The organism is Apibacter adventoris (assembly GCF_002964975.1).
Lineage (GTDB): Bacteria > Bacteroidota > Bacteroidia > Flavobacteriales > Weeksellaceae > Apibacter > Apibacter adventoris.
Genome location: NZ_PSZM01000045.1, coordinates 115,343 through 173,013, shown reverse-complemented (window position 1 = coordinate 173,013; position 57,671 = coordinate 115,343). Strand labels below are relative to the sequence as shown.

At 29.1% G+C, this 57,671-nt stretch carries 44 protein-coding genes and 1 pseudogene (2 of these 45 running past the window's edge); 21 read left to right on the top strand and 24 right to left on the bottom strand.

Annotated features, from left to right (window positions below):
- Window positions 1–236 carry the 3' end of an outer membrane beta-barrel family protein gene (locus tag C4S77_RS10365; RefSeq protein WP_181042872.1) on the top strand. It extends 2,005 nt beyond the left edge of the window, so the window shows 236 of its 2,241 coding nt (coding positions 2,006–2,241); the start codon falls outside the window, past its left edge; it ends in the stop codon at window positions 234–236.
- Between the two features lie 56 nt (window positions 237–292).
- Here C4S77_RS10365 and C4S77_RS10360 read toward each other — a convergent pair whose 3' ends face one another.
- The 3 genes from C4S77_RS10360 to C4S77_RS10350 all read right to left on the bottom strand — a co-directional run bounded on the left by C4S77_RS10360 (window position 293) and on the right by C4S77_RS10350 (window position 4,036).
- Window positions 293–2,161, bottom strand: a complete 1,869-nt coding sequence (locus tag C4S77_RS10360) for a glycosyltransferase (protein WP_105247479.1) — start codon at window positions 2,159–2,161, stop codon at window positions 293–295.
- Window positions 2,162–2,248: 87 nt separating this feature from the next.
- Entirely contained in the window at window positions 2,249–2,878 is a 630-nt protein-coding gene (locus tag C4S77_RS10355) for a 4'-phosphopantetheinyl transferase family protein (RefSeq protein WP_105247478.1), read from the bottom strand.
- Between the two features lie 99 nt (window positions 2,879–2,977).
- Window positions 2,978–4,036 carry a nucleoid-associated protein gene (locus tag C4S77_RS10350; RefSeq protein WP_105247477.1) on the bottom strand — a complete coding sequence of 353 codons (1,059 nt, stop codon included), beginning with the start codon at window positions 4,034–4,036 and terminating at the stop codon, window positions 2,978–2,980.
- A gap of 299 nt (window positions 4,037–4,335) precedes the next feature.
- Between C4S77_RS10350 and C4S77_RS10345 the strand changes: the two genes are divergently transcribed.
- Window positions 4,336–5,928, top strand: coding sequence for a peptide chain release factor 3 (locus C4S77_RS10345; protein ID WP_105247476.1), 1,593 nt, complete (start codon window positions 4,336–4,338; stop codon window positions 5,926–5,928).
- A gap of 70 nt (window positions 5,929–5,998) precedes the next feature.
- Here the strand turns inward: C4S77_RS10345 and C4S77_RS10340 are convergent, their stop codons facing one another.
- Entirely contained in the window at window positions 5,999–7,210 is a 1,212-nt protein-coding gene (locus C4S77_RS10340; protein WP_105247475.1) for a matrixin family metalloprotease, read from the bottom strand.
- Window positions 7,211–7,687: 477 nt separating this feature from the next.
- Here C4S77_RS10340 and dnaK point away from each other — a divergent pair, with 477 nt between their 5' ends.
- The 6 genes from dnaK (at window position 7,688) to C4S77_RS10310 (ending at window position 14,375) form a co-directional block, all read left to right on the top strand.
- On the top strand, window positions 7,688–9,601 hold the full coding sequence (dnaK, locus tag C4S77_RS10335) for a molecular chaperone DnaK (protein WP_105247474.1): 1,914 nt from the start codon (window positions 7,688–7,690) through the stop codon (window positions 9,599–9,601).
- A 525-nt stretch (window positions 9,602–10,126) separates the two neighbouring features.
- Window positions 10,127–10,738: an outer membrane beta-barrel protein gene (locus tag C4S77_RS10330; protein ID WP_105247473.1), complete on the top strand. Its 612-nt coding sequence runs from the start codon at window positions 10,127–10,129 to the stop codon at window positions 10,736–10,738.
- Window positions 10,739–10,795: 57 nt separating this feature from the next.
- On the top strand, window positions 10,796–11,443 hold the full coding sequence (locus C4S77_RS10325; protein WP_105247472.1) for an outer membrane beta-barrel protein: 648 nt from the start codon (window positions 10,796–10,798) through the stop codon (window positions 11,441–11,443).
- Window positions 11,444–11,551: 108 nt separating this feature from the next.
- On the top strand, window positions 11,552–13,204 hold the full coding sequence (gene pgi, locus C4S77_RS10320; RefSeq protein WP_105247471.1) for a glucose-6-phosphate isomerase: 1,653 nt from the start codon (window positions 11,552–11,554) through the stop codon (window positions 13,202–13,204).
- A 168-nt stretch (window positions 13,205–13,372) separates the two neighbouring features.
- Entirely contained in the window at window positions 13,373–13,786 is a 414-nt protein-coding gene (locus C4S77_RS10315; protein ID WP_105192729.1) for a DUF5856 family protein, read from the top strand.
- 91 nt (window positions 13,787–13,877) lie between these two features.
- Window positions 13,878–14,375 carry a Dps family protein gene (locus tag C4S77_RS10310; RefSeq protein WP_105247470.1) on the top strand — a complete coding sequence of 166 codons (498 nt, stop codon included), beginning with the start codon at window positions 13,878–13,880 and terminating at the stop codon, window positions 14,373–14,375.
- A gap of 234 nt (window positions 14,376–14,609) precedes the next feature.
- Here C4S77_RS10310 and C4S77_RS10305 read toward each other — a convergent pair whose 3' ends face one another.
- The 3 genes from C4S77_RS10305 to C4S77_RS10295 form a co-directional block, all read right to left on the bottom strand.
- Window positions 14,610–15,404 (bottom strand): SDR family NAD(P)-dependent oxidoreductase, encoded by a 795-nt coding sequence (locus C4S77_RS10305; RefSeq protein WP_105247469.1) that lies wholly within the window; start codon window positions 15,402–15,404, stop codon window positions 14,610–14,612.
- 122 nt (window positions 15,405–15,526) lie between these two features.
- On the bottom strand, window positions 15,527–16,384 hold the full coding sequence (locus tag C4S77_RS10300) for an N-acetylglucosamine kinase (protein ID WP_105192735.1): 858 nt from the start codon (window positions 16,382–16,384) through the stop codon (window positions 15,527–15,529).
- 140 nt (window positions 16,385–16,524) lie between these two features.
- Complete coding sequence (locus C4S77_RS10295) at window positions 16,525–17,250, bottom strand: NUDIX hydrolase (protein WP_105247468.1); 726 nt, start codon at window positions 17,248–17,250, stop codon at window positions 16,525–16,527.
- A gap of 493 nt (window positions 17,251–17,743) precedes the next feature.
- Between C4S77_RS10295 and C4S77_RS10290 the strand changes: the two genes are divergently transcribed.
- The 5 genes from C4S77_RS10290 (at window position 17,744) to C4S77_RS10270 (ending at window position 27,433) form a co-directional block, all read left to right on the top strand.
- Window positions 17,744–20,068: a glycoside hydrolase family 3 protein gene (locus tag C4S77_RS10290; protein WP_105247467.1), complete on the top strand. Its 2,325-nt coding sequence runs from the start codon at window positions 17,744–17,746 to the stop codon at window positions 20,066–20,068.
- A gap of 97 nt (window positions 20,069–20,165) precedes the next feature.
- Complete coding sequence (locus C4S77_RS10285) at window positions 20,166–22,430, top strand: TonB-dependent receptor (RefSeq protein WP_146106100.1); 2,265 nt, start codon at window positions 20,166–20,168, stop codon at window positions 22,428–22,430.
- 349 nt (window positions 22,431–22,779) lie between these two features.
- On the top strand, window positions 22,780–23,601 hold the full coding sequence (locus C4S77_RS10280; RefSeq protein WP_221405120.1) for a histidine phosphatase family protein: 822 nt from the start codon (window positions 22,780–22,782) through the stop codon (window positions 23,599–23,601).
- 265 nt (window positions 23,602–23,866) lie between these two features.
- Window positions 23,867–26,125: a TonB-dependent receptor gene (locus C4S77_RS10275; protein ID WP_221405119.1), complete on the top strand. Its 2,259-nt coding sequence runs from the start codon at window positions 23,867–23,869 to the stop codon at window positions 26,123–26,125.
- Between the two features lie 21 nt (window positions 26,126–26,146).
- Window positions 26,147–27,433: an MFS transporter gene (locus C4S77_RS10270; protein WP_221405121.1), complete on the top strand. Its 1,287-nt coding sequence runs from the start codon at window positions 26,147–26,149 to the stop codon at window positions 27,431–27,433.
- Window positions 27,434–27,518: 85 nt separating this feature from the next.
- On the opposite strand, the gene C4S77_RS10265 is transcribed toward C4S77_RS10270, so the two are convergent.
- Window positions 27,519–28,229, bottom strand: coding sequence for a ZIP family metal transporter (locus C4S77_RS10265; protein ID WP_105247463.1), 711 nt, complete (start codon window positions 28,227–28,229; stop codon window positions 27,519–27,521).
- A gap of 4 nt (window positions 28,230–28,233) precedes the next feature.
- Window positions 28,234–28,956 (bottom strand): class I SAM-dependent DNA methyltransferase, encoded by a 723-nt coding sequence (locus tag C4S77_RS10260; RefSeq protein ID WP_105247462.1) that lies wholly within the window; start codon window positions 28,954–28,956, stop codon window positions 28,234–28,236.
- 604 nt (window positions 28,957–29,560) lie between these two features.
- Here C4S77_RS10260 and rpsA point away from each other — a divergent pair.
- On the top strand, window positions 29,561–31,354 hold the full coding sequence (gene rpsA, locus C4S77_RS10255; RefSeq protein ID WP_105192751.1) for a 30S ribosomal protein S1: 1,794 nt from the start codon (window positions 29,561–29,563) through the stop codon (window positions 31,352–31,354).
- A gap of 411 nt (window positions 31,355–31,765) precedes the next feature.
- Here rpsA and purH read toward each other — a convergent pair whose 3' ends face one another.
- The 5 genes from purH to C4S77_RS10230 form a co-directional block, all read right to left on the bottom strand.
- A complete protein-coding gene (gene purH, locus C4S77_RS10250; protein WP_105247461.1) occupies window positions 31,766–33,274 on the bottom strand; it encodes a bifunctional phosphoribosylaminoimidazolecarboxamide formyltransferase/IMP cyclohydrolase in 1,509 nt (502 codons plus the stop codon).
- 19 nt (window positions 33,275–33,293) lie between these two features.
- Complete coding sequence (locus C4S77_RS10245; RefSeq protein WP_105247460.1) at window positions 33,294–34,334, bottom strand: SRPBCC family protein; 1,041 nt, start codon at window positions 34,332–34,334, stop codon at window positions 33,294–33,296.
- 164 nt (window positions 34,335–34,498) lie between these two features.
- Window positions 34,499–34,879 (bottom strand): DUF1573 domain-containing protein, encoded by a 381-nt coding sequence (locus C4S77_RS10240; RefSeq protein WP_105247459.1) that lies wholly within the window; start codon window positions 34,877–34,879, stop codon window positions 34,499–34,501.
- Between the two features lie 12 nt (window positions 34,880–34,891).
- On the bottom strand, window positions 34,892–35,254 hold the full coding sequence (locus C4S77_RS10235; RefSeq protein WP_105247458.1) for a DUF1573 domain-containing protein: 363 nt from the start codon (window positions 35,252–35,254) through the stop codon (window positions 34,892–34,894).
- A gap of 139 nt (window positions 35,255–35,393) precedes the next feature.
- A complete protein-coding gene (locus C4S77_RS10230) occupies window positions 35,394–36,452 on the bottom strand; it encodes an NADH:flavin oxidoreductase/NADH oxidase (RefSeq protein ID WP_105247457.1) in 1,059 nt (352 codons plus the stop codon).
- A gap of 85 nt (window positions 36,453–36,537) precedes the next feature.
- Here C4S77_RS10230 and C4S77_RS10225 point away from each other — a divergent pair, with 85 nt between their 5' ends.
- The 7 genes from C4S77_RS10225 (at window position 36,538) to C4S77_RS10195 (ending at window position 45,223) form a co-directional block, all read left to right on the top strand.
- Window positions 36,538–37,980 carry a TolC family protein gene (locus C4S77_RS10225; RefSeq protein WP_260209820.1) on the top strand — a complete coding sequence of 481 codons (1,443 nt, stop codon included), beginning with the start codon at window positions 36,538–36,540 and terminating at the stop codon, window positions 37,978–37,980.
- An 8-nt stretch (window positions 37,981–37,988) separates the two neighbouring features.
- Entirely contained in the window at window positions 37,989–38,984 is a 996-nt protein-coding gene (locus C4S77_RS10220) for an HlyD family secretion protein (protein ID WP_105247456.1), read from the top strand.
- Between the two features lie 11 nt (window positions 38,985–38,995).
- A complete protein-coding gene (locus C4S77_RS10215) occupies window positions 38,996–40,171 on the top strand; it encodes an ABC transporter permease (RefSeq protein WP_105247455.1) in 1,176 nt (391 codons plus the stop codon).
- Between the two features lie 12 nt (window positions 40,172–40,183).
- Entirely contained in the window at window positions 40,184–41,338 is a 1,155-nt protein-coding gene (locus C4S77_RS10210) for an ABC transporter permease (RefSeq protein ID WP_105247454.1), read from the top strand.
- 188 nt (window positions 41,339–41,526) lie between these two features.
- On the top strand, window positions 41,527–43,110 hold the full coding sequence (gene pckA / locus C4S77_RS10205) for a phosphoenolpyruvate carboxykinase (ATP) (protein WP_105247453.1): 1,584 nt from the start codon (window positions 41,527–41,529) through the stop codon (window positions 43,108–43,110).
- A gap of 70 nt (window positions 43,111–43,180) precedes the next feature.
- A complete protein-coding gene (locus C4S77_RS10200; protein ID WP_105192771.1) occupies window positions 43,181–43,696 on the top strand; it encodes a DNA-3-methyladenine glycosylase in 516 nt (171 codons plus the stop codon).
- Between the two features lie 27 nt (window positions 43,697–43,723).
- Window positions 43,724–45,223, top strand: a complete 1,500-nt coding sequence (locus C4S77_RS10195) for an NAD(P)H-hydrate dehydratase (protein ID WP_105247452.1) — start codon at window positions 43,724–43,726, stop codon at window positions 45,221–45,223.
- Between the two features lie 122 nt (window positions 45,224–45,345).
- Here C4S77_RS10195 and C4S77_RS10190 read toward each other — a convergent pair whose 3' ends face one another.
- From C4S77_RS10190 to C4S77_RS10150, 10 genes and pseudogenes are all read right to left on the bottom strand, one after another.
- The gene (locus tag C4S77_RS10190) at window positions 45,346–46,005 is read right to left on the bottom strand and encodes a class I SAM-dependent methyltransferase (protein ID WP_181042871.1); all 660 of its coding nucleotides are present in this window, start codon (window positions 46,003–46,005) and stop codon (window positions 45,346–45,348) included.
- Window positions 46,006–46,219: 214 nt separating this feature from the next.
- Window positions 46,220–46,309: pseudogene (locus C4S77_RS12830) on the bottom strand (hypothetical protein); the annotation flags it as partial.
- A 253-nt stretch (window positions 46,310–46,562) separates the two neighbouring features.
- A complete protein-coding gene (locus C4S77_RS10185) occupies window positions 46,563–47,057 on the bottom strand; it encodes a hypothetical protein (RefSeq protein ID WP_105247450.1) in 495 nt (164 codons plus the stop codon).
- 20 nt (window positions 47,058–47,077) lie between these two features.
- On the bottom strand, window positions 47,078–47,947 hold the full coding sequence (locus C4S77_RS10180; RefSeq protein WP_146106099.1) for a hypothetical protein: 870 nt from the start codon (window positions 47,945–47,947) through the stop codon (window positions 47,078–47,080).
- Between the two features lie 111 nt (window positions 47,948–48,058).
- The gene (locus C4S77_RS10175) at window positions 48,059–52,921 is read right to left on the bottom strand and encodes a DNA repair ATPase (protein WP_105247448.1); all 4,863 of its coding nucleotides are present in this window, start codon (window positions 52,919–52,921) and stop codon (window positions 48,059–48,061) included.
- Window positions 52,922–53,097: 176 nt separating this feature from the next.
- A complete protein-coding gene (locus C4S77_RS10170) occupies window positions 53,098–53,805 on the bottom strand; it encodes an alpha/beta hydrolase (RefSeq protein ID WP_146106098.1) in 708 nt (235 codons plus the stop codon).
- 4 nt (window positions 53,806–53,809) lie between these two features.
- Window positions 53,810–55,999 (bottom strand): flotillin, encoded by a 2,190-nt coding sequence (locus C4S77_RS10165; RefSeq protein ID WP_105247446.1) that lies wholly within the window; start codon window positions 55,997–55,999, stop codon window positions 53,810–53,812.
- Window positions 56,000–56,035: 36 nt separating this feature from the next.
- On the bottom strand, window positions 56,036–56,782 hold the full coding sequence (locus C4S77_RS10160) for an OB-fold-containig protein (RefSeq protein ID WP_105247445.1): 747 nt from the start codon (window positions 56,780–56,782) through the stop codon (window positions 56,036–56,038).
- Window positions 56,783–56,826: 44 nt separating this feature from the next.
- The gene (locus C4S77_RS10155; protein ID WP_105192789.1) at window positions 56,827–57,528 is read right to left on the bottom strand and encodes a PspA/IM30 family protein; all 702 of its coding nucleotides are present in this window, start codon (window positions 57,526–57,528) and stop codon (window positions 56,827–56,829) included.
- 11 nt (window positions 57,529–57,539) lie between these two features.
- On the bottom strand, window positions 57,540–57,671 hold the 3' end of the coding sequence (locus tag C4S77_RS10150) for a type III secretion system chaperone family protein (RefSeq protein ID WP_105247444.1). It continues 258 nt past the right edge of the window; 132 of the gene's 390 nt are visible here — the last part of the coding sequence; its start codon lies beyond the right edge, outside the window; its stop codon occupies window positions 57,540–57,542.

Genomic DNA, 57,671 nt, shown 5'->3' with positions numbered 1-57,671 from the left:
TAAAAAAAGCATTTATGGATGATAAATTAAGTTTTACTGTGCGGATTTCAGATTTGTTTAATGCTCAGCATTCTCAATTTAATAAAATTATTCCTAGTTATATAGATGGAAGATTTGATTGGGAGAGTAGAAGAATAAGTTTAGCAGTTAAATATACCTTTGCTAATGGTAAAATTAAAAAGACAGAAAGAAAAGAAATAAAAGATAATACTAAAAAAGAAGGAGGAAATAGATAATAAGTGTTCTTTCCAAATATAAATTTTATACTTTTTGAAAACTGTAAATATTATATTTACAGTTTTCTATTTTCATTCCATAATTGATCCAAGTATTTATAACGATCCAATACATATTGAGCATACATTTTAGCAATTATGTATCCGGATTTTCCATCTAAAAAACCTAATTGTAAAAAATAGTGGCTAAAAAATCGAAAAGCTGGTTTTATATAATAATGAAAAAAGTTTGGTTTTTTCCTTTTTTTAAATAATTCTTCAGCTTTTAAACTTGCATATTGATTTAATTTTTTGTGATAAGAATCTATAGAATTAAAAGAAAAATGGTCAATCTTGTGTTTTAAAAATCCGGCTTTAGTATCACAAATAATTTCTTCATGTACAAATTTATTTTCTCTGTAATGAACCTTATTTTTTTTGAAAAGTCTTATAACCTTATCATTTTTCCAACCACTATATTTTATATGCTTACCTGAAAAAAAGAAATTTCGATATACCCAATACGCATCTTTAGTGTTTTCAGAATTAACAGTCGTAAGAATTTCAATTTTTAAACCTTCAGGAATGTGCTCATCTAAATCAAAAAAAATAATCCAATCATTAGAAGCCTGTGAAATTGCAAAATTCTTTTGATTGGTAAAATTATCAAATTTGCGTTCTATAAATTTTACATTTGGATATTTTAAAAATTTGTTTTTAGTATTATCAGTACTGTAAGAATCTACAATAATAATTTCATCTGCAAATGATATATCATTCAAATATCTGTCAATGTTTGCTTCTTCATTATAAGTAATAGCTAAAGCAGTAATTTTAGGATGTAAAGAGGGTATTTTAGAAAAAGTTTTTCCTTTAGGACTTATTTTTAGCACTTCTTGTAAATATTTATCAATATTTGGTAATACCTTATCAGGAGACATTAGTTTGTAAAAAGGAGTTGGGTTTTTTAGAATTTCCTTTATGGAAAATTCCTGGTATACTTCAGGAAAAATATCCATGAGATGAAAACTCTTATGTATAAAAAGATTCTCATAACACCCCCAATCTTTTCTGAATTTGTGAGGCGAGAAAATTGAAAAAGTTGGTATATCTATTGCCTTTGCTGTATTAACAGCTCCTCCTTCATTAGCTATCAAGGCAGTACAATTTTTTAAAATAGCAGAAAATTCTCTTATATTCTTTCCTAAAATATTTGAATATATTGGTTTTTTGTTTGTGACGTTTTTTAAAATATTTTCAACTTCTTTTTTTTGATTAGGAATATAATTTAATAATATATCTACATTAAAATTTTGAGTTAATAAATTAATCAATTCAGACATATATTCTAGAGGCCAAGATTTATCTAGAACACTACCTAATACCCCTATCATTAAAATGGGCTTAGAAAAGGTAATTCCTGCTTGAGACATAAGCTTGCGGGCATCAGCAATTTCAGAATCCTTCAGAAATATTTCTGTTTGAAAATTTATAGTTGAAAAGTCTTGAAAGAAAGGAGTGAGAAGTAAACACCTATTTTCTATAGAAGTACAGCAGACAATTTTTGGATATTTTTCTTCCAAAAATACATCCGTATATAGATTTTTAAAAAAAGGTTTATTGAAACTTATTCTTCGTTTAGCATTTGAAAATAAAATAATAAAACGGCTTTGCAACTTTGCATAAGGGTCAAAAATAATATCATATTTTTCTTTTCTAATACATTGGGCATATTTCCATAATACAGGTATTTTTTTTAGCTCAGTATCATCAAAATCTATAATTTTATTTATATAAGGATTATTATCCAATATGCTGATGGCTTTATTGTAACAAAAGAAATGTACCTCAATATCGGGAAAAACGGATTTGATATTTTTTGCAATAATACTTGCGACTAAAACATCTCCTATGTATTTATTTTGTATAATTAAGGCTTTTTTCAAAAGACTTTTTAATATATATTAATTATTTCGCGTTGCAAAAATATAGATATTGTTTTAAAATAGAATTGCAAATATTCAAAAATTTATTTATTCATAATTTAATACATAAGCCATGTAATAATTATTAATCTTTTTATAATGGGCGTAGTATTTAACACTGGAATGGTCATCCGTAATCCAGCAAATAATGGGTTTATCACTTTTAAGTTCAAACGGTTCAATTCTGTAATGATTTAAAAAAGACCAAAGGTTTCCCTGATGTATTTTATATAAAGCTTCCTTTATCCCCCATATAATATGATAATAGTCTTTTTGAGATTCATCAGGAATGTATGTAAATTCATCACTTCTAATAAATTTATATTTTATATTATTTATTTTTTCATCCCTCTCCAGTTCAATATCTACCCCTATATTAAAAGAAGAAGCACCTACACAGACTACACCGTGTGAATGAGATACAGATATATTATATGTTCCTTCAATAAAAGGTTTTCCTTCAGTTGTATATTGTACATTGTTATCTAATCCTAAAGCCATTAAACAGGCTCTTAATCCTAAATACTCACGTTTTCTTTTAGGAGTTAAGGATTCATAGGTAGCTAGTCTTTTTTTATTCAGATTTAGTATTCTCAATAGTTCTTCAGTTGTTTCACTAACTTTCCATGAAACAATTCTTGTAAAATAATCAGGAATTATAAAATCAACAATTGGCATCTAATATTTTTTAAGTAAGAAATGGAGTAAATATATGAATAAAATAATTTTAGTTATAAAAAAAAGAATAAATTGAAAATATTATAACTAATAAAGATTTTAAAGTTCATTATTATAATAAATTTTATAATAAAACATTTTTCTTTCTTCATCATATCCCTGTTCCAAAAAATCTTCAGAACTTTCTGGTTTATTAATATCTAGTTTAATTTGTATATGTGTATCTAGCTTTATTTCTGCTTTTATTTTTTTCTTTTCCCTATTTAAAGCTAAGGTAGAAACATCGAAAATTTCTGAAAATTGAATATTAGAATTTTCTGCATAATCTTTTTTATAGGATTTAAATTCATCTACCATATCATAATTTTCCAATAATTCTTTTTCTAATAAATCTTCAGATATAGTTTCATTAGAATTGAAAATTTGTAAACAATTGCCAATAAATTCTGTTTGAATTTTTTTACCCTTTTCTTCAAAAATTATTTCTTGAGAAAAATTGGAAAGTAAATTAATGTAATTTTTTGTCTGGTAAGCATTATCTTTAATATACTCTACATCCAGAAATGATTTTTTCCAGTATTCAGATTCAATCAGAGTGTCATCATGAACTAAAACACAATATCCGTCTTCCTTTAAAGTATTGAGTATTAAACAACCTTTATCTATAGTAGATTCCAGTCTATATCCTTTTTGTATAGCACATTCAACAATATCTGTATGTTTAAATCGAAGAAATTTATTTTTATTTTCTAGTTTAAAAATACCAATTCCCTTAATTTTAGATTCCAGCCCTATATCAATCTCCTCTAACAAAGCAATGAAAATTTCTCCGGCTTTTATTTGAGGATGGTTTGATCGTTCAAATAAATGATCTAAAACCCTATCTGAAAATGAGACGAAATCAGACTTTTCTTCAAATATATCTTTACATAATGAATATAAAACATTAAAATTTACATCTTGTGTATAATGAGTAAATTTATAATATTCTGAACTTTTTTTAAATGCAGACATAAAAAAAGGTTGAAGGTCTTCTTCTTCTCTTTCCGTTAAATGAAACAGATCCCCCGCATATATATTTTTTTCTTCCCTTAACTTATTTCCTACAGACTGTAATGTAAGTTGAGTTATGATAGCATTTTTTAGATTAATATTCATGATTCAGAATAAGAATTGAAAAAGCAAAAGTATAATTTTTCAATAAAAATAAATATCATTCATAAAAAAAGATTCATTATTTTGATAAAATAAATTTACTTTTTTTATAATTGATACAACAATAAATTAATCATATAAATAAAAAATGTTTTTCATTTTATACTTGTAAAAATAATTATAGATAAATTAAAATTATTTTATTAACTATATATAAATGAAACAAATACATAAGCAAAAATAAGTATGCATTAAAATATCCTATATTTGTAATCATTTTTCGATATTAAGTTAGATACAATATGAGTACTCATTTAGAAAAAGAAATAGGAAGACGAAAAACCTTTGGTATTATTTCCCATCCTGATGCGGGAAAGACTACACTTACAGAAAAACTTTTGCTTTTTGGGGGAGCAATTCAAGAAGCAGGAGCAGTAAAAAGCAATAAAATTAAAAAAGGAGCAACTTCAGATTTTATGGAAATTGAAAGACAAAGAGGGATATCTGTTGCTACTTCAGTATTAGCTTTTGAATATAAAGGCAAAAAAATAAATATTTTGGATACACCTGGGCACAAAGACTTTGCTGAGGATACTTATAGAACTTTAACTGCTGTAGATTCAGTTATTGTAGTAATAGATGTAGCAAAAGGAGTAGAAGAACAGACCGAGAAATTAGTTGAAGTTTGTAGAATGAGGAATATTCCTATGTTAGTTTTTATAAATAAATTAGACAGAGAGGGAAAAGATGCTTTTGATTTACTAGATGAAGTAGAACAGAAACTAAAATTAAGAGTAACACCTCTTTCTTGGCCTATAGGAATGGGACTGGATTTTCAGGGTATTTATAACATGTGGGAAAATAAACTTAAATTTTTTACAGAAGAAAAAAAACAAAAAGTAGGAGATAGCATAAATATTGATGATATATATAACACTGAATTAGAAACTCTAATAGGTGGTCAAGCCTCAGAAGCATTAAGAGCAGAGCAAGAGTTGATAGCCTCAGTATATCCTGAATTTTCTAAGGAAGAATATTTAGAAGGAACTTTACAACCTGTATTTTTTGGTTCAGCATTAAATAATTTTGGTGTACAGGAATTATTAGATGCCTTTGTAGAAATAGCACCTAATCCTTTACCAAAGATGAGTGATATAAGATTAGTAAAGCCCGAGGAAAAATCGTTTACCGGATTTGTATTTAAAATACATGCCAATATGGATCCTAAACATAGAGATAGATTAGCTTTTGTAAAAGTGGTTTCAGGCACTTTCAAAAGAAATACAAATTATTTACATGTTAGACAAAATAAAATATTAAAGTTTAGTAGCCCAGCAGCTTTTTTTGCTGATAAAAAAGAAGTAGTAGAAGAAAGTTTTCCTGGAGATATTGTTGGATTACATGATACTGGAAATTTTAGAATTGGAGACACGTTAACGGAAGGTGAAAAATTAAACTTTAAAGGAATACCTTCTTTTTCACCCGAGCATTTCAGATATATAAATAATGAAGATCCTATGAAAGCTAAACAGTTGGCAAAAGGAATAGATCAATTAATGGATGAAGGCGTAGCTCAACTATTTACTTTGGAAATAAATAATCGTAAAATTATAGGAACAGTAGGTGCTCTGCAATTTGAAGTAATTCAATATCGTTTAGAACATGAATATTCTGCCAAATGTAGTTATGAAACAAGCAATGTTCACAAGGCTTGTTGGGTAGAAGCTGAAGATGAAAAATCTCCCGAATTTTTAGAATTCAAAAGAGTAAAACAAAAATTTTTAGCAAAAGATAAATTTGGACAATTAGTGTTTTTAGCAGATTCTGCTTTTAGTATTACTATGACTCAGGAAAAATATCCATCAGTAAAGCTACATTTTACCAATGAGTTTTAATTATATTAGAATAATATAAAAAAGAGAGCTATTAATTAATAGCTCTCTTTTTTATAATAAATACATACTTTTATCTTAAAACATAAAAAGCTATACCTTCATATTTATATCCAAATTTTCCACCAGAAACTTCAATGTTACTAGTAGTGAAAAAATGATCAGGTTTATTTGTACTTTTAAAATAGCGATAAATGGGAATAGTATTAGGTTGTTGTATATTATAAGCATAACCACTTATTCCTTCATATTTCCAGCCATCTTGTCCACCATTTCTTAATTCATTCCAATTTAAGGTAGACAAACGGTCACCATTGATAGTATTAAAGTACCTATAAATAGGATAAGTATTAGAAATTTGAGAACTATAAATTTTACCTAAGATACTTTCATAGTAATTATTACCTAATTCAGCATAATTGGAAGTATAAAAATGTTGACCATTAATATTATATCTATAAAGATTATTTGTTTTTATTATTGTTTTACCAGGATATTCTTTAGCTATAAAATTTTTATCAGTTTGAGATAAAACCGTATTCCATCCACTTGACCAACCATTTAAAGTAAAAGATGATGGAAAAGAGTAAAGCATAATTGATTTACTGTCAAAAGCAGAATAATTAGTGACTGTAGAACTATATTTATAAAAAATATTGTTATCTACTTCATCATGATTCCAGTAATTAGGAGCTCCACCATAATATTCATATACTTTAGACTTGTTCCATTGTATATTTGAAGCAGGACTTTGATGTTCATGAATAAGACCTAAAGCATGTCCAAATTCATGAATAATTACTCTTGAAAATTCTGTATCCGAAGTAAAATTTGTAAACCAGCCAAAATTCATGGATGGTTGATTGTGACTAATTCGATTACAATCTGTACCTAAGTAGGACCAGGAACCTCCACTATTATCAAAATTTATTCTTATATCTGCATTTTGATTAGAATCTACATATTGGAATTTCAAATTAGCATATTTTAGCCATTCTTCAGCAAATTGTTTTACTTTACTTTGTAAAAAAGGAGTTCCATTTAAAAATTTAATTTTAATTATCTGGCCATTATTCCATTTTTTAGATTTAAGTAAAGCTGCATTTGTAGTGATTCCCGTATAAATGGAGTCAACCTCTTCAGGTAAATAAGCATCAAGACAAAAATTTTCTTTCGTATTCAATCCTTTACTAGGTGTAATATCAGGGCTTAATGAATCTTCATTGTTACATGATAATAAAAGAAATGAAGAAAAGATAAATAGTAAGTAAATGTAATTTTTCATATATAAATTTTATTTGGTTATTTTACAAATGTAATTAATTAAATTGGTATAATTATATTTAATAGTTATTTTATTGTTAAATTTTATATCTTTTACATATATTTATGGCTGTGTTTTTATTATTGTATGATTTATACATTGTAAAATAGATTTATATTTTTAAAATGATAAATAAATAAAGATTACTCATATTTAGTATATTAAAATTATATACATGTTAGAAGGTAAATAAATAGCATAGTGAGCTTAAGTGAACTGTTGTTGTTTCTATATTTAAAATAAACAGGTATAATTTTTTTTTCTATTGACTAGAGTTAGATTAATATCACTTTGAATAATTGGATTTGACAATATGTCACTTTATTTTAAAATAAATATGACAAAATCTAATAAAATATTTCGTGGCATAATCATTGAAAATAATATAAACAAAATTTTTAAACATTTAAAATTAGTATTAAGAAAAAAAATATAAATATGAGCAAAATTATAGGTATTGATTTAGGAACAACAAACTCTTGTGTGGCAGTGATGGAAGGTAGTGACCCTACAGTTGTAACCAACGCTGAAGGAAAAAGAACCACCCCTTCAGTAGTGGCTTTTATGGAAGATGGAGAAATTAAAGTAGGAGATCCGGCTAAAAGGCAAGCAGTAACTAATCCTCATAATACAGTTTATTCCATAAAAAGATTTATGGGTACTAAATTTTCTTCAGATGCAAATGAAGTTTCAAGAGTCCCTTATAAAGTAGTAAAAGGAGATTCAGACACTCCAAGAGTAGATATTAATGGAAGATTATATACTCCTCAGGAAATTTCCGCTATGATTCTTCAAAAAATGAAAAAAACAGCTGAAGATTTCCTTGGAGAAACAGTTAGTAGAGCTGTAATAACTGTTCCTGCTTATTTCAATGATGCTCAAAGGCAAGCTACTAAAGAAGCAGGAGAAATAGCTGGTTTAAAGGTAGAAAGAATTATTAATGAACCTACAGCAGCTGCTTTAGCTTATGGTTTAGATAAAGCACATAAAGATCAAAAAGTTGCTGTATATGATTTAGGAGGAGGTACTTTTGATATTTCAATTCTGGATTTAGGAGATGGTGTATTTGAAGTATTATCTACTAATGGAGATACACATTTAGGAGGGGATGATTTTGATGATGTTATTATTAATTGGTTAGCAGATGAATTTAAATCAGCTGAAGGAGTAGATTTAAAAGCAGATCCTATAGCATTACAAAGATTAAAAGAAGCTGCAGAAAAAGCAAAAGTAGAACTTTCTTCTTCTACACAAACAGAAATTAATTTACCATACATTACAGCAACCGCTTCAGGACCAAAACATTTAGTACAAACCTTAACAAGAGCTAAATTTGAACAATTGGCAGCAGATTTAGTTAAAAGATCTATGGAGCCTTGTAAAAAAGCACTTGAAGATGCAGGATTAAAAACTTCAGATATAGATGAAGTTTTATTAGTAGGAGGTTCAACACGTATTCCTATTATTCAAGAAGAAGTTGAAAAATTCTTCGGAAAAAAACCTTCTAAAGGAGTAAATCCAGATGAAGTTGTGGCCATAGGAGCTGCAATTCAAGGAGGAGTTTTAACAGGAGATGTAAAAGATGTATTATTATTAGATGTTACTCCACTTTCTTTAGGAATAGAAACTTATGGAGGAGTATTTACAAAATTAATAGAAGCCAATACTACTATTCCTACAAAAAAATCTGAAACTTTTTCTACTGCAGCAGATAATCAACCGGCTGTTACTATTAGGGTAGGACAAGGAGAAAGACCTATGTTTAACGACAATAAAGAAATTGGTAAATTCGATTTAGTTGATATACCACCTGCACCAAGAGGTGTTCCTCAAATTGAAGTAACGTTTGACATAGATGCTAACGGAATTTTAAGCGTATCAGCTAAAGATAAAGGAACAGGTAAAGAACAATCCATTAAAATACAAGCTTCTTCAGGATTAAGTGAAGCAGAGATTGAAAAAATGAAGAAAGAAGCAGAAGCAAATGCTGAAGCAGATAAAAAAAGAAAAGAAGAAGTAGAAAAATTAAATGCAGCAGATGGAATGATTTTCCAAACAGAAAAACAATTAAAAGAATTTGGAGATAAATTACCTGCAGATAAAAAACAACCGATAGAAGATGCTTTAGGAGAATTGAAAAAAGCTCATGAAAGTAAAGATATACCAGCTATTGAAGCCGCAATGGAAAAAATCAATACTGTTTGGGCTTCCGCTTCAGAAGATTTATATAAAACAGGTCAAGCCGGAGGTACAGCAGATGCAGGAGCTCAGGCAGGAGGAGAACAAGGAGCTGCTGGTGCTAATCCGGGAGGTGATAATGTAGAGGATGTTGACTTTGAAGAAGTAAAATAAATGTAAATTTATTATAATAAAAAAGCAGTTTGGATAATCATAATATTCAAATTGCTTTTTATTTTTTATATATAGTATATTATATTGATTTTTTTTATTACTTTTGCAAAGCTTAAAAATATTTGATTAGATTTTAATATTATAAATTATTAAAATTTATATTTTATAAGTAAACAAAATTTAAATTTAATTTTTTATATCAAGTTTTATTATAAACAAGGTTTACATTTTTATTAAGAAATAAGTAAAAATGTAATAAGTTTATAAAAATAATTTTTAAATTGAAATAGAAGAAACAAAAGTATTATTAGTTTTTTTAATTAGTATTTTAATAAATTATAAATAAAAATACTAAATATAAACTTATTAACCTGTAAAAAAGTGTTAATTTTTGGCACGATATTTATGATAGTATTAACAAAACTAATAGTAAATTAAATTTGTACCCTTTTTTAATTAAATAAAACAAAAGGGATTAGTTATTTAAATTTTTAGAATTAAATTATTTTATAAAAAGAGAAAATTATGAAAAAGTTAGTATTGTTAGCAGCAGTAGTTTTTGGATTAACAACTATGAATGCTCAAAAAAACAGTATTCTATTAGGAGGTAATGTAGGTTACAGCCATACTGAAAACAAGACTGGAGGATCAAAAGATAAAGTAGATTCTTATGATTGGTCTCCATACTTAGGTTATCAGTTTTCAGATCATTTTACGATCGCAGCCCAAGTTTCCTTTCAAAAATCAGACTTAGACAAAAATCAACTTGATAAGTTATTCTTAACTAGTGGTGACTTAAAAACTACAAAAATTGGTGGTTTTATACGTTACACACAGCCTTTAAGTGAAACTTTTGCTATTTATGGCGATTTAGGAGCTGGATGGCAAGAAACTAAAACTAAAGGTAAATATGAGAATGCGTCTGTGAATTATGAACAAAAAGCAGATGGTTTTTATATAGGTTTTAAACCCGCATTATTTATCAACTTTAAAAACAATTTTGGATTAAATTTCAGCATTGGAGGAATAGAATATAATCATTTAAAAGAAAAGAAATCAGACAGTAAATCAAATGGTGTGGATGTAACTTTTGGTAATGCATTTAATATTGGTATTTCTAAAAACTTTGCGTTATAATATCAAAATTTATTAACAAAAGAATCTAAACGAAATTTTTAATTAAAAAGATTTACAATGAAAAAAATAATACTAGCAACCTTTGCTCTTTTAGGGGTGATGTCTGTTAATGCTCAGAAGAATTCTATTCTTTTGGGAACAGATTTCAGTTATAAAAGAGTTAATGGTTTTGATAATGATAAAGCCAATAAATATACTTTTTCTCCTATTATAGCCTATGAAGTAGCTGATAATTGGTTTGTAGGAGCAAAAACAAGCTTGAGCTATAGTGAATCTTCAGAAAAAACAACAGATGCTTCATTAGTTACAGTTAAAAATAAAACTAAAGATTACACTACAAAAGTGGGAGGGTTTGTACGTTATTATCATCCCTTTAGTGAAACATTTGGAATTTACGGAGATTTAGGTGCAGGTTATCAACAAACTAGATCGGATGTTACAGAAAGAGATTATTCTACTGGGTTAACTTCTGATACTCCATCTGAAAGAAAAAGAGTATATGGATATTATATAGATTTTGTTCCTGCTTTGTTTATAAATTTTAAAAACAATTTTGGATTAAATGTTTCATTTGGAGGAGTTGAATGGAATGATACAAAAACCAATATAGCAAGTGATTATAAAAACTACTCTAAATCCAAAGATTTTGATTTTAATTTTGGTAAATCCATCAAAGTTGGAGTTACCAAAAAATTTAGTTTTTAAAAAACAAATATTTAAAATATTGAAAAAAACCTTTGATAATTCAAAGGTTTTTTTTATTTGATAAAACAAGATAAATAAGTAACTTTGTTTAGCTAAAAAAAAATAAAAATGTCATTACCAAAAATTAATCCTACTGAAACTCAAGCATGGAAGTTATTAGAAGAACATTATAAACAAATACAAAACAAACATTTACGACAATGGTTTAAAGAAGACCCACAAAGATTCAAAAAGTATTCTATACACTTTAATGATATTGTATTTGATTATTCCAAAAACAGAATAGAAGATAAAACTTTGGATTTATTATTAAAACTAGCAGAAGAAACCAAAGTAAAAGATGCTATAGAAAAATTATTTACGGGAGATAAAATCAATGAAACAGAAAACAGAGCAGTTCTGCATACAGCATTAAGAAATCGTAAAAATACACCAGTATATGTAGATGGGGAAGATGTAATGCCAAAAATCAATAAAGTTTTAGCTCAAATGGAAAAATTTTCCGAATCTGTAATTTCAGGACAATGGAAAGGATATTCTGGCAAAAAGATTACAGATGTAGTTAACATAGGAATTGGTGGATCGGATTTAGGACCTTTAATGGTAGTAGAGGGCTTAAAATATTATAAGACCAGATTAAATCTTCATTTTGTATCTAATATTGATGGAACTCATATTGTAGAAACATTGAAGCAGCTTAATCCTGAAACCACACTGTTTATTGTAGCCTCTAAAACCTTTACCACTCAGGAAACCATGACTAATGCACATACAGCAAAAGATTGGTTTTTAAAATCAGCTAAGTCCGAATTAGAAGTTGCTAAACATTTTGTTGCATTATCTACAAATCAGGAAGCAGTTAAAAATTTTGGAATAGATGAAAGAAATATGTTCGTGTTTTGGGATTGGGTAGGAGGCAGGTATTCTCTTTGGTCAGCAGTTGGGTTAAGTATTTGTTTAGGAATAGGCTACGATAATTTTACTCAATTATTAGAAGGAGGATTTGAAGCAGATTTACATTTTAGACATTCAGATTTTAAGGAAAATATTCCGGTAATTTTAGCATTATTAGGAATTTGGTACAATAATTTTTTTAGAGCAGAAAGTGTATCATTACTTCCTTATGAGCAATATTTACACCGTTTTGCTGCCTATTTCCAACAAGGAGATATGGAATCTAATGGGAAATATATTGATAGAAATAGACAAAAAGTAAATTATCAAACAGGTCCCATAATATGGGGAGAACCCGGCACTAACGGTCAACATGCATTTTATCAATTAATACATCAAGGAAAAAAATTGATTCCTTGCGATTTTTTTGCTGGGGCTAATACATTAAATAAAGTTTCAGATCATCATGTTAAATTAATATCAAATTTTTTCGCACAAACTGAAGCTCTAGCTTTTGGAAAAAATGAAGAACAGGTAATAGCTGAATTAAAAGAACAAGGAAAGACTGAAGAAGAAATCCAAAAATTAAAAAACTATAAAATATTTGAAGGAAATCGCCCGACTAATTCTTTTTTATATAAAATATTGACCCCTAAATTATTGGGTGAATTAATTGCCCTTTATGAACATAAAATATTTGTACAAGGTGTTATTTGGAATATTTTTAGTTTTGATCAATGGGGTGTTGAATTAGGAAAACAATTGGCTAATAAAGTATTACCTGAATTAATGGATGAAAAATATATATCATCACATGATTCTTCTACCAACGGATTAATCAACGCATATAAAGATATGAAAGATTAATAAATAGATTTTAGTTTAGCTTTATACATATAATAATTTTAATATCAAATGAATTTAGGTTATAGTTAAAAATTATAAGTCTATATTTAAATATAATTTTTTTATTTTATTTTAGGTATGAAATTTGTTCATTTATAAGTATATTATAAACAATTTAAAAAAAAAGTCATGATTAAAGAACAAAACGAAGTAAAGAGTACCTATAATGATTTAGAAAAAAATAAAAAATTAGGTAAGTTTTTTGGAGAATTATTTTCTTATAATAGTTCATTAAAACTATATCACTGGCATGTAACAGGAAAAGGTAGTTATGCAGCACATATTGCATTAGATGAAGCAATAGATTCTGTACTTGGAATTATTGATCGTATAGTAGAAACATCTTACGCTCAGTTTGGCACTATAGATATAACTATTAAACAAACTTCAACTCCTAAAGATATTGTAAAACACTGTGAAAATTTTTATTTGTTATTGCAAGATGGAAGAGAACTTTTTTCAGATGATTATTCCTTATCAATTTTTGATGATTATCAAGAAGCCATACAACAATTATTATATCGTCTAAAAAGATTACAATAATTTTTATTTCAATTTAAAATACTTCATAATTTAATATTAAAGAGTTTTATGAGAGTATAAATCGAATACTGTTAAAAATAAATATAATAATATGGCAACCAAAATAAAACATAGTGAAGTAAATATAGGAATAAGTAAAGAAAACAGGCAATTCGTTTCCGATAATTTAAATAGGTTATTAGCTAATGAATACTTTTTATATACTAAAACCAGAAAATTTCATTGGAATGTTGAAGGAGTACATTTCAGATCATTGCATACCTTATTTGAAGATCAATATAAAGAATTAGCTGAGGTCATTGATGATATAGCTGAAAGAATAAGAAAATTAGGACATTATGCATTAGGTTCTTTTAAACAATTTAGTGCTGTTGCTGATCTATTAGAACATGACGGAGAAGAAGTAGGAGATGCTAAAACTATGCTTTTAGAATTATGTGATGATCACGAAACCATTATTCGTATTATACGTTCTGAGTTAATTCCTATCGCAGACAAATATAAAGATGAAGGAACTAGTGATTTTCTTACAGGAGTAATGGAGCAACATGAAACTATGGCATGGATGCTTCGCGCGACAGCTAAATAATAATAAGTAAAATAATTTCATATTAAAAAAACCTCTAATATTGTGAGGTTTTTTTATTTTATAACCAGATAAAATAGTATTTGACTTTTTATAGATATCTTGCCAAAAACTAGTAATATTGAGTTCTTATAAGTTTTAAAGAATATTTATTTTCATAAATTAATTGTAATAATTTTATTTTGTTTAAAATTTAAATGAAATAACTTTTTTATATAAAAAGTTATAATTACAGAATTACATGCCGGAATATTTAGTAATTATTTTTTCAAACCATTTTTGAGGAAGTACTTTTTGTATAAATAAAGAAAGTTTTTGAATATTTGAACCAAAATAATAATGAGGTTTTAATTTAGATTTTTGAATTAATAATTTTTCTAAAAAAGGAGCTAAAATTTTAGGATCAAAGCCATTATTTACATCTTGATTTATACCTTCATAAACTTTTTTAAATATAATTTCATAAGGTGTGGAGACATTGCTTTTAATTCTACTATCAGCAATATTTGTTTTAACATCACCTAAATTTACGGTACATGCTTGAATATTCGTATTATTTAGTTCATATCTCAAAGCTTCTGTAACAATATCTAAAGAAGATTTAGAAGCAGAATATATTCCTCTGAAAGGCAATCCGATTTTGCTTCCAATTGAAGATATATTTATAATTTTCCCAGTATTATTCTTTCTCATTATCGGTAATACTTCGGAAATCATATTTATAACAGATATTAAATTTAGATTAAATAAATCTGTTATTTCTTCTTCTCTAGCATCTTCAATAGCCCCAACCATTCCCCTTGCTGCATTATTAATTAATAAATCAATAGAATCAGTTTCTTTTTCAATTTGACAAATTGCTTTTTTAACTTCGGATTTTATAGTAATGTCAGTAACTATAGTTTTAAAATTGGTATTACTAGGTAGAGAACGGCTTAGACCGTAAACTAAATATCCCTTTGCTTGAAAAAAATTACCTAAAGCTAATCCTACGCCAGAAGATGAGCCTGTTATAATTATACTTTTAGACATCCACAAAAATTAATATTAACAAAATTAAAATATTAATTTGATAATTGAAGTATAAAAAATAAAATGACCTTAAGCTATATGTTTAATATAACTTAAGATCATAAAATTAATAAAAAATAAATTTATATCTTATATTTAATTATATAGTCAATGAGTCCATCTATAGGTCGTCTAAGTGCAATACCTATTTTTAAATCATTTTCAGAAAGTTTTTGTTCTAATTCGTCTTTAAGATAAAAACCAATCGAGCCATTGAAATTGATAGGAACTTCTTTACAATTATCATATTGTTTAATATAATAATCAATAAAAGTTTGTATTTGTTTATTGACTATTTTTTGGATAAATTCATGATCTTTGTTTTCTATGATAAATTTTGCAAATGTAGCTAAATAGGCATTTGGATTTGGTTTTTTATATAAATTAACTTTAATGTAGTCAGCATCCATATTATATTCTTGCTCTAATTTTTTAGATAATTCTTCAGGAAGTATTTTAAAATTATATGCACGTATTAAATCAGCCCCTAATTTATTTCCACTACAGTCATCCATTAAAAGGTAGCCCAAAGATAAAACTTTTTGATTGAGCTTTTCGCCGTCATAATAGCTACAATTAGAACCGGTACCTAATATACAAACGATAGCCTTACTATTAGGAGGAGTTGTTGCATATACAGCGCCATAAGTATCTTCCTCCACAATGATTTCTTCAGCTTTTGAAAAGAATTTTTTTAATGTACTGCGTACAATATTTTTCATATTTTCCGTACCACAACCAGCTCCATAAAAAAATACTTTGGAAACTTTTGTTTTATTTTGAACTATATCAAAACGTTCATTTAGCCGTTTTAACATTTCTTCTTTATCTATAGCCTCAGGACTTAAACCATTTGTTTGTGAAGAAAATAAACGGTTTCCCTGACTATCAATTGCAACCCAATCAGCTTTAGTAGCTCCAGAATCTGCTAATAGAATCATATTTTTATTTTTTGTATTTAGTTATGAGTTCAAAAATACAAAATAATAACTGGGAATAAAATAAAAAAATGTGATTTATATTTTAAAATTTTATTTTATATATAATATTAAAAGTTATTTTTTATAATAAAGTTTAAATATTATAATTTTAAAAATTGCATTAAACATTTCATGTATTTATCTTTCTTGAATGAGTACAAAATTGTAGGTTTTATTCCTCTTTTTTCACTTTTTTCATTCAATTTATTAATAAATCCCATAGATAACATTTTTCTTTGAAAATTTCTTCGGTCTAAATTTTCTCCTAAAAATGCCTCATAAATAAGTCTTAATTCACTCATCGTAAATTTTTCAGGAAGTAATTCATAACCAATAGGAATATGATTTATATATTTACATATTTCAAAAATTGCAGTATTAATTATTTTGTTATGATCTCCATATAATTTTGGTAGTTTATTTATATCAAACCACCGTATTTCTTCCTTTTCATTACAAAACATTTTAACTTTTGAATAATTTACAAAAGCATAATAGCCAATACTTACATACCGTTGATTTAATATATTTTTATCTACTTTAGAATAAAGTCTATTGATTTCTCCAAAAACATGGAACTGAGTTAATAAAATATTGTCTATTCCAATATTTTCTTTTAAAGCGCGGTAAGCTGCTTCTTCAACTGATTCAGTTTTATAAATAAAACCTTCTGGAAGCATCCACTTATCATAAATCATTAATTTTTTAAGCAAGATTTTGATTTTTCCTTCATAATAACCGAATATTACATTGTTTAGTAAGATATTCGGTAAAAATTTATCTTTAGAGTTTAAAAGTAAATGTTTACTTTCAAAAAAATGATTCATGACTTTTTCTAAAAAAAAATATAAATTTAATATTGAATATTATCAACAAAAATACTTATTTTTTTTATTTATATTTATTAATATAATGTAATTGTAATAATTCCATAATATTATTTTATTAAATATAATTATTATATAAAATTAAAATAATATATACTGTTTAGTTATAAAAAAATATGCAATAGCACGTAAAATGACGTTTATGTGTTTTTTTGTTACAAGTTTAAAGAGTAGATTTTGTTAAATTTTGTGATTTCTTATTAAATAATAGCTATTTTTTTATATGATATTAGTCAGAACCTATTAATATAAATTATTTAATTTCAATGCATTAATTATTGTTTTTTTTACTTGTTTGTAATTGAATTAGGATAAATATAGCCAAACAAAAAAATTTAAATTATCTTTAGAGTCAATATGACGCATATATGTGTCTATATGGGCTTATGTGTGTATAATAAATAAAAAAACTTCTAATTAAGTATATTGATCTATGAAAAAAATTTTAATCTCAATTGCAATTTTAATTATTTTCGAAGCTAATGCACAACAAACTGATTTTGTTACAATTCAAAATGATAATGGTGTAACTTTAGGATATTCTCCTACTTCTGGAGTAAAAATTTTGACCATTGAAGGCAAGAAGTTTAAAGACCTTAATAAAAATGGAAAACTAGATAAATATGAAGATTGGAGACTATCAGTAGATGAAAGAGCAAATGATTTAGCACAAAAAATGTCTCTTGAACAAATTGCAGGATTAATGCTTTATAGTAAACATCAGGCGATTCCCTTAAATGATAAAGGATTCGGATCTGGTAAATATAATGGAAAACCTTTTACAGAAAGTGGAGTAAAACCATGGATACTATCAGATGAACAAAAAATTTTTTTAAAGAAAGATAATTTAAGACATATTTTAATAACCTCAGTACAAAGTCCGGAAATTGCTGCACGCTGGAATAATCAAATGCAGGCTTTTGTTGAAGGAATAGGTTTAGGTATTCCTGGAAATACAAGTTCAGATCCCAGAAATTCCGGACAAGCTACAGGTAATACAAAAACAGAATTTAATGCAGGTTCAGGAGGCGAAATTTCCATTTGGCCCGATGGTTTAGGACTTGCTGCTACGTTTGATCCATCTCTTATACGTAAGTTTGGTAATATAGCATCACAAGAATATCGAGCTTTAGGAATAACGACTGCATTGTCCCCCCAAATAGATTTAGGTACAGAACCACGATGGTATAGGATTTATATGACGTTCGGCGAAAGTCCCGAATTATCAGCCGATATGGCAAGAGCTTATATTGATGGATTTCAAACATCTACAGGCAAAGATGAAATTTCTGACGGATGGGGATATAAAAGTGTAAATGCTATGGTTAAACATTGGCCTAGTGGAGGTCCAGAAGAAGGGGGGAGAGATGCACATTGGGCTTTTGGAAAATTTGCTGTTTATCCGGGAAATAATTTTGATATGCACTTAAGACCTTTTACTGAAGGAGCATTTAAACTAGATGGTAAAACTTCTAAAGCGTCAGCCGTTATGCCATATTATACAATTTCCTATAATCAATCTAAAGATAAGAGCAACTATGCGAATGGATTTAATAAATATATTATTAATGATTTATTAAGAGAAAAATTTGGTTATGATGGAGTTTTATGTACAGATTGGATGATTACTACAAATGAAGGTAAAACTCCTGATGAATTTCAGGGAAAACCCTGGGGAGTTGAGAATAAAACCATAGCTGAAAGACATTATATTGCTTTAATGGCAGGTATGGATCAATTTGGAGGAAATAATGTTATAGAACCTGTACTCAAAGCTTATAAAATGGGTGTTAAAGAACATGGAAAATCTTATATGAGGAAAAGATTTGAACAATCAGCAGTTAGACTTTTAAAAAATATTTTTCGGTTAGGATTATTTGAAAACCCATATTTAGATCCGCAAGAAAGTGCTAAAATAGTTGGAAATCCAGAATTTATGCAAGCGGGATATGAGGCACAGATAAAATCTATAGTACTATTAAAAAATAAAGGAAAAGTATTACCTATAAAAAAAAGAAAAACTGTATTTATTCCAAAAAATTACTATCCTTCAACTAAAGATTGGTGGGGAAATTGGTCGAGACCAAGCTTAGACTATCCAATAGACTTGGAATTGGTTAAAAAATATTATAATGTAACTGATTTTCCTGAAAAAGCGGATTTTTCAATAGTCTTCGTATCGAGCCCTTACAGTAATAATGATGGAGGAGGATATGATATTAATGACCGCAAAAGAGGTGGTAACGGTTATGTGCCCATTTCTTTACAGTATAATAGCTATACAGCCATAGATGCTCGCAGTCATAGTATAGCTGCAGGAGATCCCGTTATAGATCCTTCCATTAAAGATCGATCATATAAAGGAAAAACCGTTAATGTTTCCAATGCTTCAGATTTGTCAACAATTTTAAGTACTAAAAATCAAATGGGAGATAAACCCGTAATAGTCGTGGTAAATATTAATCGCCCCATGGTATTTAATGAATTTGAAAATCAAGTAGAAGGTATTATAGGTCGATTTGGTATAGGCGAACAAGCAATATTAGATATTATTTCAGGAAAATTTGAGCCATCAGGGCTTTTACCTTTACAAATGCCAGCAAATATGTCTACTGTGGAAGAACAGAAAGAAGATGTTCCTTTCGATATGGAATGCCATCAAGATAGTGAAGGAAATGTCTATAATTTTGGTTACGGATTGAATTGGAAAGGAGTTATAAGAGATGAAAGAACCGTTAAATATGGAATAAAAAAATAAATATAGTCTAATATTTAGTTGTAGTATTTACACAATTTAGATATATGATAAAAAATTAATAAAAAATCAAACTAAAACCATAAAAATAAAATAAATTATGAATAATACTGTGAAAACTATAAGTGTCTTTGCTGTTACGTTTTCTATAATAAATATTGCTTATGCCCAGAACAATAAGACAGATAGTATTAAAGTAAAGGTAGATTCGAAGAAAGAACAGAATTCATCAGTAATGTTAAATGCCTCAGCAGATAATGGACCAAGAAATGTTAATATAGGACTTCCCGCAAGTGTAGGAGGAACGACGATTTTAGAAAATGGGCTTCCGGTAGTTTTTGATTTTATGGGGCAAATGCCTGTAAATGCTTGGAGATCAGACTCTAGTTTTGATCGTATGGAGGTGCAAGATGTAGCAAAGACAGCAATTACTATCGGAGATATTGGAGTATCAGTAAGTACTTATACTAATAAAGGAACAGAAAAATTACAAGGTTCAGGAGCCTTTACTACTAATTCTTATGGATTATTAAGAGGGAGTTTTAATGTCAGTGGACCAATGAAAAATGGGTTCTACTATTCAATAAGTGCCTTTGCCAATATGGATCCGGGAACATTTAATGCAGCATTTTCCCAATTTCTTGATAAAACTCAGATTTACAAAGCAATAATCAATAAAAAATATAATGAAGGAAAAGGAGAAATCGGGATACAATACAAATTTGCAAGTTCTGAATCCGTTTCTACTAAACAAAATCCATACTATTATCGATCTAATGGAAAAGTAGATGCTGTAGAAGGATTCAAATTAGGAAGAGATTCATATCTGGAAAAATCAGGAGTAGTTCATTATGTGAATCCGCTTACAGGAGAATATGTAACTAAAGATGCAATGAAAGGTTCAGGAGCAGAAAATCATATTATAGATATTTTTGGAAAAAATAGTCTAGATAATGGAATGAAGTTAGATTATATTTTGAGATATCAACATGCAGAATCAGGAAATTATAATCCATATTATTCATCAATAAGTAATCCCATAGATGGGAAAACACGTTATCGCTATGTAGGAACAGATAATATATATAATGGAAAAGTACAATCTGTATTAATGCTTTATACCCCTAGAATACCTACTAATACCTATATGACTCGTGTGGAACTAAGTAAAAAAACGGACAAACATCATTGGAATATTGGTTTTGACGAATGGTATTATCATGTTCACAATTCTAATACTGCAACCTATTCTTTTTATCATGAAGTTGCTCCCAATCCGACTCGATTAATTCAGGAAACTTATGATCCTGTAACGGGAATTTGGTCTCCAAGAAAGGGGTCAGATATATACGGAGGATATAACCATAACGGGGCTATGCAATATTATACAGGCAGTGAAAATAAAATGGCTTTATATGTAACAGAGAAATGGAATCCTTCTGAAAAAGTAGAAGTAGAAGGAGGAGCTAGATTAGAATGGCAAAATGTAAATGGAAAATGGTATACAGATGAAGATAGAAAGGAAGCAGGAATCAATTGGGTATCTGGAAATAAAACAAATGTAAAAAAAGATTGGATAAACAAAACATTTATAGCGAAAGGTTTATGGAAAATAATTCCATCATTTGGAATACAAGGAGATATAACCTATACCGAATTAGGGGGGAAACTTAGTAGTTATGCAGGAGCAGATGATCCTGGTATTAAAAAATCTAAAATACCCGGTGCATCTATGGGAGTATATTTTAACCATTCTTTAGTGAGAGTAGTTTCAAAAGTAACTTATATACAACGTAGTAATTTTACAAATAACTCAACATTTACTAATCCTAAGGACCCTTCGGATTATATGAAAAAAACAATAAGTTACGATGTAAAAACAATTGGATGGACAACAGATGCATTATTTACTCCCTTAAAAAATTTTCAATTTCATATGTTGTTAACACTTCAAAACCCGGAGTATAAAAACTATAAATTTGAAGTTTACGGGATAAATTATGATTATGATGGCAACATTGCAAGAAGTGTTTCTAAAACAATTATAGAACTGGATCCAAGCTATGAATGGAAAAAATTTAAGTTTTGGGCTAGTGCTCGTTATTTTAGTAAAGAATATGCTAATTATACCAATTCATTATATTTTGCAGGACGTTGGGAAACCTTTGCTGGAATAGATTATAAATACAGCAAAAATGTAAGTTTTGGAATTAGTGCAGTTAATTTATTAAACCAAAGTGGTGCTCAGGGATCAATTTCAGGAACCAATACGGCAATAGATCCTACACCGTACTATAACAAACCGGTTGCAGGTACCTACATTCGTCCGTTTACGCTGGAATTTAAAACTAAATTTAAGTTTTAACATTAATAATATTTAAAATGATATTACATCAACTTATTTGTATGTTTTATTAAACTTGAAGTTTATTATTTTTTTATAAACAAATACGAAATAAAAAAAGAAAATAAAATTAACTAGATTGAATATTAAAAATAAAACGAAAGGAGAAATCTACTAAAAAACAAATTAAAAAATTAATAATGTTTTTTCACCTTCAGAATAAGAAAATTTTGAATTACAAGATAAAATTACTCTACAGTTTAATATATAAATGTTTATGAAAATTATAAAACATAAAAATATAAGAAAAGTATTTGGTAATTATTGTTATCTGAATTTTAATGTAAAAAAAAATAAAAAATTGAAATAAATGATGAAATCTATGTTATTAAAATGTAAGTGTATAGCTTTTATCCTGTTAATGGGGTTGATTAGTCAGCAGATTCTGGGACAGAATAAACTGACATCTAAAAAGGACAATACAGTAATTTTATACATTACCAGACATGGGAAAACCATTCTTAACACTATGGATAGAGTACAGGGATGGGCAGACACTCCTTTGACTCCTGAAGGAGTACAAGTTGCAGAATTTTTAGGAATGGGAATAAAAGAAGTAAATTTTAAATCTGCTTATTCTAGTGATTTAGGACGTGCACGTCAAACTGCCAGAATTGTTTTAGATACAAAAGGACAATCTGACTTGAAAATAGTAGAAGTGCCTCAAATTAGAGAAACTAATTTTGGAAGTTATGAAGGAGACCTTAATTCAAAAATGTGGGGAGATGCAGCATTATACTTACATTATAAATCTTCAAAAGAGCTTTTTACCGATATGAATAAAAATCCAGATGTTTTAAAAAATGCAATGGCAACTTTTAAAACATTGGAAACACTTGGAATTGGAGAAAATTACGACGATGTTAAAGCTAGAGGACAGAAAGCGATTCGTCAAATAGCTGAAAATGAAGCCGCTTCAGGAGGAGGAAATGTATTGATAGTAGGACACGGAATGTCTATAAGTGTTTTCCTCTCAGATCTAGACAGTAATGGGAAAAATATATCAGGTACACATATGGGAAATGCAGCAGTATGTAAAGTAATTTATAAAAACGGAAAATTTACTATAGAATCTTTTGGAGATATGAGTTATGTAGAAAAGGGAAAACAAATATCAGAAAAAAAGAAATGAACTAATCTAATGCATGAAATTTATTTTTATATAAGAAATAATAGAGTGAAAAATAATAAAAAATTAAGTTATTTCAGCTTTTATAACGGTCCACTGTTATATTAAATATTTAAAAAATAGACTTTTTCCAAGTTTTCTTTTATAAAGAATATACTGTAATATAATATATAATAAGAGGTAGGATTTTAATTCATTAAAAAAATACATTTATTTAAAAGAAGCCAATTGTAATATTAGAAATAATAGTTAATAAATATAGATAAAAATGAAAAATAAAAATTTTAAAATTCTAATTCCATTTTCAATCGTATTTTTAATAAGTACTAGTGAAATATATAGTCAAAATAAAAAAATAAAAGATTCAATTAAAGTCGATATAGATCAGAAAAATGATAGAAACGTAATGTTAAATGCAGCTAATAGTACAGGACCAAGAGATGTTAATATAGGCTTGCCTGCTTCTGTGGGAGGAACAACCATTCTTGAAAATGGCTTGCCTGTAGTGTATCATTTTTGGCCGGAGCTGCCTACAAAAGCATGGAGATCCGACGTTACCATAAATCGTTCAGGACTTTATGATTTAGGTCAGACATCTATAAATATAGGGGATGTTGGATTTTCGTTAAATTCTTATGATAATTTAGGAACTGAAAAACTTCAGGGAAAAATTAATTTGGAATCAAATCATTTTGGATTAATGAGAGAAGGGGGAAACATAAGTGGTCCCATTAATAAAAAAGGACTTAAATATTCAGCAGGTGTTTATTTAAGCTTTGATCCCGGTACTTTTAAGCCTTCAGAAATAGACAGATATTATTCCGATAAAGCTCAATTATATAAAGCAGCATTAACACAAGATTATAAATATACTGGTGGAATAGGTTCTGTATCAGTATTATACAAATATGTTAATGTGGAAAATTTAGCTTATACATATAGTCCTTTTATCTATGGAAAAGACGGAGATGTAAGTGAAATCCCCGGATTTAAAATAGGAAGAAAATCATATTATGAAAAATCTGGAAAAATAACTTTAATGGATGCTTTTACGGGGAATATGGTAGAAAGAGATGTATTAAAAGATTACGGAACAGAATCTCATACAATTGATGTAATAGGAAATAATAAATTTGATAGTGGGTTACATCTCAATTACATAGTTCGTTATCATTCTGCAAAAGCCGGAGTCTATATTCCTATTATGGCGGGAGTTTCTTCTGTAAAACCAGGAGAATATGTTTATGCAGATACAGGAGAAGCCTATACGGGAAATAATGTTCAAGGGGTGTTAATATTAGCAACTAGAAGAACACCAATAAAATCCTTAATGGGGACTGTAGAATTAGGCAAAAAAACAGGAAAACATGATTGGAAAGTAGGTTTAAACGAATGGCATTATGATATTGATAAGTATGCTACAGAATCTGCAATGTATTTTCAGGAAGTAGCACCCAATCCAAGAAAATTAAGACAAGTTGCAGGAAATGCAAATGCCAATGGAGATTTTAATTTAAATCAAGGATTAGAATATCATAACGGAAATGAAAACAAATTCGCTTTATATATTTTGGATAAATGGTCATTAATAGAAAAACTAGAAATAAATTTGGGTGGAAGAATAGAATATCAGACCCTAAGAGGAGACTACCAAGACAGAAATTTAGGATATCTGACATTAACAGGACCTAAAACCAAAATAAATAAAGATTGGGTTAACCAATCCTACATGTTAAATGCGATTTATAAAATAACAGATAATTTTGGATTATTAGGTGATTTAAATTATAATGAACAGGCAGGTCATTTGGAAAACTATAATATAGGTGTAGATCCTAACATAAAAAAATCCAAAATACCAAGTGCCGGGTTAGGAATATATTTCAATCATCCTATTGCAAGTATAGTATCTAAAGCAACTTATATTACCCGTAATGAATATCGTTCTACTGTTAATTTTTCCAATCCTAATAATCCTGGTGAAGTTAAAAGAGAAACGACTAATTATGATATTCGAACAATAGGTTGGACTACTGATATAATATCAAAACCTATAAAAAATTTCGAGTTACATTTTTTACTAACTTTACAAAGTCCTAAGTATAAAAATTTTGTTGGACAAGTTAATTTTACTGATGGTTCCATCGCAAAATATGATTTCACAGATAAATATGTGACTGGAATATCAAAAGTTTTATTAGAAATTGATCCTAGTTATGTATGGAAAGATCTTAAAGTATGGGCCAGCGCAAGATATTTTAGTAAACAATATGCCAATAGACCTAATACAATATATTTTGCAAGTCGTTGGGAAACCTTTGCAGGACTAGAATATATGATAAATAAAAATTTAAGTTTTTCATCTACCGTTATAAATTTACTAAATCAAAGAGGAGCAAAAGGTGATATGGGAGATGCAGATTTAATATTAACTTCTGAACAGGCAAAAAAGAAAGAAGGAACAATACTTTCCGGAACTTATATACGTCCATTTACTGTTGAGTTTAGTCTCAAATATACTTTTTAATAAAAAAAAATAATTTAAAAAATACAAAATATGACTAGTAAAGAAAAAAATTATACGTTGCCTATAATAATGATGTTTGCCCTATTTTTTATGATTTCTTTTGTAACTGGTTTACAAAATCCAATGGGTATAATTGTAAAAAATCAATTTGGGGCTTCAAATTTTATGTCTCAGTTAGGAAATGCAGCTAACTTTATAGCATATGCATTTATGGGGATTCCTGCAGGAATTCTCTTACAAAAAATTGGATATAAGAAAACAGCTTTACTTGCTATTATTATAGGATTTTTAGGAGTAGGAATTCAATATTTGTCTGGTGGAATGGAAAGTTTTGCTACCTATTTAACCGGTGCCTTTGTTTCCGGTTTTTCTATGTGTATGCTCAATACTGTGGTAAATCCTATGTTAAATACTTTAGGTGGAGGAGGTAAAAAAGGAAATATATTGCTGCAACTTGGAGGATCTATAAATTCTATAGGAGCTACAATTGTACCTGTATTGGTAGGCTATTTAATTGGTAATGCTTCGAGAGCAACAATAAAAGAAGCAAACCCTGCACTATTCTTAGCTATGGGAATTTTTATTTTGGCATTTTTAGTATTATTATTTGTAAAAATACCAGAACCATATTTAGATAAAAAAGAAAAAGTTAAAAGTAAATACAGTGCATTCTCTTTTAGACATTTTTGTTTAGGAGTAATAGCTATATTTATTTATGTTGGAATAGAAGTAGGAATTCCCAATACAGCAAATTTGTATATGACCTCAGATACAGATAAAGGAGGTTTAGGTATTGATACAACAATAGCAGGCACAGTAGTTGGAACCTATTGGTTTTTAATGTTAATAGGGCGTTTAATTGGAGCTTCTTTAGGAGCCCGCGTATCTAGTAAAGCAATGTTAACGTTTACCTCTTCATTAGGGTTAATATTTATACTATTAGCTATTATTAGCCCTATTTCTACTACAGTGAGTATGCCTGTGTTTAAATCAGATATATCGTTAGGATTTGCAAAATTACCTATTACTATAGTATTTTTTATATTGTGTGGTTTGTGTACCTCTGTTATGTGGGGCGGAATTTTTAATTTAGCCGTAGAAGGCTTGGGAAAATTTACTTCAGCAGCCTCTGGTATATTTATGATGATGGTTTGCGGTGGTGGAATATTGCCTCTAATTCAAAATTATTTTGCAGATTTAACCGGATTTTTATCCAGTTTTTGGCTAGTTATAATAGAGTTTGCTTTTATTCTTTACTATGCATTAATTGGAAGTAAAAATGTAAACAAAAACATACCTGTAGATTAATTTATTTTTTATTATATATTTTTAAAGTTTTCCTAATTTAATTAGGGAAACTTTTTTATATAAAATAGGTATGGGGTAGAATATGCTAAATAGTTGAAATTATAAAACCAAGCAACATTCCACTAAATACGAAAAGGAGTTTTTGCCAGTTTAAATTATGTTTCTCATTATTTTCAAATATTATAACAGAAGAAATATGTAAAAAAATACCGGCAACAATTCCCATAGCAATAAAATATAAATCTGAGTTCAAAAAAGAACCAAGATAGGCACCTAAAGGGGCTGATATTGCAAATAATAGTAAAATAAGTACAGTATAAGTGTTTTTTAACTTTAGAGATAATAAAAAAGTAGTTAGAACAATGGTTTCAGAAATTTTATGAATACTTAGTGCCCATAAAATATTTGAGTTGGCATGATGTTCATGGTTATGATTTAGATGATGAGCAGCTTCTATAGGCATCCCTTCTAAAAAAGAATGAATAAAAAGCCCCAACATAACACTTAATGGGATAGCCGCATTTTCATGATGTTTATGATAATGTACATGCCCATGTTCAATGCCTTTAGAGATTCCTTCCAAAAAAAGTTGCAAACCTACTCCCATTATCACCCAAATACCTGCGTTTCCTCCACCATTTGCATATAAAGAGGGAAACATGTCTAATATAGTTATAGCTAAAAGTAATCCTGCACTAAACATTAATAACTTTTTACTAAACCTTGAATTATCCTGAAAAAAATAAGCAATACCCGAGCCTATAACTACTGCCATAAAAAGGATAAAATAATCCATCAACTTATTTCTTGAAAATTAAAATCAAACGAGGAGATTGTTTTTCTTCAAAAGTATTTAATTGATAATCTCCAAAAACATTTTTAAGAATAAATCCGGCCTTTTCAGCCAGTTTTTTAAAGTAATCTAATTTACATATTTCTACTCTTTCCTGAAAATGGTAATCTTTGCCTTTGTCAAAAAAATTAATATCTTTAATAATGAAACCGCTTTCAATTTTCCTGCGCAAATGAAATAAAATTCCATCAACCATTTTATCTTCTTTTTCTACTAAATTATGTTCTACTAAGGAAACATTCATAAAATCCATAACAAATATACCTTCATATTTCAGCTGATCAAAAACAGATTTAAACACCTTGAAATTATCTTCTTCATTATTAAAATATCCAAAACTTGTAAATAAACTAAAAACAGCATTAAATTTATTAGGGAAATAAACTTTTCTCATATCCCCTACAAAAAACTTTAAGTATTCATTTTCATACTGTTTAGCACTTTCAATACTTTTAGAAGCCAAATCAACTCCCGTAACATTATATCCTAATTTATTTAAAAAAATACTGTGTCTTCCTTTTCCACAAGCTAAATCTAAAATTTTACTTTCTACTGGTAAGCAAAGATATTTTAGTAAATTAGTAATAAATTCTTGTGCCTCTTTGTAATCCCTATTTTTATATAAAATATGGTAATAGGGAGTGTTAAACCAATCTGCAAACCAATCCATATTTCAAAAATAAAACAAATTTTTCACCTGATTTATATATTCATGATAATATTTTTAGGTTCTGGTATTTTAAGGATATAACTAATTTTTTTTAATAACTTTCTATTATTTTTATAAATTCAGTATTTATATTTTATGTAATAGTTTTTATTTTAATTTATTTGTATCATATGAAATAATGTAAATAGAAAAATAATAAAAAAATTATTTCATGTATATATTGTATACATATACCAAACTAAAAGACAGCCTTACTTATAGTCTGCATAAATTTTTATTTATAATTTTTTAATACTCTTGTATTATTTCCACACAATGATTATCATACATCATTTTTTTGATTTATATTTTTAATAATTATATATATTGAAATGTAAAAAAATTATTTATATTCTTAATAGGTAAAATTTGATTAACTTTTAGTATATCAATAAAAAAGACATAGAATACGCTTAATAAATAAAAACTAATTTGTATATTTGCGCTTCGATTTTAGCGGTTTAAGAGACAAAATCGAAATAACAATATGTAAAACCTCTTTCTGTATAAAATTATTCCGCTTGTAATCTCAATTATTTTATCAGAAATACAATATATTAAATTTATGTCTGAAGAGACTAAAAATCAAGTAGAAGAACAAGAAGTTCTTAAAAATGCAAACATAGCTCCTGAGCAGTTTGACTGGGATTCTTTTGAATCTGGGCTAGATGCTGAAGATAGAAAAGAAAAATCTGAATTAGAGAAGATGTATGACACTTCTTTACAAGAACTTGATGAAAATCAGGTTTTTAAAGGAAAAGTCGTTCGTTTAACAGATAAAGAAGCTATCGTAGATATTAATTTTAAATCAGAAGGAGTTATTTCTTTAAATGAGTTTCGTTATAACCCTAATTTAAAAGTAGGGGATGAAGTAGAAGTAATGGTTGCTCAAAGAGAAGATAAAACCGGGCAACTTCAGCTTTCTCATAGAAAAGCAAGAATGCTGAAAGCATGGGATAGAGTAAATGAACTTCATGAAACAGGAGAAATAGTAGAAGGATACGTTAAATCTAGAACTAAAGGAGGAATGATTGTAGATGTGTTTGGAATAGAAGCATTCTTACCAGGTTCACAAATAGATGTTAAACCTATACGTGATTACGATCAATATGTAGGTAAAACTATGGAATTCAAAATTGTAAAAATCAATCATGAATTCAAAAATGTAGTGGTATCTCATAAAGCATTGATTGAAGCTGATATTGAAGACCAGAAAAAAGAAATTATTGGACAACTTGAAAAAGGTCAAGTATTAGAAGGAGTTGTCAAAAATATTACTTCTTACGGAGTATTTATAGATCTTGGAGGAGTTGATGGTTTAATTCACATTACTGATTTATCATGGAGTAGAATTAATCATCCGTCTGAAGTAGTTCAGTTAGATCAGAAAGTAAATGTAGTAATACTAGACTTTGATGATCAAAAATCCAGAATCCAGTTGGGTATGAAACAATTAGAACCGCATCCATGGGATGCTTTGGATCCTAATTTACAGGTCGGAGATAAGATAAAAGGAAAAGTAGTTGTTCTTGCAGATTACGGAGCTTTTGTTGAAGTAGCCCCAGGTGTAGAAGGATTAATTCATGTATCTGAAATGTCTTGGTCTACCCATTTAAGATCAGCCCAGGATTTTGTTAAGATAGGAGATGAAGTTGAATGTGTAATTTTAACCTTAGACAAAGAAGAAAGAAAAATGTCTTTAGGTATGAAGCAATTAACTCCTGATCCATGGACAGATATAACAGCTAAATATCCAGTAGGATCTAAACATAAAGGTACTGTAAGAAACTTTACTAATTTTGGAGTATTTGTAGAATTAGAAGCTGGAGTTGATGGATTGATTTATATTTCAGATCTTTCATGGACCAAGAAAATTAAACATCCTTCAGAATTTTGTGCTGTAGGAGACGTTTTAGATGTTGTAGTTCTTGAATTAGACACAGAAGCAAGAAGACTAAGTTTAGGTCATAAACAATTAACGGATAATCCTTGGGATAATTATGAAAACAAATATGCAGAAGGAACAGTGCATAAAGGAATAGTAGCTCAGTCATTTGATAAAGGTGCTACTGTGCAGTTTGAAGATGCAGATGTTGAAGCATTTTGCCCATCAAGATTGTTAGAAAAAGAAGATGGTTCAAAAATAAAAAAAGGAGAAGAAGCTGATTTTAAAGTTATAGAATTCAACAAAGAGATCAAAAGAGTTGTTGTTTCTCATACAGGGACTTTCCGTGAAGAAGAAAGCCGAGAAGATAATGAAAAACAAATTAAATCTCAAAATCAGAATGTTGAGAAATCAACTTTAGGAGATCTTGATGAATTGCAAGAATTAAAAAGAAAAATGGAAGAAGGAAAATAATATTAATTATTTAACTTCGTAAAATTTGTAATAATAAATAAGGGCTGCTTTTTAGCAGCCCTTATTTATTATAAAAAACTTTGAAGAAAAATTAATGTAATAATTTAGCATAAAAAACATGCTTATTTAGATTCATAAGCTATCATAAAAAACTAATTGAATTTATAATTATTAAAATTAATTATCGTTAAAAAGTTTTATTAAATTTCTTAAAAAACTAAACATATATAAATTTTCAGATGTTAAATAGATATCTACCTGATTAATATATAATTAATATTTTTATATGTAAAAATTAAAGAAAATTAGAGTATAACTTTCGAATAATTAAAAATATAAATAAAGGAATGAATTTTTATACAATAAATAAATTATTAATTCCTGTTCTTAAGCTTTCTATTTTTTTAATTTCTAATGTTTAAAATGACGTATTCCTGAAAATACCATAGGAATATTATATTCATTGCAAGCTTCTATACTTTCGTTATCTCTTATGGATCCTCCAGGTTGTATGATAGCTTTAATTCCGTTTTCAGCACAAGTATCTACTACATCTCTAAAGGGAAAAAATGCATCAGAAGCTAGTACCAGATTTTTTGTTTTCTTTTCTTTGGCTCTTTGAATTGCCTGTTGAGCCGCCCAAATACGATTGGTTTGCCCTGAGCCAATACCTAAAGCTTGTTTACCAGAAGCAACAACGATTGCATTAGATTTAGCATGTTTTACTATTTTTTGTGCAAAAATAAGATCTTCCATTTCTTCTTTTGTAGGAAAAGAATGAGTTACTTGCTGAAAATCTGAAGAGAAAGACCTATCTGCATCTTGGATTAATAATCCTCCATCTACTTTCACAAATTCAATAGTGTCAGCCAATGGATTTTGTACTTTAATGATTCTTAAATTTTTCTTTTTGCTGAATATTTGCAGTGCTTCAGAAGTAAAATTAGGAGCAATAACAATTTCTAAAAATGTAGGAACTAATAATTCGGCTGTTTTTTGATCGACCTCTTGATTAAAGGCAACAATACCTCCAAAAATAGAAATAGGATCACAATCAAAAGTTTTTTGATATGCTTCAGCAACTGTATTACCGATAGCAACCCCACAAGGGGTAGAATGTTTTACCGCACAGCAAGCAATTTCAGAAAATTCATTAACAACTTTATATGCCATATCCATATCACGGAAATTGTTAAATGAGAGATCTTTTCCTTGAAGTTGATCAAGGTTTTTCATAGCTCCATTTTTAGTTTTATCTACATAAAAAGCAGCTTTTTGATGTGGATTTTCTCCATATCTTAAATCATTAACTTTTTCATAAGAAACATTTAAATAATGAGGATAGTCACTTTGAAGCAGATAAGAAGAAATAGCAGCATCATATGCAGATGTCAGATTAAAAACTTTTCCTGCAAGTTGTTTTCTTGTGGATAATGTAGTATTCCCATTATTTGTAATTTCTTGAATAATTAATTCATAATCTTCGATTTGAGAAACAACTGTAACTGAATTAAAATTTTTTGCAGCTGAACGTAACATACTAGGGCCACCTATATCTATAAATTCAATCATATCAGATTCAGAAAGACCTGTATTTAATTTATTAAAAAATGGATATAAATTTACCACTACCATGTCTATGGGGTAAATTTTATGTGTATTAAGGGTTTCTAAATGTTTAGGGTTGTCTCTTAACGCTAAAATTCCACCATGTATATTAGGGTGTAAAGTTTTTACACGGCCATCCAGTATTTCAGGAAAATGGGTAATTTCATCAATTTCTATAACCTTGATGTTATGAGTTAAAAGGAATTTATAAGTTCCCCCTGTAGAAATAATTTCATATCCTTTAGAAATTAGAAATTTAGAAAATTCTACCAAATTAGACTTATCTGATACGCTTATTAATGCTCTTTTCATAAATATTAATTGATTTAGTTTATTCGGTAATTAGATAGTAAGCATTTCCCTTAATTACATCATGAGATGAAATGGGAAAATCCATATATTGTTCCCAGTATTGTGGTTTAATTTGGATTCCATTTTCTTTAGAATATTTATCTAAGCTATATCTGAATTTTAATATGGAATTGAAACTTCCTTCTATAGGAGTATAAATAGCTTTTCCTCCGGGAATGGAAATAAGGGACATTGTATTGTTTTTTGGCAATACATCTAATTTGATAGGATAACCCGAATAGAATATTGCACTATGATTTAATGTATCAAATTTGGAATAATAAAGGACAGGATTTTTTATATCTGTAGGAATATATCGTAAACTGTCAATTAAGTATTTAGATATTTCTTTTAATGATTTATGAGCAGCATTAAATATTTCATCAGGATCCGTTGTAGTTTCATTTTTTATAGATAATAATTGTAATCCCGGGAAATCTGCAAATTCAGTATCTCCTACACCAACATGAGTATTTAAATTATTTTTACTAAGCTTAGAGGATAATTTATTTAACCCTTCTTCCCAGTCGTCCTTCAAATGATTTAAATAAAAATAAGCCAGAATTCTATTAAAATATGAAAAATTTTCAGATTTAAGATGTAATTTTACCTGTGTACTGTTATTTTCATATTTAAAATGAATATCTTGTAAATATATAACCCCTATATGGTCAAAAATAATTTGAGATTGAATATATGTATTTATCTTACTTTTTAATATTTTATATTCACCTTTTCCTATTTCATTATTTTTTTTATTTACCCAAGTGAAACTACTTCCCATACCTTTATATGGAAACATATAATTAATATTAGTATTAAGAGAATCAGTACTAATTAATGGAGCCCAAGACCCATAATTTTCTAAATTATTAAATTCTAAAAAAACCTCACTGACAGGATTATTAAACTGACGAGAAGTTTCAAATTCAATATTTTTAGGAAGAAACGTGGGGATTATACATCCGGCTATTATAAATAAAAATATAATTATTAAAAAGGTGTTAACTATTTTTTTCATTCAGAAAAGATTAATTATAATATTTATATATAAATTTTATAAAATATTTCTGTTAACAAAATTACAAAAAACATTTTCCTAAATATAATAATTAAAAAAAATAAAATAAAAAAACCTGTTTTTAAAACAGGTTTTTTTATTTTAATAGAAATATAAAACTAATTTTAATCACTAATTACAGTTCCCTGTACTTTTAAGGCTAAAGATGGATTATTAACATCATTAGAATTAACTGTAATCGTTTTATGAAAACTTCCAAGGTTTGCAGTATTATAAGTAACGGTTATTTCACCTGTTGCTCCCGGAGCAATAGGGTCTTCTGTCCATTTAGGAACCGTACAACCACAAGAAGTGGATATACTAGAAATAACAAGAGGCTTATCTCCTATATTTTGAACAGTAATAATTCTTTTTCCATCAGCTCCTTTTGAAACATTTCCATATTCTATGGTATTATTTTCATAATTTGTAATTTTTAATTCCTGAGCTTTACTTAAAATAAATGTTCCTAATATGAAGGCAGAACTTAAAATTATTTTTTTCATATCTTTATTATATTATTTTATTTCACCTTTAATTTTTAAAAGCTTTCGAGGAGTTTTAGTATCATTGCTAAAAACTTCAATTGTTTTTGAAAAATTTCCTATAATTTTTGTGTCATATACTACGGTTATTTCACCGGATTTACCTGGTAAAATAGGTTGTTTTGTCCAAGAAGGCACGGAGCAGTCACAAGAAGATTTTACATTGGTAATGATAAGAGGTTTATTTCCTGTATTGGTAAAAGTAAAAACTTTTTTACCATCAGCTCCTTTATTTATTATTCCATAATTTATTTGATCTTGCAAAAAAGAAATCGATTGAGCTGATAGGATTAGCGTTAAGCAATTAAAAAAAGAAATTGTAAAAAATTTTTTCATATCATAATCTTAAAAAATTAGTGATAAAAACTTATATTGATATTTTTTGGACAAAAACAATACCAAAAAGATACTTTCCAAGTTTTTATTTTTTATGTGTTTTTTTAGCTAATTAAAGGCAACGGATAAAAAAATCTTATCAGGCTCTTTCATATTGTGGGGGATAATGAAAATCTTCCCCTAAAATATCTGCAGCTTCTCTTGGAAAATAAGGATTTCGAAGAAGTTCTCTTCCTATTATTATAAGATCAGCTTCTGTATTTTCAAGAATTTCTTCTGCTTGTATAGCTTGAGTGATAAGACCAACAGTACCAGTGGTCATTTTGGCTTCATTTTTTATTCGATGAGCAAAAGGTACCTGATAATTTGCTTTTACCGGAATTTTGACATGAGGAATTATTCCACCACTAGATACATCTATAACTTCTACATTATAGGTTTTAAGTATTTTAGATAATTTTATGGATTCATCCAGAGTCCAACCTCCTTCAACCCAATCTGTAGCTGATATTCTTACCCATAGGGATACATGTTTCGGAATAATGTTTTGTAATACTTTAATGATATCTAATAATAAACGAATTCTATTTTCAAAATTCCCTCCATACTCATCTGTTCGAGTATTGCTTAAAGGAGATAAAAATTGATGAATTAGATATCCATGAGCAGCATGCAGTTCAATAATATCATATCCTATTTTAACAGATCTTTCTGCAGATTCTTTGAAATCATTAATAATGATTTTTATTTCATCTAAAGACAATTCATGAGGAGGTTCTGAGTTGTTTTCAAAAGCTATTGAAGAAGGAGCTACTACTTTCCAGGTAGAGTATCCTTCTACTAATTTTTTATCAGTCATCCAAGGAATAGATGAGCCCCCTTTACGTCCGGAATGGGATAGCTGAATTCCTGCAAGAACATTTTGTTTATGTATAAAATTAACTATTTTATTAAGCTCGATCATATGTTCGTCTTTCCAGAGGCCTAAATCGTGAAAAGTAATACGCCCTTGAGGAGAAACAGCTGTAGCTTCTTGTATTATTGCAGCTACCCCACCAACAGCTCTGCTTCCGTAATGAACAAAATGCCACTCATTAGCAAAACCGTCTTGTGCAGAATATTGACACATTGGAGACATAATAATTCTGTTTTTTAAGGAAATACTTCTTAAATCCAGTGATGAGAATAATTTAGGCATGATTAATGATCTTTATTTTATAGGTTTTATATAATTAAATCATACTAACAAAAATATTTATTTTTTTTATAAAAAATGATAAAAAATGATAGTATTTTTGTATGTAATAAATAATTATATATTTGTAGTTAATAAAATAAAAATAAAAGTATATATGGTTAATAATGAAAAAATACTAAAGTTTATTTTTTTACCACTTTTATTAAACTCAGGAGTTCTTTCTTCACAATCTCTTTCTTTTTCAGAAGCTCAAGCCGTGATGGATAGAGACAATAGCCTTATTAAAGCAGTACAAAAGGAAGAAGAAGCATATACTTATGAATGGAAAGCATCTAAAGGGAACCGTTATCCTCAACTTTCTGTTTTTGGAGGAGGTTTATATTTAAATAAGGAATTAGGAACTAATTTAAATGGTGCTAAAAATGAATTTTCAAGTTTATTAGGAATTTCCAATCCAGAAATTTTAGGAAATTGGGATATTAATATTTTGAAAAGAGATATAGCTTTTGGTGGAGTAGGCATTATTTGGCCGGTTTTTACAGGTGGAAAAATTAATGCATTGATTGAGTCATCTAAAATAAAAACAGATATTGGACATGAAGAATTAGTAAGTACAAAAAATAAACTTATATCTGAATTGGTAGAAAGGTATTTTCAGGTAAAATTAGCAGAAGAAGCGGTTTTAGTAAGAAAAGAGGCTTTAGAAGGCATGAACAAACATTTATATGATGCGACTAAATTGGAACAACAAGGAATTATTGCTCCTGTAGAAAAATTACAGGCAGATGTAGCTGTGTCCGAGGCAAACAGGCAATATTCTGCATCTCTAAAAGATTTAAGCTTATCTAAAGTAGCTTTAGCTAATACATTAGAATTAGATGAAGCAAATTTTGATCTTACCACACAATTTTTTTTAGTAGATAATCTACAATCATTAGCCTATTATCAAGATAAAGCATTAACAAATTACCCTGAATTAATAAAACTTAAACTTCAGATTGATTTAGCAGAACAGGGAATAAAATCAAAAAAATCATCTTATTATCCTACAATAGATGCTTTCGGTCAATCAGTTTTATTACATAATAATCCTGTAGGAACTTCTAAAAAAAATGAAAAGCCTTGGATGGTTGGAGTAACTTTAACTTATGATTTGTTTGAAGGTTTTAAAAATAAAAATGAAATTAAAGCAGCTAAAGTAACAAAAGAAAGTGCAGAACTACATGAAATAAAAGCAAAGAAGGATATAAAAAATCAGATAGAAAAAATTTATCAAGATTTAGAAAAACAAAATGAACAAATACAAAACCTACAAATACAAATTGTTCAAGCAGAAGAATTATTAAGAGTACGATCACGATCATTTGCAGAAGGAATAGCATCATCGACAGATGTTGTAGATGCTGAAGTTAATTTATCTGGAATTAAATTACAAAAATTGGAAGCTCAATATAATTATGTGCTCGATTTGGCAGATTTATTAGAGTATAGTGGATTAAGTTATGAATTTACGCAATATGCAAACTAATTAAATATATGAAAAATAAGTTTTTAAGTACTATAATTGGTATATTAATTATTATAGGAATTATAGGAACCGCTTTTTGGTTTATGAGTAGGCCTAAAGATTTAGTAATACAAGGTCAGGCAGATGCTACAGAAATTAATGTTTCACCTAAAATAGCTGGCAGATTAATTAAAATAGAAGTTAAAGAAGGTGATCAGGTTGAACAAGGTCAATTATTAGCAATATTAGAAACACCAGAATTAGACGCAAAATTAATTCAGGCACAATCTGTTAAGCAAGCAGCAGAAGCGCAAGATAGAAAAGCAAAAAAAGGTTCAAGAACAGAACAAATACAATATGCCTATAATGTATGGCAAGAAGCAAAAGCTTCTTCTGAATTAGCAGATAAAACATATATGCGAATGCAGAACCTTTATAAAGATAAGGTTATTTCAGCACAAAAAAGAGATGAAGCATATACGCAAAGTAAAACTAGCAAAGAACAGGAAAAATCTGCCTATTCCAATTATCAAATGGCTATAAATGGAGAAAGAATAGAAGATAAAGAGGCTACATCAGCTCAAGTTACTCAGGCTCAAGGTGCTATAGATGAGGTTTTAGCATCTAAGAAAGAAGCAAAAGTTATATCACCAGCCAATGCAGAAGTTTTAAAAATTGTTCCAAACCGAGGAGAACTGGTAAATGCCGGTTATCCGGTTGTGAATTTGGTAGATTTAAATGATTTATGGGTAGTGTTTAATATCAAAGAAGAATTAATGGAATATTTTAAAAAAGGATCAACTTTTGAAGGAACAATTCCGGCATTAAATAACAAAAAAGTGCAACTTCAAGTAAGATATATAGCTGCACAAGGAGATTTTGCTACTTGGAATGCTACAAAAACAAGGGGCGATTTTGATATGAAAACTTTTGAAATCAAAGCATATCCTAAAAATAAAATTGAAGGATTTAGACCCGGGATGACAGTACTCGTAAATATGAAAAATTTAAAGCCTGTTAAATAAGTAGAAAATAAATGAAGAGAGGATTTGCATTTATATTTACAGAAGAAATAAAAAAGCTTTTAACAAATTATAGGCTGTTATTTGTAATATTTGTAATTCCTTTAAGTTTATTTTTTTATTACAAAAGCATTTTAAATAAAGGAGTACCTCAAAAATTGCCTATAGCCCTATATGATCAGGATGAGACTAAAACTTCTAGGGAATTAGTTCGTATGTTAAATTCTACTTCGAGTTTGGATATTTCATCAAATGTAAATAGTCAAGAAGAAGGAGAATCTAAAGTACGTACCAATGAGGCTATGGGATTTATTATTATCCCTACTAATTTTGAAAAAGATATTTTCAGAGGCAATCAAGTAAAAGTAAGTTGTTATTACAACGGAGAATATCTTTTAAGTGGGAGTCTTATAAATAGAGCATTTCAAGCAGTTATAGGAGAATTTTCCGGTTCTATACTTCAAAATAATCTAATGAAAGAAGGATTATCTTCTTATGAAGCCGCGTCAAGTCTTTCTTCTTTAGGAATAGATACACATATTTTATATAATCCTTTTACAAATTATTCCTACTATCTAAGTATATCTTTGATGGCAATGTGTTTTCAGTTAGTGGTTATGACTGTTACTATTTATGTATTAGGTTCGGTACTAAAATATAGAAAAGGAAGAGAACTGTTTTTAGCTAGTAATGGTAATTCTTGGGTAGCTTTTTGGGGAAAAGTATTACCTTATACTATTTTGTTTAGTATAATAGGTTTTTTTATGAATACTTTAGTTTTTTATAATATAGGAACTCCTTTGAAAGGAAATTTTTTTATTACTAACCTATATTTCATATTATTTATTATAGTTTGTCAGTTTTTATCATTAGCATATGTCTCTTTTTGTTCCAGTTTAAGAACGGCTTTAACACTTGGAGGAGGCTCTGCAGCTATATCATTTACTTTTGCCGGATATACATTTCCCGTAGAAGGATTACCAGTAGTCATACAATATTTTAGCTATGTTTTTCCGTTTACCTCTTATTTGAGATTTACAATAGATTACTCCATAAGAGGAGTACCTATCCAGTACGACATAAAATATCTAGTGGTGTTCAGTATTTTTATAATAGTAGGGTTGTTTTCTATGAAATTTTATATTAAATTATTGAAAAAAGGTTGTTATGACTCATACTATGAAAGTTAAAATATCTTTGAAATGATAGAGTTTTATAAATATTTTAAACAGGAATTTAAGTTAATTTCTTCGGACAAAGCAGTATTGAGTACTTATTTATTTACAACTGTATTGATAGTTATTTTTTATTCATATATGTATTCTAATGAAATAATAACTAAAATGCCTGCGGCTATTGTAGATCAAGATCAATCAATTGTAAGTCATGAAATAACCCGTATGTTGGAAGCTACTCCGCAGTTAGACTTAGATTATAAATCAATAAACTTATTAGATGCTCAGGATAGATTGAAAAAAGGTGAAATAAGAGGTATAATATTAATACCACAACAATTTTCCAGAGATTTGCAGAAAAATAACCATCCTAGCATATCGATTTATTGCGATGCTTCCTACATGCTTTATTATAAACAATTATATATTTCCGCTGTAACTACAATCAAATCATTTGGTTATCAGATAGGAATAAAAAATATGATGTCTCAAGGTCTAACCAAAGATCAGGCAATTAGTGTAACTCAGCCAGTGAAAGGGATTAGTTATCCATTATATAATATAAATGGTGGTTATGGAACTTTTTTAATGCCTATGGTTTTTTTAATAGCCTTGCAAATATTACAGTTATCAGCTATGGGTACTATGTCGGGTACTCAAAGAGAAAGAAATAAATTGAATAATTTATTTCCTTTAGCAAAAAAACGATTAGGAAGTATAATAGTAGTTTTAGCTAGAGGATCCGTTTATTTTCTTATATCTCTATTTATAACTATAATTATTATAGGATTTGTTATGAAATGGTTCACTTTTCCTGTAAGAGGAAATCCATTTGAAGCATTATTATTTCTAGTACCATTTATTTTAAGTGTTACATTTTTAGGATTTACATTATTAAATTTTTTTAAACATCGTGAAGATGCCTTAATGGTTATTACAATTTTTTCCATACCGTCATTATTTTTATGTGGGGTTTCTTGGCCTACAATCGCATTTCCTGAATGGATTAAATGCATATCATATTTTATACCCACTACATTAGGTGTAAAAGGCTTTTTAGAAATAACTCAATTTGGAGCTACTTTTGAAGAAGTGAAATCAGTATGGTTCCAGCTTTGGGGTGTCACTGCTTTTTATTTTATTTTAGCAGTAATAACAATAAGAAAATTTGTTTATATATAAAATGAAGATAATAAAATATAAAAAACTTAATTATGTATAAACTAAATTTTTTATTACATAGTAAAAAATGATAAATAATAATGCTTTATAAGTGTGAATAATATCATATACATTGAAAATAACAGTATTGATTAAATTAGTACCTTTGTTAAGGTAAAAAATAATAAACGTATTTACAATTTTAAATTATGGAACAAATAAAAAAATCATTAGAAAAACTTGGCATTACAGGGGTTAAAGAAATTATTCGTAATCCAGGATATGAAAGGTTATACCAAGATGAGATGAGTTCAGATGCTCAAGGTTTTGAAAAAGGAGAATTAACTTCTTTAGGTTCTGTTTCTGTTAAAACAGGAGAATTTACAGGTAGGTCTCCTAAAGATAAATACATTGTAAAAGATGCGACAACCCAAGATAATGTTTGGTGGGAAAATAACCATGAAACAACAAAAGAAATATTCGATTCATGTAAAAAATTAGTTACAGATCAATTATCAGGTAAAAAACTATATGTGGTTGATGCTTTCTGCGGAACTAATTTAGATACACGTATGAAAGTTCGTTTTATCATGGAAGTAGCATGGCAAGCACACTTTGTGACTAACATGTTTATTCGTCCTAATGGGTATGAATTAGATAATTTTGGAGAACCAGATTTCATTGTTATGAATGGTTCCAAAACAACTAATCCTAATTGGAAAAGTCAAGGATTAAACTCTGAAAACTTTGTAATGTTTAACTTAACAGAAAGAATTCAGATTATTGGTGGAACATGGTATGGTGGAGAAATGAAAAAAGGAATGTTCTCTATAATGAACTATTATAACCCATTAAAAGGAATAGCTTCTATGCACTGTTCAGCTAACGTAGGAGAAAAAGGTGATGTAGCTGTATTCTTTGGTTTATCAGGAACAGGAAAAACTACTTTGTCTGCAGATCCTAAAAGATACTTAATTGGTGATGATGAACACGGATGGGATTCTAATGGTGTATTTAATTATGAAGGAGGATGTTACGCTAAAGTAATTGACCTAAGTGAAGAAAAAGAACCAGATATCTGGGGAGCTATCAGAAGAGATGCATTATTAGAAAATGTAGTGGTAAAAAATGGAGTAGCAGATTTTGCTGACAAATCCATCACTGAAAATACACGTGTTTCTTACCCAATTTATCATATTAATAAAATAGTTCTGCCTTCAAAAGCTGGACATGCAAGTAAAATTATCTATTTATCTGCTGATGCATTTGGTGTATTGCCACCAGTATCTATACTAGATTCTGAACAAGCTAAATATTACTTCATTTCAGGATATACTTCTAAATTAGCTGGAACAGAAAGAGGTATTACTGAACCAACTCCAAACTTTTCAGCGGCATTTGGGCAAGCATTCTTATCTCTACACCCAACCGTTTATGCAAAAACATTGGAACAAAAAATGAAAGAGCATAATACTAAAGTATACTTGGTAAATACCGGATGGAATGGTACAGGAAAAAGAATATCATTAAAAGATACACGTGCAATTATAGATGCAATTATAGATGGATCAATAGAAAAAGCCCCAACAGATAAAATCCCTTATTTAAATCTTAAATATCCTACAAAACTAGATAACGTATCAGATATTTTAGATCCAAGATCTTCTTATGCAGATAAATCTCAATGGGATGTTAAAGCAAAAGACTTAGCATCAAGATACATTAAGAATTTTGAAAAATTTGCAACTAATGAAGAAGGTAAAAATCTAGTTAAAGCTGGTCCTCAATTGTAATAGAAATTAGAATATTATAAATAAAAAGCTGTCCTTTTGGGCAGCTTTTTGTATTTTTGCAATCATTTTTATGAATCGAAGAATTGATAAGGAATATTTTTTACAACAAGCTCTATTCTTAGCACAAAATTTATTAGGCAAATATTTAGTTCGTGTTTTCGATAATGGAGAAACACAAAAATATATAATTTCTGAAACAGAAGCATATATAGGAGAAGAAGATTTAGCATGTCATGCCAGCAAAGGAAGAACAAAAAGAACAGAAATAATGTATGAGGAAGGTGGCAAGGTTTATGTGTACTTAATATATGGAATGCATTGGTTATTAAATATAGTAACTGGTGAGAAAAATTGTCCTCAAGCAGTATTAATAAGGGGAGTACAAGGATGTTCAGGTCCGGGTCGCGTTGGTAAATTATTGGAGTTGGATAAAAGTTTTTATGGTGAAGATTTAGTGAGTTCATATAGAATATGGATAGAAGATTCTTTAATTAAACCCTCATATATATCAACTCCAAGAATTGGTATAGAATATGCAGGAGATATATGGAAAAATAAACCTTGGAGATTTATTTTAGATAATTAAATTATTAACATTATAAAAAATTATTAAATGAAAGTATTTAATACGTCACAAATAAGGCAATGTGACCAATATACTGTAGAAAACGACGAAATTTCATCAATAGAATTAATGGAGAAAGCGGCTTTAGCTTGTTTTGAATGGATTAAGTCTCAGTTCTCAGCTAATTATACATATTATGTTTTTTGTGGAAAAGGAAATAACGGAGGCGATGGTTTAGCTATAGCTCGGCTATTATTAGAAGAAAATTATAAGGTTGAAACTTTTGTTATACAATCATCTTCAAATTTTTCTACTGATGCTCAAATTAATTTTGATAAATATCCTGATTCCGTATCTTTTTTAGAAAATGATGATTTTGAAATCCAACAAGAAAATAAAAAAATAGTTATAATAGATGCATTATTCGGAACAGGATTAAACAAACCTTTAGAAGGAAATACTCAGAAAATTATTCAGAAGCTTAATCATATTAAAGGGAAGAAAATATCTATAGATATTCCATCTGGATTATTTTCAGATAGTTTACCTTCTGAAGATCAAACTATATTTAAAGCAGATGTAACTTTGAGTTTTCAATTTTATAAAAGAGCATTTTTACATGTAGAAAGTGCCCAATATGCCGGTAAAATATTTATTTTAGATATAGGATTAAATTCAAAATTCATACAGGATGAAGAAACAAATAATTACATTATTTCTTCAAAAAGCGTTTCTGATAACTTTAAACCAAGAGATCCTTTTAGTCACAAAGGGAATTATGGCAAAGTAGCATTAATTGGAGGAAGTTACGGAAAAATAGGGTCTATATCCTTATCAACTCGGGCAGCTTTAAAAATAGGTGCAGGAATAGTATTTACTATAGCTCCTAATTGTGGATATTCAATACTTCAGACATTAGCTCCAGAAGCTATGTTTATTTCTGGAGGAGATGAAAAATTAATTACTGAAATAAAAATATCTACAGAAAAGACAACTATTGGTATTGGACCGGGCTTAGGTAAAGAAAAATTAACAAAAGTAGCATTAGAAGAATTATTAAAGTCAATCCAAACTCCTGCAGTATTAGATGCCGATGCACTTAATATTATTTCAGAAAATAAGTCAATGCTAAACCTTATACCTAAAAATTCTATTATAACTCCTCATCCTGTTGAGTTTGCAAGGTTATTTGGTGATTCGAAAGATTCTTTAGAGCAATGTGAACTTGCCCGTGAAATGGCAAAAAAATATAATATTATTATTGTTTTGAAAGGTCATAGAACAGCTGTGTTAACTCCCGAAGGGAAATGTTATTATAACATCACAGGAAATGCCGGAATGGCTAAAGGAGGAAGTGGCGATATATTAACAGGAATGATAACAGGTCTTTTAGCCCAAGGTTACTCACCTCAAATTGCTGCCCAACTGGGAGTATATATTCATGGTAAAGCAGGAGATTATGCAGCAAAAAAATACTCTCAGGAAGCTATGACTGCGCAGGATATTATTCATAGACTACCGGAAGTTTTTTTAAACATAAAAAAATAATTCAATCAGTTTATATTTTTTAGGATAAAAAAGGACTTTCAAATAAGACCATTTATCATAAGAAATTCATCTGATAACTTTTTTACATAATGCTTAATTCATTAAGCATTATGTAATATTTTTTATTCATTTATTTTTTTAAAAACTAAACTTATAAATTCGCGATCAGTTAAAATTCCTGTTTTGCTTATACTTTTATCTTGCTTATGATCTTCCTGAATAAGCTCAAAGGGTAAACCTAAGATTAAATCTTTTACAGCTTTAACATCATATAATTGAAATTCATTTTTGGTAAAAGGTAACTTTTCCATAAAAGATTTATCACAAAAAGTTAAACAAAAATGACCATTTGTTTTTAATACCCTGACAATTTCTTTAAGTAAAAATATAGGATTTTCCCAGAAATATAGGGTATTTATTGTTATAATTTTATCAAAAGTCTGTGATTCTAGAGGAATTGACAATCCGTCAAATAGGAAATACTGTGCCAAACCAGCTTGTATATAAACTCTATTAAAAGAAATAGCTTCTTCATGCATAGTAGGGGAGATTTCCAGTCCTGTATATCGAATATCTTTAGCTAAGGATAAAATATAGCCTAATAATCCACCATTTCCGTATCCCAATTCAAGAATATGATCATTATTTTGGATCTGTAAATTAGAATATCCATTAAGTATTACTGGTAAATTATTTAGATTCATTTTTTCAGCAAGTTTTTTGCCCTTTTCTCCTTCAGGGCAACTTAACTGGCGGGCTAGTTTTTTTAATTCGTTCTCCATTCTTTTTATATTATTATAGATAAATGTACTGAATATTTGTTCATATTTGGGTAATAAAATAGAAATAAAACCCATCGAATTTAAATTTACATACATAATATAAGTATGAAGATGGAAATAAATATATAATTTCTGCTATGATTTGGAAATAGCGGAATTATTAATATTGACATATCGTTTTTGTATCAGTCCATTTTATTGAAACTCCCGGTTTTCATTTTCCAATAATTTTTTGTCCGTTAATAAATTGATTCCGATTTTTCCATTCGCTATTTACAATATAAGCTAAAGAAATATACATTAGGTCCTGATTATTCTATACATTTTCTGTCAGTTGTAATTTTTCTTTGCCTTTTTTTGTTCTATAAATCTAATAATATTATTATCTATTGAGGACAGTTCTGACAGATTTTTAAGATATAAACCAAAAAAAAACTTCTGAAAATATTTTAACTATTGGGAACCTTTTTTTACATCCTATTAAGCCAAAGGTACACAATCTTTTTTATTAACTACTTTATCTCTCATAATGGCTTTATTATTAAAGTTTCTGGATATTATTGCTTAGTGACAATTAAATATAAATTAGTCATGTTACGTATTGTAAGGAGAAAAATATGAATATTAAAAAAACACAGTATAGAATGACTTATTTTAATTAGTAATATGTTATCAATGGGAAAAGCTGTTCCTAAGATGCACATTAAAATTACAATTAATTCTAAAATGATTGAGTATGTAAAGTTTAACATTAATAATTTATATAAACTAATTTTTTTTCCGTTTATTATTGAATCTGATTCATATTTTTTGATTTCATCTAAATTTTTTATTCCACCTGTAACTAATAGAGTTACAATAGCTAATGAAATACCAAGCATAATACATAGAACGTTTACAGCTAGTTCTTTTAAAGAATTGAAGTTATTACCATAAAAAAAATAAAAACAAGTTAATATAGTGGGGATTAACCATTCATATATTATAACATCTCTTTTTCCCTTTAGGGTTTTAAAATAACTAAATATCGGTATGAAAAATTCAGTATACATGCATATAATTTATATGCAAATTACGTAAAATTATGGAGTTTGCTATTTAAGATGGCAAAAATATCATCAGAAACGATTTCGCCTGTTTCTTTTTCTTTTTTAGTATTAATTGTTTCTCGTTGTTTGATAAAATTCCAATCCATAGATACTTCGCCATTAAGCACATCTTTCCCTTTAATTCTAAAATTATTTACTTTAGTTCTACGTCCAATCAAATCGTTACCAATATTTTTTGCTATTTCATATAAATCTCGTTTCCTATCTGCATTTAATATAGCTTTAAAAGAACCAATTTCACTTTGGTGTCCAACAGAAAAATTGAATGCTTCGGACCCTAAAATATTTCTATCATAAAAGACTTCTATTTGGTTAACTCTGTTAAATTTTTTTAATTCTTCCATAAAATTTGTTTTTATAGATATTTCATATGCAAAGCGAAGTTCAGGTGAATAATTTAATTCTTTAGCATAAGTATTAATATATCTCAAAAAAAGAGGTACACTGACATTTGATCTAAATTCTTCAGCTAACATGCATATTTTATCATTATCAATTCTTAGACTAAAGTGAGTTTTATTACCTTCGCCTTCTGTTGGAGTTTTTCCATTTTTTCTTTCACTTAAGGTATTAATATCAATTAATGGAGGTCTATAACCTATTTCTCCAATTTTAAAGGTGATGTTTAGCCAATTTGTATTGTTTCCTAAATAGCTTTTAGAATCTATGAAATAAAATATTTCATTATTATCTGGCTTAGTTTGTTTTCGATCAGATTTGGTTTTAGACATAATATGATTAATAACATCTTTTAATATGTGAGGATTTCTTTGATCATTAATAGTAATATAATAATAACCTATTTTTCTTGAAGCTTTTTTAGTCATATTCATGAGCGTATTTTTTTAGTAATTATTTATTGATAAAAATAATAAATATAAAACAAAAAACATTTACAATATTTTGAAAATGTTTTTGTTTTAACTATGTTGATAAGAGAGATATTATTCTTTTTTATTTAAGGTTTTAACAATACCTTCCAAATTTACATTAAAGTCCATTAACTGGGCAATTACCTGTCCTACCTGATTATCCTGAGTTAAAGTTCCGAGTTTGTTGTTTTTAACAAAAATCTCTTTAATAGAAGTCCATCGTTTGGTCTCTTCAGGAGTTAATACCTTCATAAGCTCTTTCAATTTCAGTAAATTAGCTTCCGTATCAGAGGTTAAAGTCTGCGATTCGTTTTCATAATGAGTCATAATTAGTTCCTGCACCTCATCTTCATTCATCAATGGAACAATTTTCCCTACCATTTTATTCATATCCCGGTAAGATCCCTGTAATTTAAAAGCAGGTTCCGTACGGTAGGCATGATCCATGGCAGCACTCTGGATATAATTCTGATTTACTTTCATTACCACTTCACGTACTTGCATACATTTTTTCAATACCGATATAAACTCCTCAATTTCCTGATTAGAATAATTTCCTTCAAGATTCAATAATTCTTCATTTCCTGTTTCTATATAAGAAATCAGTTGATAGAAATCATCAAAACTGTGGCTGCTTAGCTTTTGTAAATAGGTATTTTCTGCAATGGAATTTTCCAGTAAACTAAGTTTGAACAGATTTTCGGTACTTCCAATAACATCTCCGAGGTTATAAACATCTGACCGGTTGGCAAGCATATCCGGAATCTGGAATTTTTCTCCGCTTTCCGTGTATGGATTCCCGGCCATTACAATACAAAAACGTTTACCCCTTAAGTCATAGGTTTTACTCTCACCGTTAAAAGTTCCGTCCATTTTTCTTTGTCCGTCTGCCAGAGAAATGAATTTTTGAAGGAATTCGGCACTACAATGCTGAATATCGTCCAGATAGAGCATAACATTGTCAGCCATTTCAAAAGAAAGGTTAATTTTTTTCAGTTCTTCCCTTGCTCCGGAGGTTTTAGCCTCATTTGGATCTATAGAAGTTATAGAGTGACCAATGGTAGGACCATTAATTTTTACAAAATTTAACCCCAGCGATTTAGCCAGATATTCCATCAGTGTGGTTTTTCCGTAACCCGGAGGGGAAACCAGCAAAAGCATCCCCATTCGTGCAGTTCTTTTATTGTCGCCTGCAACACCGATTTGTTTAGCCATGTTAGCTCCGATCAGTGGAAAATACACTTCATTAATCAGCTTATTTCTGACGAAAGAAGTCAGAACTTTGGGCTGAAGTTCATTGAGTTTCAGAGTTTTTTTGTATTGATTTAGCAGCTGTTCTTTGGCTTGTGAAAATTCCTGAAATTCAGGAACACTGATTTCTGAAAACATTTTCAGTTTATGTATAAACTGATGGTAATCGAGTGTATAAAGATTTTTTTCTATAACCGGATGGCTTCCTTTTAAAGTATCAATAGTTAAGTGATCCGGATATTCCAATATAGGATAAGCGTTATCTTTTTCAAACATAAGTAAACAACAGGCTTCTTCAATATATTTATCAAAAGCCGAATAGGTATCGGATAGATTGATATAAGAAACCAACCAGTTTTGTATCAGGTAAAACCGTTCAGCCAGTTCCATTGAAGCATCGTTGCAATCAGCTTCAAAAATGCTAATTGCATTTTGAGCTTTCAGATAGTTTAAAAACTCTTTTTTAAGACTATCGGCCTGAATACTTTTAGTAAAAAACGGAGATTTTGAAAATTCCTTAAACAAGTATTCAGCAAGGATTTCAGATGAAAATTCCAATTCGGAAAATGAGCGATTCCATTTTTCAAACTTTTCTTGTAGTCGTTGAATGACATAGTTGTAATTTTCGGATTCCGGAAAAACTTTTAACACATAGCTCGCAGAGGTGATAAGTTTATTCAGCTTATCTGTATCTTCTTCAGTTAGGCTGTTCCAGAATAATTGGGCTACAGCACGCAGGGAAGGAGAGTAGGTTAAGGTTTTTAAATTTGTATGAAGCTGGAGCAATGATTTATATATTTCCAAAGCATCAAAATCATGTACACCTTTTAAATAGGACTCTGCATAGCTCTGTTCCGTTTTTAGTTTTATATAGTTTTCAGGATCAAAATTTTTATTTTTCAAACTTTCCTGAAAAGCTTGGTAGGCTAAGTATTCCGCTCGGTACACTTTAGAATTTTCCGAAACTACTTCTTGCTCCCAAAGGGTGCGATACTTATACATTGTATCATCTTCTATTTCATAAAAGAAACTGGTACCGGTAAGGTGGTAATAAAGCAGATTGTTTCTTCTGACTATGGTTAAATCCAAAGGCTGAAAGTTTACAGCAAATTTGTAGTTTCCTAGGCTTATGATATTATCACCGTCTACAAACAAATCTTTTTTGTCCCTAAGGGCACGAAGGCTATCTTCCAGAGATGTTTTTAAACTATTTTCCAGATTTTCAGCTTTGGAAACATCTCCCAGTTCTTTTAATTCTAAGGCAAGCTTTCGTACTTTATCAATCATCAAATCCGTAGAGAAAAATGCCTGTATTTCTTCTTTGGACTTAAATGAACCTGCTTTAGTTTCAATATTTTTTAGTATACGAAGACCAATTTGCTCTAAAGATGTAGTTCGTTTGTTAATTTGCTCTATGAGTTGTGCTTTTTTGGAATCAAAAGCTTTGCTTACTTCTTCTCGTTTATCGGCAATTTCGGTAATAAATTCATCAAAATCTGCAAATTTACTTTCCATTTCTTCAATTTGTACGCTTACTTTTGTAAAGTATTCATCGCATTTTTCTGGAGAAGAGGATAGTTCCAGAAAGTTCATAATACTTTGGTCCAACAACGTAAGTTGTGCATGAAATTCAGCTATGGCTTCACTACTTTTTAAAGAATCTAGTTTTCGTTTAAGCAGGGTACGAACTTCATTTAGGGAAGCAAAAATTACCGAGATTTTTTCAATAATTTTAGTAGTTTGGGTAGTATCTTCAATTTTTAAACTATTAAGTATATCTATCAGCAATTCCAGTTCGGAAGATACTAATTTACAGTTTTCTTCTACTTTTTGTCCGTCTATTACTTTAGTAACTTTTTCTACTCTTTTATGTTCATCTTGTACTTTGTTTTCATAGGGAGCTAATGCCTCATCAAGTAAAAGAAATTCAACGGTTTGGTCTGAAAGCGTGTGATTACTTTTATTCAACTTAACTTTTAAGTTGTCTATTTTTTCCAGATCTATATATTTTACATTCCCCATTTCCGTAACTTCTCCTTGTAACTTTCGGTTTTCAGCCAATAATTTCACCAGATTTTCCAAGGTATCACCTTTAGTGTTTTTTAAGCTAAATAAAAGCTTCTCAACTTTATCGGTGATTTCATTAAGTATCTGTGAAGCATTTTTTCTTTGTTGTTGGACTTTTTCAAATTCATCAACCGCCGTATCCGCTATAGATTTAATTTGTTTTAACGGTTCTGACAATTGAAAAGCAGAAGGATCTGTAATCCAGAAAAAAGAATCGATTATATCATTAGCTTTTTTGGAAATATCGCCATATAATCCTTCATAAGAATCTTCTTTACTTATAAGGTTGATGACTTCCTGACATTCTGCCATAGCTTTGACAATATCTTTGTTACCTATTTTATAAAGTTCGTTATCTTTTTTTTCTCGGTTTTCAACAATTTCTGACTGATACGGAGTCTGCCAGATCTGTACTACATGATGCTTTACTGCTTCCTCTTCTGAACGAAAATAGATAAGTTTTCCGTTTTTAAACAGAGTAAATCCATTACAGATAATAGGAGTTTCCACTTGTTGTTTGATGATGTTGTAAGACATGAGTACATAAATATTCTTTTCATTATGGTAGAAAATGAAAAGATAATCTTCGCCATTGGCAGAGGGTATTCGGCGTACAAATTCCAAATTTGTTAATTCGCTTTCAAATATTTTATATTCTCCGCTTTGCAAATAATAGCCATTAGCAAATATAATTCCTTGATTGTCGGGTAGTAAGATTCCTGTTTCATTCAGGGTTGGAATATTAAGAACTTCCTTGGTTTTATTATTGAAAATAAAGGCACGGAAATTTTCCTGATAAGGTTTAATCCGTATAAGGATAAAATTTCCTAAATCGGCATAGTAATATTCAGCATCATCTAGTTGTTGATCTTTGTTTTCTACGGTTTCGGAATAAATCCCTTTTCCGGTATCAGTATTATCTTCAATTTTAAAGGTAATATCACCGTTGATGGCTTCTATAAAAACTTTATCCTGAATAGAGATGTGAGGATGTATTCCCAGCCTGCGGTTGTCTAGCGAGGTTTTTATCCATTTAAATTCGTATTGTTGAGCTTTTTGAACTTCATGAATGCTTCGATCGTCCTGATAAATCAGTTTATCGTCTTTGACCAACCATTTAAAGGCTTTCAAATCATCTATATTCTTACTGGTTTGGAAAATCATATATAAATAATTTTCCGTCCTTCGGAATCGTGAAAATATAGAATCTCGGTAGTATTGATATAAGTTTTTATAATCGTTGATGAAGGTTTCATCGTTAATCAAATCTAACGATTGAGGAATAAATTGATGAGTTTGTTCTGCATCAAAAGAATAGATACTAAAAACATCGCTTAATTGGATGTCTGTTCGTAATCCAAAATGAACATTATAGGCAAACAAACAAAGGTCTCCTACTGCAATGATCCCTCGGGCTGTACAGTTATTTTCGGTAGTAATTCTCTGATTAGCCGCCAAAGTAAATTCTACAGAATTGAAAACTTCTTTTCTGGCGTTATTTAGTTTTCCTAAACGTGTCGTGAGGTCTTCTTTTTGGCTTTGAAGTCTCTTTTTTATTATTTCATAAGTACCGGAATCTAGAGAATCCGTTTTTTTATTTTCTTCTAATTCTGCCATAATTTGATAAACAAATTGTTTATTTATATTTGCTAAATATTCTTTCTATTCTTTTGCTTTAATACAAAAGAATAGAAATTAAATAAATTGAGAATTTAAATTTGTTTTTTCATTTTAATATTCTCCGATTATTCTTCTGAAAGAATTTGTATTTCATGTATGTTTACCATAATAATTTATTTCAATATATTTTCCACACATTCTATTACCAATTCCTGATCTCCCATGCCATTATGCTTAATGGTTGGAAATTTAATTATGTGAATATCGAATTTCTTTTCTTCTTCAGGCGTAGGTAGTACTCCTTCATCCGCAGGGAAATCGTAGGCTTTCAGGTAATAGATTTCCGGTTTGGAAGTTCTGGGTATTGGCATTCTGCGATTATCCAGTGAAATAGCTTTGGTGATTTGTTCCGGATACTCTCGGGCATACAACATGGTCATGTCTCCTCCATTGGAATGTCCGGCAATAATTAAATTATTCCAGGGAAGTTCGGGTTTAAGTTTCATGAGTTCTTTCCGAATAAAAGTTATATTTTCTACTCCGCGCTTCCAGTTAGGCATACGGGTTAGATATAAATTCCCTTCCATAGCGAGTAATTCATCAGTAGGCAATTCATGCTGAATGCTTATGACATAGTAACCTAAAGAGGCAATTTTTTTATTGAGTTTTTTGTAAGATTTATAACTTCCACCATAATTTTTTGTATACCCGTGATTAAAAATAACTATACCTCTGGGTATAGACGTATCATAATATATAGCAAAGGGTATTTTACGCTCTCTAACTGAGTCATATACAGTTATGCATTCTTCTTTTATAATTTGAGCTTTACATGTATAGCCCCATAAAGCTATACACAAAATAAATAGGATATTTTTCATTTGGTTATTTTAATTTTTTATTAGATATACCCAGGGTTTTAGCTAAGGTAAATAAGTTAGCTAAAACGCTTTGGTCTTCGCTTCCTGCATTTTGTTGCATCTTGAATATAAGGGAAGCAATGCTCAGGTTTTTGATATCTTCGGAAGAAATATTCAGTTTATCGGCATAGTTTCGTATTCGTTCATATAAATCGCCTTCTCCACCATTTCCAAGTAAAGCCTCTTTAATTTCTGTTATAGTCTCACTTTCATTAACCAGTTTATCGAATCCTTTGGCTCTTGAAATCTGATTAATTATATTTTCAAAGAAAGTAGATTCTCCTCCTACGATGTCAATTTTAGCAGACTTCATAGCTTCGGATAATACAGATGCTTGCGCTTGAGCAATTTCTTTTTGTATTTGAATTTGAGCCAGTTCTACCTCTTTGTTTTTTTGTAATTTCAGCTTAAACTCTTCATGGTCTTTTCCCACTCCATCCAATTTTTTCATAGCCTCGGCTTTTTCATGAATTCCTTCTGCTTCAGATAGAGCTTTTTGTTTAATGACATCTGCTTCTGCTAAACCTTCTTTACGTTTGGCATCGGCTTTTGCCTGAATACCGGTAGCTTCGGCCACAGAGGTTTTTTCAATAATGCTAGCTTCTCCTTCTGCAGATGCCAAAGCTTTTTCGCGGGTTACTTCTGCTTCCACTAAGCCTTCTTTTCGCTTAGCTTCTGCTTTTAATTCAATGCTGATAGCTTCCGCTTTGGCTTTTTTCTCTATAATGTTAGCTTCTACAACTCCTTTTTGTTCATCTGCCTCTGCTTTGGCTTTAATTACTTCTGCTTCAGCTAAACCTAAGGTAGCATCTTCTCGTGCCTGTGCATCGGCTAAGGTTTTTCTGGCTTCAGCGTTTTTAACCGCAGCTTCTTTTTGGGCTTCAGCATCAATAAGTAATTGTTGGGCTTTTTGTTCCTCTGCTTGTTTTAATGCTTCTGCTTCTTTTACAGTTTTAATTAATTTTTCTTCTGCCTGTTGGCTTGCTAAGGTAATACCTGCTTGTTTCTGACGTTCTACTTCACGTAATACTTCTATGTCTTTCACATTTTGTTGTTCCTCAACCACACCTTTTTCCAATTGTACTCTTTCTCGGATTACATCCTGAATATTTTTCTTTTCTTCTTCTACTACTTTTTCTTTATTAATTTGAGCAAGGGTAACAATTCTTTCTCTTTCGGTTTGTTCGAGTGCTCGGTCTTTTTCTACTCTTTCTGTTTCTACCGCGTTAGTTCTCTCTTTGTTTTTAGCGGCAATAATAATTTGACGGAGTTTGTTTTCTTCTTGTACAGCCAAACTTTCTTCGGTAGTAATACGTACGGTTTCAGCCTTTAACCTTTCTTCTTCGCGTACTTTTAGTATTTCAGCTTCTTCTCTTGCTTTAATGTTATCTACTTCTCTTTTTTGTTTTTCTTCCTTTTCAGCTAATTGTCTTTCTAATTCAAGAATGGCTTCACGGGCTTCTACGTCTTGTTTTTTTATGGTTTTTTGCTCATCTCTTCGAATTAGGTTGGCATTGATATTTTGATTTGCGGTTAACTCGGTAATTTTTTTAATTCCTTCAGAATCCAAGATGTTTTGAGGATCTAGAAAATTCAAATTGGTTTGTTCCAGATAATCAATGGCACAGTCATCTAAATTGTAGCCGTTAAGATCGGTACCAATAATATTAAGAATTTCATCTCTAAATTCGCGGCGGGCTTCATAAAGTTCAATAAATTCAAATTTTTTACCTACGGTTTTTAATGCTTCTGAAAATTTCGCTTCAAAAATATTTCTTAAAGTAGCCACATCACTGGCTCTTTCACAGCCCAAGGTCTGAGCTACGTTAATGACATCGTCTACCGATTTGTTTACCCGAATGAAAAAGGCTACTTTTATATCAGCCCGGATGTTATCTTTACAGATTAATCCGTCTTGTTCCATCCTTTCAATTTGTAATTTTTTAACGGAAATATCCATAATTTCCATTTTGTGCAAGACAGGGATCACATAAATTCCTTTATTAAAGGCTACTTTCGTTCCTCCAACCCCGGTTCTTACAATGGCTTTTCCCTGAGGAATTTTTTTGTAAAATGATGCGAGTATGGCTAAAGATAATAAAATAATGAACATAAAAGTTCCGACAATGACAGCGATTATGCCTCCTATTTCCATAATATTAAATGTTTTTAAATGTTGATATTTATATGATTAATTTTGATCAATAGTAACTTCTTTGGTAACGTAATAAAATTTTTTATCTTGAGTTTCATCTGTAATCATTACTGATTCTCCATATTTAATTTCCTCACCGCTTTGGCTGATTACGTTGAGACGTATCGGATTTTTTTCAATAATAAATTCTGCACTTCCTATCTTATCTTTAGAAATAGTAGATATCATTCGACCGGATCTTCCAAGAAATTCGGTTCTTTCTTCACCTTGGTATCCGGTTTTGGAAAGAAAACGTGCCAGTGGGTTGGTCGCATATTTAGTAAGAACTGCTCCGACAATAAAACAAGGAATTAAAATAAAAACCGATTTCCAGCCCCAGTTTCCTACGGGGGTAAATTGAGTGGTAATTAAAGAACCTACCCAGGTAAAAAATTTTAAAGTAGATAAAATTAGCATAAAAGGAACTTTTCCGACATTCATGAATTTTAAAAAACGTATAAATAGGCCGTCTCCTTCATTTTCATGTGTAACATGGTTGTCGTCTAATTCTGGATAAGAAGAAGCTTTTCCATGATAATTTGTATCCGGCTGGGTGTCTGTTTCTACATGAGTATCTACATCAATATCCGAGTCTATATCTGTCCCGAAATCTGTCCCAAAATCCAATTCACCTAATCCTATTCCAAGAAAAGAGAACAGCCAGTAGATAAGTATAACTATCATAAAACCACTCATGATGGCATTAGATAAAGGGTAGAAAAAAGAATGTAGCAATTCAGTCATGACAAGGTTAGTTTTAGATTATAAAGTTGGTTTTGAATTCGGATTTATTCCATCCCTAACCTTTTTTTTATGTTATCTAAATCATTGTTTACTTTTAAAGAGTCTTTGCCTATAGCACGGTCTATTTCTTCATCAATAGAAATATTTTGGTTAGCCAATTCTCCGTAAGCTTCTGCTAAGGCTTCTTCTTCTGTAACTTTTTCTTTCATTTTTTCTAACATACTGATGGTGCTGTTGTTATCAATTTGAGCAAGTTGTTTATTTACTTCTTTTGTAGCTTTACTTACTTTTACACGGGCTCTTAAAATGCGTAATTCGTTTTCCCACTTGTTGATATTAAATTTTAATATTTCAACATTTTTTTGCATTTCATCAACAGCATTTTCATGCTGAATTTTCTCACCATTGAGAATTTCTACTTCAGAAAGTAGATGAGCTTTAAGAGAAAGGGCTTCTTTAGCTAATTTTTCTGCTTGTATTGCATCCAACTCGCCTTTTTGAGCTTTTGACATGAGTAGAAACGCTTTATTTTCATAATCTTCAGCATCAGAAGATTTTTTTATGATATCATTTTTTGCCCGTATTGCAAGGGCTTTTACTTGGGCAAGAGCTTCCAGACTTTTTTCCAAATCTTCTTTCATTTCTCTAATTCCTTGTTCAGTCATTCTTATAGGATCTTCCATTTTGTCTACAACAGAATGTATTTCTGCTGTTCCTATTCGTAAAAGTCGTTTAAAGATATTCATAATAATTTTTTTTATTTTTTTGAAAATTCTAGTATTTGTTCATAATATTCACTTAGTAAAAGACCTAAAGAGTTTAAAGCTCCTTCTAATTCATTAATGTCCAGATGCTCAATTTGCAGAGTATACCGAAAAATCACTTTTTT

What these genes read in the sequence shown, in the direction of transcription:
- C4S77_RS10160 (WP_105247445.1), bottom strand. Translation starts at nt 56,782, where the DNA reads ATGACTGAATTGCTACATTCTTTTTTCTACCCTTTATCTAATGCCATC.
- C4S77_RS10340 (WP_105247475.1), bottom strand. Translation starts at nt 7,210, where the DNA reads ATGAAAAATTACATTTACTTACTATTTATCTTTTCTTCATTTCTTTTA.
- C4S77_RS10170 (WP_146106098.1), bottom strand. Translation starts at nt 53,805, where the DNA reads ATGAAAAATATCCTATTTATTTTGTGTATAGCTTTATGGGGCTATACA.
- C4S77_RS10345 (WP_105247476.1), top strand. Translation starts at nt 4,336, where the DNA reads ATGAGTACTCATTTAGAAAAAGAAATAGGAAGACGAAAAACCTTTGGT.
- pgi (WP_105247471.1), top strand. Translation starts at nt 11,552, where the DNA reads ATGTCATTACCAAAAATTAATCCTACTGAAACTCAAGCATGGAAGTTA.
- C4S77_RS10355 (WP_105247478.1), bottom strand. Translation starts at nt 2,878, where the DNA reads ATGCCAATTGTTGATTTTATAATTCCTGATTATTTTACAAGAATTGTT.
- C4S77_RS10290 (WP_105247467.1), top strand. Translation starts at nt 17,744, where the DNA reads ATGAAAAAAATTTTAATCTCAATTGCAATTTTAATTATTTTCGAAGCT.
- C4S77_RS10245 (WP_105247460.1), bottom strand. Translation starts at nt 34,334, where the DNA reads ATGAAAAAAATAGTTAACACCTTTTTAATAATTATATTTTTATTTATA.
- C4S77_RS10275 (WP_221405119.1), top strand. Translation starts at nt 23,867, where the DNA reads ATGAAAAATAAAAATTTTAAAATTCTAATTCCATTTTCAATCGTATTT.
- C4S77_RS10180 (WP_146106099.1), bottom strand. Translation starts at nt 47,947, where the DNA reads ATGAATATGACTAAAAAAGCTTCAAGAAAAATAGGTTATTATTATATT.
- C4S77_RS10300 (WP_105192735.1), bottom strand. Translation starts at nt 16,384, where the DNA reads ATGATTCTATTAGCAGATTCTGGAGCTACTAAAGCTGATTGGGTTGCA.
- C4S77_RS10325 (WP_105247472.1), top strand. Translation starts at nt 10,796, where the DNA reads ATGAAAAAAATAATACTAGCAACCTTTGCTCTTTTAGGGGTGATGTCT.
- C4S77_RS10330 (WP_105247473.1), top strand. Translation starts at nt 10,127, where the DNA reads ATGAAAAAGTTAGTATTGTTAGCAGCAGTAGTTTTTGGATTAACAACT.
- C4S77_RS10235 (WP_105247458.1), bottom strand. Translation starts at nt 35,254, where the DNA reads ATGAAAAAATTTTTTACAATTTCTTTTTTTAATTGCTTAACGCTAATC.
- C4S77_RS10225 (WP_260209820.1), top strand. Translation starts at nt 36,538, where the DNA reads ATGATAGTATTTTTGTATGTAATAAATAATTATATATTTGTAGTTAAT.
- C4S77_RS10165 (WP_105247446.1), bottom strand. Translation starts at nt 55,999, where the DNA reads ATGGAAATAGGAGGCATAATCGCTGTCATTGTCGGAACTTTTATGTTC.
- C4S77_RS10305 (WP_105247469.1), bottom strand. Translation starts at nt 15,404, where the DNA reads ATGTCTAAAAGTATAATTATAACAGGCTCATCTTCTGGCGTAGGATTA.
- C4S77_RS10295 (WP_105247468.1), bottom strand. Translation starts at nt 17,250, where the DNA reads ATGAATCATTTTTTTGAAAGTAAACATTTACTTTTAAACTCTAAAGAT.
- C4S77_RS10190 (WP_181042871.1), bottom strand. Translation starts at nt 46,005, where the DNA reads ATGGAGAACGAATTAAAAAAACTAGCCCGCCAGTTAAGTTGCCCTGAA.
- C4S77_RS10350 (WP_105247477.1), bottom strand. Translation starts at nt 4,036, where the DNA reads ATGAATATTAATCTAAAAAATGCTATCATAACTCAACTTACATTACAG.
- C4S77_RS10280 (WP_221405120.1), top strand. Translation starts at nt 22,780, where the DNA reads ATGATGAAATCTATGTTATTAAAATGTAAGTGTATAGCTTTTATCCTG.
- C4S77_RS10220 (WP_105247456.1), top strand. Translation starts at nt 37,989, where the DNA reads ATGAAAAATAAGTTTTTAAGTACTATAATTGGTATATTAATTATTATA.
- C4S77_RS10265 (WP_105247463.1), bottom strand. Translation starts at nt 28,229, where the DNA reads ATGGATTATTTTATCCTTTTTATGGCAGTAGTTATAGGCTCGGGTATT.
- pckA (WP_105247453.1), top strand. Translation starts at nt 41,527, where the DNA reads ATGGAACAAATAAAAAAATCATTAGAAAAACTTGGCATTACAGGGGTT.
- C4S77_RS10315 (WP_105192729.1), top strand. Translation starts at nt 13,373, where the DNA reads ATGATTAAAGAACAAAACGAAGTAAAGAGTACCTATAATGATTTAGAA.
- C4S77_RS10185 (WP_105247450.1), bottom strand. Translation starts at nt 47,057, where the DNA reads ATGTATACTGAATTTTTCATACCGATATTTAGTTATTTTAAAACCCTA.
- C4S77_RS10200 (WP_105192771.1), top strand. Translation starts at nt 43,181, where the DNA reads ATGAATCGAAGAATTGATAAGGAATATTTTTTACAACAAGCTCTATTC.
- rpsA (WP_105192751.1), top strand. Translation starts at nt 29,561, where the DNA reads ATGTCTGAAGAGACTAAAAATCAAGTAGAAGAACAAGAAGTTCTTAAA.
- C4S77_RS10310 (WP_105247470.1), top strand. Translation starts at nt 13,878, where the DNA reads ATGGCAACCAAAATAAAACATAGTGAAGTAAATATAGGAATAAGTAAA.
- C4S77_RS10230 (WP_105247457.1), bottom strand. Translation starts at nt 36,452, where the DNA reads ATGCCTAAATTATTCTCATCACTGGATTTAAGAAGTATTTCCTTAAAA.
- C4S77_RS10210 (WP_105247454.1), top strand. Translation starts at nt 40,184, where the DNA reads ATGATAGAGTTTTATAAATATTTTAAACAGGAATTTAAGTTAATTTCT.
- C4S77_RS10285 (WP_146106100.1), top strand. Translation starts at nt 20,166, where the DNA reads ATGAATAATACTGTGAAAACTATAAGTGTCTTTGCTGTTACGTTTTCT.
- C4S77_RS10155 (WP_105192789.1), bottom strand. Translation starts at nt 57,528, where the DNA reads ATGAATATCTTTAAACGACTTTTACGAATAGGAACAGCAGAAATACAT.
- C4S77_RS10175 (WP_105247448.1), bottom strand. Translation starts at nt 52,921, where the DNA reads ATGGCAGAATTAGAAGAAAATAAAAAAACGGATTCTCTAGATTCCGGT.
- C4S77_RS10195 (WP_105247452.1), top strand. Translation starts at nt 43,724, where the DNA reads ATGAAAGTATTTAATACGTCACAAATAAGGCAATGTGACCAATATACT.
- C4S77_RS10215 (WP_105247455.1), top strand. Translation starts at nt 38,996, where the DNA reads ATGAAGAGAGGATTTGCATTTATATTTACAGAAGAAATAAAAAAGCTT.
- C4S77_RS10260 (WP_105247462.1), bottom strand. Translation starts at nt 28,956, where the DNA reads ATGGATTGGTTTGCAGATTGGTTTAACACTCCCTATTACCATATTTTA.
- C4S77_RS10240 (WP_105247459.1), bottom strand. Translation starts at nt 34,879, where the DNA reads ATGAAAAAAATAATTTTAAGTTCTGCCTTCATATTAGGAACATTTATT.
- purH (WP_105247461.1), bottom strand. Translation starts at nt 33,274, where the DNA reads ATGAAAAGAGCATTAATAAGCGTATCAGATAAGTCTAATTTGGTAGAA.
- dnaK (WP_105247474.1), top strand. Translation starts at nt 7,688, where the DNA reads ATGAGCAAAATTATAGGTATTGATTTAGGAACAACAAACTCTTGTGTG.